This is a genomic window from Caulobacter sp. 602-1 (assembly GCF_003931565.1).
Lineage (GTDB): Bacteria > Pseudomonadota > Alphaproteobacteria > Caulobacterales > Caulobacteraceae > Caulobacter.
Genome location: NZ_RRYI01000010.1, coordinates 56,822 through 111,394 on the forward strand (window position 1 = coordinate 56,822; position 54,573 = coordinate 111,394).

Annotated in this window: 54 protein-coding genes, 2 tRNA genes and 3 pseudogenes (2 of these 59 only partly in view); 30 read left to right on the forward strand and 29 right to left on the reverse strand. The window is 65.0% G+C overall.

Annotation, left to right across the window (positions count from 1 at the left end; all coding sequences use genetic code 11):
* From EIK80_RS22620 to EIK80_RS22630, 3 genes are all read left to right on the forward strand, one after another.
* Window positions 1–6, forward strand: partial view of a hypothetical protein gene (locus EIK80_RS22620; protein ID WP_233586916.1) — the 3' end only. The gene continues 411 nt to the left of window position 1, outside the view; 6 of the gene's 417 nt are visible here — the last part of the coding sequence; its start codon lies beyond the left edge, outside the window; its stop codon occupies window positions 4–6.
* A gap of 110 nt (window positions 7–116) precedes the next feature.
* On the forward strand, window positions 117–347 hold the full coding sequence (locus tag EIK80_RS22625; RefSeq protein ID WP_233586917.1) for a sigma-70 region 4 domain-containing protein: 231 nt from the start codon (window positions 117–119) through the stop codon (window positions 345–347).
* Window positions 337–831 carry a hypothetical protein gene (locus EIK80_RS22630; RefSeq protein WP_125159275.1) on the forward strand — a complete coding sequence of 165 codons (495 nt, stop codon included), beginning with the start codon at window positions 337–339 and terminating at the stop codon, window positions 829–831. The genes EIK80_RS22625 and EIK80_RS22630 overlap by 11 nt, the downstream gene beginning before the upstream one ends.
* 290 nt (window positions 832–1,121) lie before the next feature.
* Here the strand turns inward: EIK80_RS22630 and EIK80_RS22635 are convergent, their stop codons facing one another.
* The gene (locus tag EIK80_RS22635; protein WP_125159276.1) at window positions 1,122–1,370 is read right to left on the reverse strand and encodes a hypothetical protein; all 249 of its coding nucleotides are present in this window, start codon (window positions 1,368–1,370) and stop codon (window positions 1,122–1,124) included.
* A gap of 156 nt (window positions 1,371–1,526) precedes the next feature.
* On the opposite strand from EIK80_RS22635, the gene EIK80_RS22640 reads away from it, so the two are divergent.
* On the forward strand, window positions 1,527–1,955 hold the full coding sequence (locus EIK80_RS22640) for a helix-turn-helix domain-containing protein (protein ID WP_125159277.1): 429 nt from the start codon (window positions 1,527–1,529) through the stop codon (window positions 1,953–1,955).
* Between the two features lie 8 nt (window positions 1,956–1,963).
* On the opposite strand, the gene EIK80_RS22645 is transcribed toward EIK80_RS22640, so the two are convergent.
* Complete coding sequence (locus tag EIK80_RS22645; RefSeq protein ID WP_233586918.1) at window positions 1,964–2,281, reverse strand: conjugal transfer protein TraD; 318 nt, start codon at window positions 2,279–2,281, stop codon at window positions 1,964–1,966.
* Window positions 2,268–2,534, reverse strand: a complete 267-nt coding sequence (locus tag EIK80_RS22650) for a conjugal transfer protein TraD (protein ID WP_125159278.1) — start codon at window positions 2,532–2,534, stop codon at window positions 2,268–2,270. Before EIK80_RS22650 ends, EIK80_RS22645 begins: the two co-directional genes overlap by 14 nt.
* 171 nt (window positions 2,535–2,705) lie before the next feature.
* Here EIK80_RS22650 and traA point away from each other — a divergent pair, with 171 nt between their 5' ends.
* The 3 genes from traA (at window position 2,706) to EIK80_RS22665 (ending at window position 6,585) form a co-directional block, all read left to right on the forward strand.
* The gene (gene traA, locus EIK80_RS22655) at window positions 2,706–5,591 is read left to right on the forward strand and encodes a Ti-type conjugative transfer relaxase TraA (RefSeq protein ID WP_125159279.1); all 2,886 of its coding nucleotides are present in this window, start codon (window positions 2,706–2,708) and stop codon (window positions 5,589–5,591) included.
* Window positions 5,592–5,600: 9 nt separating this feature from the next.
* Window positions 5,601–6,266, forward strand: a complete 666-nt coding sequence (locus EIK80_RS22660) for a DUF6118 family protein (RefSeq protein ID WP_125159280.1) — start codon at window positions 5,601–5,603, stop codon at window positions 6,264–6,266.
* A 245-nt stretch (window positions 6,267–6,511) separates the two neighbouring features.
* Window positions 6,512–6,585 (forward strand) — tRNA-Cys (locus EIK80_RS22665).
* 142 nt (window positions 6,586–6,727) lie between these two features.
* On the opposite strand, the pseudogene EIK80_RS22670 reads toward EIK80_RS22665, so the two are convergent.
* Window positions 6,728–7,299: pseudogene (locus tag EIK80_RS22670) on the reverse strand (transposase); the annotation flags it as partial.
* Window positions 7,300–7,587: 288 nt separating this feature from the next.
* Here EIK80_RS22670 and EIK80_RS22675 point away from each other — a divergent pair.
* Window positions 7,588–8,589 (forward strand): NAD(P)-dependent oxidoreductase, encoded by a 1,002-nt coding sequence (locus EIK80_RS22675; RefSeq protein ID WP_125159281.1) that lies wholly within the window; start codon window positions 7,588–7,590, stop codon window positions 8,587–8,589.
* A gap of 121 nt (window positions 8,590–8,710) precedes the next feature.
* Here the strand turns inward: EIK80_RS22675 and EIK80_RS22680 are convergent, their stop codons facing one another.
* A complete protein-coding gene (locus EIK80_RS22680) occupies window positions 8,711–10,411 on the reverse strand; it encodes a hypothetical protein (protein ID WP_125159282.1) in 1,701 nt (566 codons plus the stop codon).
* Between the two features lie 215 nt (window positions 10,412–10,626).
* Here EIK80_RS22680 and EIK80_RS22685 point away from each other — a divergent pair, with 215 nt between their 5' ends.
* Window positions 10,627–11,835 (forward strand): glycosyltransferase family 4 protein, encoded by a 1,209-nt coding sequence (locus tag EIK80_RS22685; protein ID WP_158624748.1) that lies wholly within the window; start codon window positions 10,627–10,629, stop codon window positions 11,833–11,835.
* 25 nt (window positions 11,836–11,860) lie between these two features.
* Window positions 11,861–13,267, forward strand: a complete 1,407-nt coding sequence (locus EIK80_RS22690; protein WP_125159284.1) for a hypothetical protein — start codon at window positions 11,861–11,863, stop codon at window positions 13,265–13,267.
* Here EIK80_RS22690 and EIK80_RS22695 read toward each other — a convergent pair.
* Window positions 13,233–13,769 carry a serine O-acetyltransferase gene (locus tag EIK80_RS22695; RefSeq protein ID WP_125159285.1) on the reverse strand — a complete coding sequence of 179 codons (537 nt, stop codon included), beginning with the start codon at window positions 13,767–13,769 and terminating at the stop codon, window positions 13,233–13,235. The genes EIK80_RS22690 and EIK80_RS22695 overlap by 35 nt on opposite strands.
* A 19-nt stretch (window positions 13,770–13,788) precedes the next feature.
* On the reverse strand, window positions 13,789–14,553 hold the full coding sequence (locus tag EIK80_RS22700) for a glycosyltransferase family 4 protein (RefSeq protein ID WP_370450255.1): 765 nt from the start codon (window positions 14,551–14,553) through the stop codon (window positions 13,789–13,791).
* Window positions 14,554–14,591: 38 nt separating this feature from the next.
* On the opposite strand from EIK80_RS22700, the pseudogene EIK80_RS27080 reads away from it, so the two are divergent.
* Window positions 14,592–14,699 (forward strand): annotated as a pseudogene (locus EIK80_RS27080) (hypothetical protein); the annotation flags it as partial.
* A 111-nt stretch (window positions 14,700–14,810) separates the two neighbouring features.
* Here the strand turns inward: EIK80_RS27080 and EIK80_RS22705 are convergent.
* The 8 genes from EIK80_RS22705 to EIK80_RS22740 all read right to left on the reverse strand — a co-directional run bounded on the left by EIK80_RS22705 (window position 14,811) and on the right by EIK80_RS22740 (window position 24,552).
* Window positions 14,811–15,992, reverse strand: coding sequence for an acyltransferase (locus EIK80_RS22705; protein WP_125159287.1), 1,182 nt, complete (start codon window positions 15,990–15,992; stop codon window positions 14,811–14,813).
* 78 nt (window positions 15,993–16,070) lie between these two features.
* Entirely contained in the window at window positions 16,071–17,189 is a 1,119-nt protein-coding gene (locus tag EIK80_RS22710) for a glycosyltransferase (RefSeq protein ID WP_125159288.1), read from the reverse strand.
* Window positions 17,190–18,665: a hypothetical protein gene (locus tag EIK80_RS22715; protein WP_125159289.1), complete on the reverse strand. Its 1,476-nt coding sequence runs from the start codon at window positions 18,663–18,665 to the stop codon at window positions 17,190–17,192.
* 87 nt (window positions 18,666–18,752) lie between these two features.
* Entirely contained in the window at window positions 18,753–20,204 is a 1,452-nt protein-coding gene (locus tag EIK80_RS22720; protein ID WP_125159290.1) for a hypothetical protein, read from the reverse strand.
* Window positions 20,205–20,522: 318 nt separating this feature from the next.
* The gene (locus EIK80_RS22725) at window positions 20,523–21,500 is read right to left on the reverse strand and encodes an NAD-dependent epimerase/dehydratase family protein (protein ID WP_125159291.1); all 978 of its coding nucleotides are present in this window, start codon (window positions 21,498–21,500) and stop codon (window positions 20,523–20,525) included.
* 3 nt (window positions 21,501–21,503) lie between these two features.
* Window positions 21,504–22,811: a UDP-glucose/GDP-mannose dehydrogenase family protein gene (locus tag EIK80_RS22730; RefSeq protein WP_125159292.1), complete on the reverse strand. Its 1,308-nt coding sequence runs from the start codon at window positions 22,809–22,811 to the stop codon at window positions 21,504–21,506.
* Between the two features lie 58 nt (window positions 22,812–22,869).
* The gene (galE, locus tag EIK80_RS22735; RefSeq protein WP_125159293.1) at window positions 22,870–23,850 is read right to left on the reverse strand and encodes a UDP-glucose 4-epimerase GalE; all 981 of its coding nucleotides are present in this window, start codon (window positions 23,848–23,850) and stop codon (window positions 22,870–22,872) included.
* A 48-nt stretch (window positions 23,851–23,898) separates the two neighbouring features.
* Window positions 23,899–24,552, reverse strand: coding sequence for a sugar transferase (locus EIK80_RS22740; RefSeq protein ID WP_125159294.1), 654 nt, complete (start codon window positions 24,550–24,552; stop codon window positions 23,899–23,901).
* A 625-nt stretch (window positions 24,553–25,177) separates the two neighbouring features.
* Between EIK80_RS22740 and EIK80_RS22745 the strand changes: the two genes are divergently transcribed.
* Window positions 25,178–25,705 (forward strand): antirestriction protein ArdA, encoded by a 528-nt coding sequence (locus EIK80_RS22745; RefSeq protein ID WP_125159295.1) that lies wholly within the window; start codon window positions 25,178–25,180, stop codon window positions 25,703–25,705.
* Window positions 25,706–25,813: 108 nt separating this feature from the next.
* Here EIK80_RS22745 and EIK80_RS22750 read toward each other — a convergent pair whose 3' ends face one another.
* Window positions 25,814–27,079: a site-specific integrase gene (locus EIK80_RS22750; protein ID WP_125159296.1), complete on the reverse strand. Its 1,266-nt coding sequence runs from the start codon at window positions 27,077–27,079 to the stop codon at window positions 25,814–25,816.
* Window positions 27,080–27,468: 389 nt separating this feature from the next.
* On the opposite strand from EIK80_RS22750, the gene EIK80_RS22755 reads away from it, so the two are divergent.
* Both EIK80_RS22755 and EIK80_RS22760 read left to right on the forward strand, forming a co-directional pair.
* A complete protein-coding gene (locus tag EIK80_RS22755; RefSeq protein ID WP_233586919.1) occupies window positions 27,469–27,675 on the forward strand; it encodes a DUF2778 domain-containing protein in 207 nt (68 codons plus the stop codon).
* A gap of 260 nt (window positions 27,676–27,935) precedes the next feature.
* Window positions 27,936–28,187 carry a hypothetical protein gene (locus tag EIK80_RS22760; protein WP_125159297.1) on the forward strand — a complete coding sequence of 84 codons (252 nt, stop codon included), beginning with the start codon at window positions 27,936–27,938 and terminating at the stop codon, window positions 28,185–28,187.
* A 361-nt stretch (window positions 28,188–28,548) separates the two neighbouring features.
* On the opposite strand, the gene EIK80_RS26175 is transcribed toward EIK80_RS22760, so the two are convergent.
* The 4 genes from EIK80_RS26175 to EIK80_RS22780 all read right to left on the reverse strand — a co-directional run bounded on the left by EIK80_RS26175 (window position 28,549) and on the right by EIK80_RS22780 (window position 31,879).
* The gene (locus EIK80_RS26175; RefSeq protein ID WP_158624749.1) at window positions 28,549–28,716 is read right to left on the reverse strand and encodes a hypothetical protein; all 168 of its coding nucleotides are present in this window, start codon (window positions 28,714–28,716) and stop codon (window positions 28,549–28,551) included.
* A gap of 112 nt (window positions 28,717–28,828) precedes the next feature.
* Window positions 28,829–29,992, reverse strand: coding sequence for a hypothetical protein (locus tag EIK80_RS22770; protein WP_125159299.1), 1,164 nt, complete (start codon window positions 29,990–29,992; stop codon window positions 28,829–28,831).
* Between the two features lie 333 nt (window positions 29,993–30,325).
* Window positions 30,326–31,594, reverse strand: coding sequence for a site-specific integrase (locus EIK80_RS22775; protein ID WP_125159300.1), 1,269 nt, complete (start codon window positions 31,592–31,594; stop codon window positions 30,326–30,328).
* Window positions 31,595–31,788: 194 nt separating this feature from the next.
* A tRNA-Ser gene (locus EIK80_RS22780) sits at window positions 31,789–31,879 on the reverse strand.
* 132 nt (window positions 31,880–32,011) lie between these two features.
* Here EIK80_RS22780 and EIK80_RS22785 point away from each other — a divergent pair.
* From EIK80_RS22785 to EIK80_RS22800, 4 genes are read left to right on the forward strand one after another with little or no spacing between them, the layout of a single operon-like run.
* Window positions 32,012–33,526, forward strand: a complete 1,515-nt coding sequence (locus EIK80_RS22785; protein WP_305038173.1) for an exopolysaccharide biosynthesis polyprenyl glycosylphosphotransferase — start codon at window positions 32,012–32,014, stop codon at window positions 33,524–33,526.
* A 10-nt stretch (window positions 33,527–33,536) separates the two neighbouring features.
* Window positions 33,537–34,976: a lipopolysaccharide biosynthesis protein gene (locus EIK80_RS22790; RefSeq protein WP_125159302.1), complete on the forward strand. Its 1,440-nt coding sequence runs from the start codon at window positions 33,537–33,539 to the stop codon at window positions 34,974–34,976.
* Window positions 34,973–35,902, forward strand: coding sequence for a glycosyltransferase family A protein (locus EIK80_RS22795; protein ID WP_125159303.1), 930 nt, complete (start codon window positions 34,973–34,975; stop codon window positions 35,900–35,902). Before EIK80_RS22790 ends, EIK80_RS22795 begins: the two co-directional genes overlap by 4 nt.
* A complete protein-coding gene (locus EIK80_RS22800) occupies window positions 35,902–36,675 on the forward strand; it encodes a polysaccharide deacetylase family protein (protein WP_125159304.1) in 774 nt (257 codons plus the stop codon). The genes EIK80_RS22795 and EIK80_RS22800 overlap by 1 nt, the downstream gene beginning before the upstream one ends.
* 51 nt (window positions 36,676–36,726) lie before the next feature.
* On the opposite strand, the gene EIK80_RS22805 is transcribed toward EIK80_RS22800, so the two are convergent.
* From EIK80_RS22805 to EIK80_RS22815, 3 genes and pseudogenes are all read right to left on the reverse strand, one after another.
* Window positions 36,727–37,905: an O-antigen ligase gene (locus EIK80_RS22805; RefSeq protein WP_233586922.1), complete on the reverse strand. Its 1,179-nt coding sequence runs from the start codon at window positions 37,903–37,905 to the stop codon at window positions 36,727–36,729.
* 86 nt (window positions 37,906–37,991) lie between these two features.
* Window positions 37,992–38,693 carry a sugar kinase gene (locus tag EIK80_RS22810; RefSeq protein WP_125159306.1) on the reverse strand — a complete coding sequence of 234 codons (702 nt, stop codon included), beginning with the start codon at window positions 38,691–38,693 and terminating at the stop codon, window positions 37,992–37,994.
* Window positions 38,694–38,735: 42 nt separating this feature from the next.
* A pseudogene (locus EIK80_RS22815) lies at window positions 38,736–40,273 on the reverse strand (Wzz/FepE/Etk N-terminal domain-containing protein).
* Window positions 40,274–40,358: 85 nt separating this feature from the next.
* On the opposite strand from EIK80_RS22815, the gene EIK80_RS22820 reads away from it, so the two are divergent.
* Complete coding sequence (locus tag EIK80_RS22820) at window positions 40,359–41,105, forward strand: polysaccharide biosynthesis/export family protein (protein ID WP_125159308.1); 747 nt, start codon at window positions 40,359–40,361, stop codon at window positions 41,103–41,105.
* A gap of 51 nt (window positions 41,106–41,156) precedes the next feature.
* Here the strand turns inward: EIK80_RS22820 and EIK80_RS22825 are convergent, their stop codons facing one another.
* Window positions 41,157–41,435 (reverse strand): sel1 repeat family protein, encoded by a 279-nt coding sequence (locus EIK80_RS22825; protein WP_125159309.1) that lies wholly within the window; start codon window positions 41,433–41,435, stop codon window positions 41,157–41,159.
* Window positions 41,436–41,607: 172 nt separating this feature from the next.
* Window positions 41,608–42,333: a glutathione S-transferase N-terminal domain-containing protein gene (locus tag EIK80_RS22830; RefSeq protein ID WP_125159310.1), complete on the reverse strand. Its 726-nt coding sequence runs from the start codon at window positions 42,331–42,333 to the stop codon at window positions 41,608–41,610.
* Window positions 42,334–42,530: 197 nt separating this feature from the next.
* Between EIK80_RS22830 and EIK80_RS22835 the strand changes: the two genes are divergently transcribed.
* On the forward strand, window positions 42,531–43,034 hold the full coding sequence (locus EIK80_RS22835) for an RcnB family protein (protein ID WP_125159311.1): 504 nt from the start codon (window positions 42,531–42,533) through the stop codon (window positions 43,032–43,034).
* Window positions 43,035–43,226: 192 nt separating this feature from the next.
* Complete coding sequence (locus tag EIK80_RS22840) at window positions 43,227–43,580, forward strand: proteophosphoglycan 5 (protein WP_125159312.1); 354 nt, start codon at window positions 43,227–43,229, stop codon at window positions 43,578–43,580.
* Between the two features lie 75 nt (window positions 43,581–43,655).
* Here EIK80_RS22840 and gatB read toward each other — a convergent pair whose 3' ends face one another.
* The gene (gatB, locus tag EIK80_RS22845; RefSeq protein ID WP_125159313.1) at window positions 43,656–45,155 is read right to left on the reverse strand and encodes an Asp-tRNA(Asn)/Glu-tRNA(Gln) amidotransferase subunit GatB; all 1,500 of its coding nucleotides are present in this window, start codon (window positions 45,153–45,155) and stop codon (window positions 43,656–43,658) included.
* A gap of 239 nt (window positions 45,156–45,394) precedes the next feature.
* Between gatB and EIK80_RS22850 the strand changes: the two genes are divergently transcribed.
* A complete protein-coding gene (locus EIK80_RS22850) occupies window positions 45,395–46,003 on the forward strand; it encodes a hypothetical protein (protein WP_125159314.1) in 609 nt (202 codons plus the stop codon).
* Between the two features lie 62 nt (window positions 46,004–46,065).
* On the opposite strand, the gene gatA is transcribed toward EIK80_RS22850, so the two are convergent.
* On the reverse strand, window positions 46,066–47,538 hold the full coding sequence (gene gatA, locus EIK80_RS22855) for an Asp-tRNA(Asn)/Glu-tRNA(Gln) amidotransferase subunit GatA (protein ID WP_125159315.1): 1,473 nt from the start codon (window positions 47,536–47,538) through the stop codon (window positions 46,066–46,068).
* The gene (gatC, locus tag EIK80_RS22860) at window positions 47,538–47,825 is read right to left on the reverse strand and encodes an Asp-tRNA(Asn)/Glu-tRNA(Gln) amidotransferase subunit GatC (protein WP_125159316.1); all 288 of its coding nucleotides are present in this window, start codon (window positions 47,823–47,825) and stop codon (window positions 47,538–47,540) included. Before gatC ends, gatA begins: the two co-directional genes overlap by 1 nt.
* A gap of 95 nt (window positions 47,826–47,920) precedes the next feature.
* On the opposite strand from gatC, the gene ruvX reads away from it, so the two are divergent.
* The 3 genes from ruvX to EIK80_RS22875 all read left to right on the forward strand — a co-directional run bounded on the left by ruvX (window position 47,921) and on the right by EIK80_RS22875 (window position 49,494).
* Complete coding sequence (gene ruvX / locus EIK80_RS22865) at window positions 47,921–48,391, forward strand: Holliday junction resolvase RuvX (RefSeq protein ID WP_125159317.1); 471 nt, start codon at window positions 47,921–47,923, stop codon at window positions 48,389–48,391.
* Between the two features lie 94 nt (window positions 48,392–48,485).
* Window positions 48,486–48,800: a hypothetical protein gene (locus EIK80_RS22870; RefSeq protein WP_125159318.1), complete on the forward strand. Its 315-nt coding sequence runs from the start codon at window positions 48,486–48,488 to the stop codon at window positions 48,798–48,800.
* Between the two features lie 211 nt (window positions 48,801–49,011).
* Complete coding sequence (locus EIK80_RS22875) at window positions 49,012–49,494, forward strand: hypothetical protein (RefSeq protein WP_125159319.1); 483 nt, start codon at window positions 49,012–49,014, stop codon at window positions 49,492–49,494.
* Window positions 49,495–49,566: 72 nt separating this feature from the next.
* Here EIK80_RS22875 and EIK80_RS22880 read toward each other — a convergent pair whose 3' ends face one another.
* Window positions 49,567–50,082, reverse strand: coding sequence for a hypothetical protein (locus EIK80_RS22880; RefSeq protein ID WP_125159320.1), 516 nt, complete (start codon window positions 50,080–50,082; stop codon window positions 49,567–49,569).
* Between the two features lie 189 nt (window positions 50,083–50,271).
* On the opposite strand from EIK80_RS22880, the gene EIK80_RS22885 reads away from it, so the two are divergent.
* The 5 genes from EIK80_RS22885 to dprA all read left to right on the forward strand — a co-directional run.
* Window positions 50,272–51,267 (forward strand): aspartate carbamoyltransferase catalytic subunit, encoded by a 996-nt coding sequence (locus tag EIK80_RS22885; protein ID WP_125159321.1) that lies wholly within the window; start codon window positions 50,272–50,274, stop codon window positions 51,265–51,267.
* Entirely contained in the window at window positions 51,264–52,565 is a 1,302-nt protein-coding gene (gene pyrC / locus EIK80_RS22890) for a dihydroorotase (RefSeq protein WP_125159322.1), read from the forward strand. Before EIK80_RS22885 ends, pyrC begins: the two co-directional genes overlap by 4 nt.
* 108 nt (window positions 52,566–52,673) lie before the next feature.
* Complete coding sequence (locus EIK80_RS22895) at window positions 52,674–53,396, forward strand: hypothetical protein (RefSeq protein WP_125159323.1); 723 nt, start codon at window positions 52,674–52,676, stop codon at window positions 53,394–53,396.
* Between the two features lie 103 nt (window positions 53,397–53,499).
* The gene (plsY, locus tag EIK80_RS22900) at window positions 53,500–54,153 is read left to right on the forward strand and encodes a glycerol-3-phosphate 1-O-acyltransferase PlsY (RefSeq protein ID WP_125159324.1); all 654 of its coding nucleotides are present in this window, start codon (window positions 53,500–53,502) and stop codon (window positions 54,151–54,153) included.
* Window positions 54,150–54,573, forward strand: the beginning of a protein-coding gene (gene dprA, locus EIK80_RS22905) for a DNA-processing protein DprA (protein WP_125159325.1). It continues 674 nt past the right edge of the window; 424 of the gene's 1,098 nt are visible here — the first part of the coding sequence; it begins with the start codon at window positions 54,150–54,152; the stop codon falls past the right edge of the window. The genes plsY and dprA overlap by 4 nt, the downstream gene beginning before the upstream one ends.

The window sequence follows — 54,573 nt, forward strand, 5'->3', positions numbered from 1 at the left end:
AGGTGATGGCCCGCCCTCGCCTGCCATGGCCGCTTGTAGTCACCCAGTGGTGGCGCTGCCGACATCCTAGCCTCTGGCGCGGCCGGACCTTCGATCCGCACAAAAGCCAGCAGGTCATGTCCTACGCGGTCTTGCGCCTTCGCCGAGAAGCGCGAGACGTCTTCCTACTCAATCATATCGAGGCGCTCGACTACGCGCTGATCGCGCGCCACCTCGACCTCTCCATCGCCGATGTTCAGGCGCGCCTGGCCGACGCGCTCTGCGAGATTTCCCGCACGGTCGACTTGATCGAGCGTGTCCGTCCTCCATCCAAACTGTCCAAAGCGGAGAATCCCGATGTCCGATGACAAGGACCCCTTCGCCGTATCGCGGCGCGTCGTGATCGGCGCCGTCAGCGCCGCGCCTGTCGCTGCCGGCGCCGGAGGTGGCGCACTCGCGGACCCAGCCGTCGCCCGCTGCGCTGAGTGGATGGCGCTCGACGCGGAGATCGATCGCCTTGGCCTGCGCTGGTCGGACCTGGAGGCAATCCTCGTGCGTCAGAAGCGATGGGAGCGCATGACGCCAGAGGAGCGTGGAGAATTGTTACCCTCCGAAGAGATGGCCGCGATCGATGCGCAGCTAAAGCCGCTGTTCGAGCAACGCGAGGCGTGGCTGGAGGCTCTGCCCAAGGTTCGCGCGCGCGACATGCACGGCGTCGCCGCCAAGCTGGAAGTGGCGCTACAAGTCATGGTCCATCAGCAGGGCGACGGGTACGACCTCTTCAAGGCGACGATGGAGGAGCTGCGCACCGCGCGCTGCCCAAACTGCGGGGCGCCCGTTTGCCAACGCTAGCCGCGCCCCTCCCGGCAACCGTCTTGCCCACCCCAAGCTGCGGGCGCCAGGACCGCAACGGTCGGTGCTCGCCCTGGAGCGCTTGGAGAGCCTCTGCCGGGCGGGATGGCGCGGGTCAAGGGCGGCTTCGCCGTCGCTCCGCGAGACGTCCGAAGGGCGTCCCCTTGACGCGCGCCAGCCCGTCCGGCCCTTGTTCCACCAAGCGATCCAGGACGTCTTGTCTCCGAGCGCAGGTCAGCGGGGGCTTCAGGCCCGGGGGCCCGGCGGACAGGCCCGACCGGGCGTTCGGGTCAGCGCACGCGCTTGAAACGAACGCGATCCTTACCGGTGACGAGAAAGGCGTCATAGCCAGCGTCGCCCCAGGCCTTACGCTGCACTTGGCTGGTGTGTGGATCGGTGGTGTTGGCCCACCACTGTTGGCGGGCCGCGCTCTTGGGGAGCATCGCGCCGAGGATGCGCTCGATCTCGGCGAAGGTCAGTTCGAGTTCGTCTTGACGCTGGCGACGCAGATGACCCGACAGGGGATCGTACTTGGGCATCCCTCAACATGGCGGATTGATCCGAAGGCGTCGAATCCAGGGGCGCTAGCGTAACTGGAGAACGACCTTGAACAGCCACCGCGCAGGATCTTCTTGCGCCGCTAAGAACCTTTCCGGTTGGCGCCTCGCCGGCCAACCGCTGCGATGGAGACTTTCGTGACCGATACGCCTGAAACCCGCACGCCCAATGTCGTCGATCTCCACGTCGGCGGTCGTGTACGGATGCGCCGCAAGATGCTGGGTATCAGCCAGGAGGCGCTGGCGGGTGCGCTGGGGCTCACCTTCCAGCAGGTTCAGAAGTACGAGCGCGGCGCCAATCGCGTCAGCGCCAGCAAGCTCTATGAGATCGCCAAAACGCTTCAGGTCCCGGTGTCATACTTCTTCGATGGACTCGCCGACCCAATGACCAGCGAAGTCGATGAGGTCGGCGCCGCTGCCGAGCGCGTCGTCACCGAGTTCCTGAACACGCCCGAAGGCCTGGAACTGGCCGAGATGTTCCCGAAGATCGGCCGGGGCCGGGTCCGTCGCCAGGTCCTCGATCTCGTGCGCGCCATGGCCGAAGACGAAACCCGCGAAAAGGGCTGAGGCGAGGCTCAGCGGCCCTCTAAGGCTGAGTGGGCCTCAGCCTCGAACGCCCGCTTTCCGCCGCGCCGCCACAGGGCCAGCGTGTGGTCGCGGTCCTCGCCCTGGAGCATCATCGCCAGGGTGAGGAACGCGCCATAAAGCGCGGCGCGATCGTCGCCGGTCAGCTCGACGAGCCCGGCCTTCTGCACCAGGCCGCCCAACTCGATCAGGCGATGGGTCCGCTCGCGCCGCTGCATCACCCAAGCCCGCGTGTCGGTCCTGGCCCGCCGCGCCTCAAGCCGGTGTCGCGCCGCCGTGGTTCGCCGGGTCGCGTCATTGGTCGCCACCAGCAGCGCGCGGAGATTCTGCCTTCCCGCTGCGAAAGAATCCCACGCCCCGTTTGCGCCAGCCTTCCTTGCGGGCCGCGTCGCCAGCTTCGACCAGACCGAGCAGGCCGCCCGCCAAGGTCTCGACATCCAGCGCGTCGGCCCCGGTGGCGATCACCAATTCGCCGAGCTGTTTGATCTTCCGTTCCTTGAGCGTCCTGGCCTTTCCCTCAAGCGTCTTTAGCTCAGCATCAAAGTCCCGAGGTTTGCGCATCGCAGTCTCCATGATGGCGGGATGCGCTCAGGATAAAACAGCCGGTCTCGGAATGCTGTAAGGTCGCCGGAACACACTGGGACGGGTCGGTCCCTCCCGAGATTTTAATCTTGGAGGGCGCGCTTATACGTCGTGCCGACGTGCGCTCAGGATAGTAAGTGGTCTGTCGCCATGGCGATCTTCCACTTCTCCGTCAAAGTCATCAGCCGCGCCACCGGGGCCAGCGCCGTGGCCTCGGCCGCCTATCGCTCCGCCTCGCGGCTGCATGATGAGCGGCTCGATCGCGACCACGACTTCACCAACAAGAGCGGCGTCGTCCATTCCGAGGTCATGCTGCCGGACGGCGCGCCCGAGCACTTGGCCGACCGCGCGACGCTGTGGAATGCGGTCGAGGCCGGAGAGAAGCGCAAGGACGCCCAGCTCTCGCGCGAGGTCGAGTTCGCCATCCCGCGCGAGATGGACCAGGCCCAAGGGATCGAACTTGCCCGCGACTTCGTCCAGCGCGAAATGGTCGATCGCGGCATGGTCGCCGATCTCAATGTGCATTGGGACATTGGCCCCGATGGTCTGGCCAAGCCCCACGCCCACGTCATGCTGACTATGCGCGAGGTTGGGCGCGAGGTCGGCGAAGACGGCTTCGGCGCCAAGGTGCGGGATTGGAACCGCACAGAACTGGTCGAGCACTGGCGCGAGGCCTGGGCCGATCACGTCAACGAACGGCTGGCCCAGCTCGACATCGACGCACGGATCGACTGCCGCAGCCTGGACGCCCAGGGCATCGACCTTGAGCCGCAGCACAAGATCGGCCCGGCCGCCGGGCGCAGGGCCGACGAAGGCCTGGAGGCCGATCGGCTCGACGAGCACCACGAGATCGCGCGCGCCAATGGCGAGCGGATCATCGCCGATCCGCGCATCGCCCTGGACGCCATCACCAAGAGCCAAGCGACTTTCACCCGCCGCGACCTGGCGATGTTCATTCACCGCCACTCGGATGGAAAGGAGCAGTTCGACCGGGCCATGGGCGCGGTGCAGGCCTCGCCCGAACTCGTCGCCCTGGGCCAGGACGGACGCGGGCAGGACCGCTTCACCAGCCGCGAGATGATCGCGGTCGAGGATCGTCTGCATCGCGCCAGCGAGTTGATGGCCGAGCGTCGGGCGCACCGCGTCAGCGAGCTGGATCAGCGCCGCGCCCTGGCGCGGGCCGAGCAGCGCGGTCTCGTCCTGTCCGGCGAGCAGAAGGCGGCATTCGAGCACGTCACCGCGACCCGCGATCTGGGCGTGGTGGTCGGCTATGCCGGCACGGGCAAGTCGGCGCTGCTAGGCGTGGCGCGGGAGGCGTGGGAGGACGCCGGCTATCGCGTCCAGGGCCTGGCCTTGTCGGGCATCGCCGCCGAGAACCTGGAGGGTGGATCGGGCATCGCGTCTCGCACCATCGCCAGCCTGGAGCATCAGTGGGCCCAAGGGCGCGAACTGCTGGACGCGCGCGACGTGCTGGTGATCGACGAGGCCGGCATGATCGGTTCGCGGCAGATGGAGCGACTGTTGTCGGCCGCCGAGAGGGCCGGGGCCAAGGTTGTGCTGGTCGGCGATCCCGAGCAGCTTCAGGCCATCGAGGCCGGGGCGGCGTTCCGGTCTATCGCCGAGCGCCATTCGCACGTCGAGATCACTCAGGTTCGCCGGCAGCATGAGGAGTGGCAGCGCGACGCCACGCGGCAGTTGGCCACCGGTCGGACGGGCGAGGCGCTGGCGTCCTACGAGGCGCGCGGCATGGTCCATGCCGCCGAGACCCGCGACCAGGCGCGCGAGGATCTGGTCGAGCGTTGGGATCGGGATCGGATCGCCGAGCCGGGCAAGAGCCGGATCATCCTCACACACACCAATGACGAAGTGCGCGATCTCAATCTGACGGCGCGCGATCGGCTGCGCAGGGCCGGCGCCCTGGGCGAGGACGTGAAGGTCCAGGCCGAGCGCGGCGAGCGCGCGTTCGCGGCCGGCGACCGGCTGATGTTCCTGAAGAACGATCGCGGGCTGGGCGTGAAGAACGGCATGCTCGGCGAGGTCGAGCAGGTCTCGCCGAGTCAGATGACCGTGCGGCTCGACGCCGGGCGTCCAGACGCGGGGCGCTCGGTCACCTTCGACCTGAAGGACTACGCCCAGGTCGATCATGGCTATGCGGCCACCATTCACAAGAGCCAGGGCGTCACCGTCGATCGCGCGCATGTGCTGGCGACGCCGGGGATGGATCGTCACGGCGCCTATGTCGCCCTCTCGCGCCACCGAGACAGCGTGCAGCTCCACTTTGGCCGGGACGAGTTCGAGGATCTGGGCAAGCTGACCCGCGTGCTGTCGCGCGAGCGGGCCAAGGACATGGCCAGCGACTTCGCTGAGCGACGCGACATTCATGTGCCGACGTCGATGCGGCCCAAGGAGCCGCCGGAGCGCAAGCGCGGGATGTTCGCCGGGTTCAGGCCGAGCAGTCCGGCGCGTCAGCCGGCGGGGCCAGCCCGGGAGGTCGGTCAGTTCGACCAGAACCGGGCGATCGAACGCCATGCGCGCGCCGCAGGCGACGTCATGCGCATGAACGACCGCGGCTTGCCGGCGCTCGCGCATCAGCGGCAAGCGCTGGAGCAGGCGCGCGAGGCAATGGGAAAGATCGGCCCGCACGCGGCCAAGGCTCTGGAGCGGGCCTATGTCCGCGACCCGGCCTTGGCCGGCGAGACCGCTTCGGGCCGTACGCAAAGGGCGATCCGGGTCCTGCAGCTTGAAGCCGAGGTCCGCGCCGACCCGCGCTTGCGCGCCGATCGGTTCGTCGAGCGTTGGCAGGGCCTGGAGCGTCAACGCTCGGCGCTGCATCGCGCGGGCGACATGACCGGGGCCGGCCAGGTCAAGGAGCGTATGGGCGCCATGGCCAAGAGCCTGGAGCGCGATCCGCAGATGGAGTCGCTCCTGCGCGACCGCAGGCCTGAGCTTGGGCTGCCTTCCGAGATAGGGCGCACCGTGGGTCAGGGCTTGTCGCAATACCTGGGCCTCGGCCAAGGCCGTGGGCTTGGCTTGTAGGAGACGGCGATGGATCAGGATGTCGAACCGGAAGAACGGGCCGATCCGGCGGTCGCAGCGTTCGAGGCGCTTCGGCGTGAGGTGGCGTTGCTCAACGTCGCCATCGCAGGTCTGGCGGCCGAGCGGGCGGCGGCGCCCGACTACAATGAAACCCTCGGCGAAATTGCCAAAGGCGTGTCGTTGGCAGTCGGGCGGCTCGGGAAGATATTGGTCAGCCCGGCCTTGGCGATGAGCCCTGCCGAAGTGGCGCAAAGGATCGCGGCGGCGGGCGAAGCGGCTCGATGGCAGGACCGGGCGGCTTTGCACCAGGCGCAGGAGCGCTTTGCCCGCGCGACGAACGATCTTGAGCGTTGGATCGATGGCGCGCGCCTGGCGACCAATCAGAACCGGCGCCTGGGTCAGATAGCTTGCGCCGGGATTGTCACGGGCCTGCTTCTTGGCGCTTGGCTGCCTGGCGCGGTGGCTCGGGTCGCGCCGGAACGGTGGGCCTGGCCCGAAAAAATGGCGGCGCATGTTCTCCGCATGGCGCCTTGGCCAGCCGGCGAGCGCATGCTGGCGGTCGCGGACCCGATGCGCTGGCAAGCGATGGTCGCCGCCAAGACCAACGATCGCGCCGAAGAGCGTTGCGCGCCTAGGCTCGGTTCGCGCGGAGCCGAGAACCGGAGACATCGCTGAGCCGGGGCCACCCCGCGACACCGAGGACCAAAAGCCTGCAATTAGGCGGGTTGACAACGATGACGATAAGTAGCAATTATGGGGTGCGCATGATCAGTCCACTCTGGTGGGGCGCTGAGCAACCGATCGAGCTCGGCATCCCTTGCCCACGAAACGATCGCGCGAAATTCTGAGTTGCGGCCCCGCCGACGCTCCTGTATCGAACGCCCTCCCCCGCCGACGTGATTTGCGTCGTCGACCCGGATGGCCCGGTGGCGGAGTGGTTACGCAGCGGACTGCAAATCCGTGCACCCCGGTTCGATTCCGGGCCGGGCCTCCAAATATCTCACGAATACTTTTGATTACAGTATTCACCAAGATGCGCCTGCGGCTCGCCAACCAGCGTTAGTCCCCTTTCAAGGCTGTTACTCGGCCTATCCTGAAGCGCCTTCATCGAGGCCTGGAGCCAGGCAAGCGGGATCGATCGACGGGCGACGCGAACGGCGCTTGCGCACCGCCAGGCCCTCCTCGCGATAGAGCCGGTAGATCCGGTTCTTGCCCGAAGGCTCGCCCTCCCGCCGCAACAGCACGAACAGCCGCCGAAAGCCGAACCGCCGACGCTCGGCGGCCAGGCCGCGCAGACGCTCACGCAGTTCGGTGTCGGGCGCGCGCCGGGACCGGTAGCGGACCATTTTGCGATCGGCCTGAACCACGACGCAGGCCCGCCGCTGGCTCATCCCCAGGGCGCTCCGGAGATGGGCCACGCCCTCGCGCCGGGCGGCGGGCCCTACCATTTTTTTGACAGCAGCTCCTGCAGCGCCGCCTTGTCCAGCATGGCGTCGGCCAGCAGCCGCTTGAGCTTGGCGTTCTCGTCCTCCAGCGTCCGCAGCCGCTGGGCCTCCGACACGCTCATCCCGCCGAACTTGGCCCTCCACGCGTAGATCGTGCCTTCCGAAACCCCATGCTTGCGGGCCAGCTCGCCCGCCTTGACCCCAGCGTCGTTCTCCCGAAGGATCCCGATGATCTGCTCTTCGGTAAATCTCGCTCGCTTCATGTCCGTCCTCTCAAGGTTCGGACTCTAGCGCCGCGTGGAGGAAATTCTCAGGGGCAGGTCACTAGGTACCTTCGTCTTCTCGCCCCGCTCCGGAAGCACCTTCAGAAGCCCATGGACTGGCCACCCTGGCGATAACGATGGCCTTCGGTGACGAATCGAGATGTCGCTGGAGGGCATTTTAGGCAAATTTCACAAACTGACGCGCGCGACGAATAAAGTTCTCGAATATACTGGCGCGATCGAATACACGACCCCAGAGATCAATATCTCCTACACAGTGAAGAGACGATGACTATAGCGATCAACGACGTAACCAACTCGGTTCAATCGTTCGCGGGCGAACGCATCCTGATCACTGGCGCGTCCGGCTTCATCGGCACGCACTTGGCGCGACGCCTACAGGGTGCGGACGCGGAATTGATCTGCCTGGACTTGAAGCCGCCGCGCGAGACCCTGGCGAATGCGGAGTATATCCTGGGTGACGTGCGAAATTTGTCCGCAGTCGACCTTCCCAGTGTGCACCGCATCTTCAATCTGGCTGCGATCCACACGACCCCAGGTCACCCGGATCACGAATATTACGATACCAACGTCAACGGGGCCCTGGAAGTCACCCGGCTCGCCAATCGCCAAGGCGTCGAGCACGTGACGTTCACGAGCTCCATTTCGATCTATGGCCCCTCGGAAGAGCGGAAAACCGAAACCAGCACGCCGGCCCCGGTTTCGGCCTACGGCAAATCGAAGCTCATGGCCGAGAAGATCCACCGCGATTGGCAGGAAGCCGCTTCCGGCCGGAAGCTGACCGTCATTCGCCCGGCGGTCGTGTTCGGCCCCGGCGAAGGCGGCAACTTCGCGCGCATGGCGTCTCTGCTGAAGCGCGGCTTCTTTGTCTTCCCCGGCCGCCGCGATACGATCAAGTCCTGTATCTATGTCGAAGACCTGATCGAAATGATGCTAGTGGCCGGCGCCAATTCGGACATGGTGACGACGCTGAACGGCAGCTATCCGGAATGCCCCACGCTGGAAGACATCGTCCTGACTTTACAGGGCCGATACTTCCCGAAGGCCAAGTTGATCGATGCCCCCCTCGGCGTCGTGATGAGCGCCGCCAAGACGCTGTCGGCCCTTAACGGATTCGGCGTCGGCATCCATCCCGACCGGGTGACCAAGCTGGTCCGCTCCACCCATGTCTATCCGGAGTGGGCGGCGAGCCGGAATCTGTTCGCCAAGCAGGCCTTCGTCTCAGGCATCGAGCGCTGGGCCGACGCCACGCATAGGTCGTTTGTCTAGAGCGTTTTGATCCAATCGAAACGATCGGGGTCAACTGAATCTCAGGTAAAGCATTCGGAGCAGTTCACCGTCATTTGAATCGGTGAATGCTCTGGAGCGCCGTGAGGGATGGGAAAGCGCCTCAAGCCTCCGCCTCAACCCGATAAAGGGTTGCGTAAAATCTGACTTCGTCAAAGTCCTTGCTCGCGCCAGTCGGCCCCGCTGCGAAATCGATCGCCTGGCCAGCCTGCGCCTCGAACGTGTGATCGAAGCCGATGGTCTCGCCGATCAGCGTCCTTTCAGAGAGAATCTTACCATCTTGCGCCACCGAGACATGGGTGCCGTCGCCTTTTGGCCCACGCGACCATTGACCGATCACCCGGCACCTAGCGTTCTCTGCGAAAGTATATCGCCGCGTGACCACTACTGGCGTCCGCCCAACAAAAGAAGGGTGCAGGGAGTCGTTGGAGATTTTGGAGAATGCGGCCAGCCGATCCGTCCACACGGTCGGATCCTCGGTCGCCAGCGTCAGCTCCCGTTCCGCCTTGCCGGAAACAGAGAGATATCGCCACCCAGCGTGACCTTGGATCGTCGAGAAGCCTTCATAAGCATCCGAGATCACCGCCGCGCCAGGCAGTTGCTCTGTAATCTCCCCCCCGAAGATGGCAATGGGGTCCTGGCCGATCACGTAGGATTCGCGCGGAGGCAGCGCGTCTCCCGTCGCCCCGACGACCCGGTCGGCCTGCCGTACTAGGATTGTCGTCTGCCCCCATTGCGACCACACGATCACGAAAGGCCCCACCTTGGGCGAGACGAACTTCAGGGCATAGGTCTTGGGCTGCAGGGAAGCGCTGCCAACTGGCTGGGCGTCGTCGAGAAGTGGTAGCCAGTATCTCCAGGCCCTGCCCGCGCTCGTTACAGCCCCCTCCGTGTCAAGCAGTCCGCTGGAGAATGTGGCGTTCGACTGAGCCAGATAATAGGAGGCGTGATCAAGAGGCGCCGCACGGCAAACCGCCATGAGCCGCGCCACCTCCGAAGCCGTTTTAACATTGCCAAACTCGGTGGCCCAGACGCCAAGACGGCCATGACCCCGCTCATCCAGCCAGGACCTCAGCAGGGACAGGTTGGTCAGCAGCTTTTCAGGCGCGCCGTAAGGGTGGACCGCCACACCGTCGATCACCTCCCCCAATCCGGCGTCGAAGCACCACTCCAGGAACCCCATTGGTACGCCGACGCTGGCCCCCCCCAGGATCTTTATATGGTCATAGGCCGGGTCAGCGCGCATCGCGTCGTGTACCGATCGGGTCAGCGCCGCCAAAGGCGACGCCACGAGACGGGGGCTATAACCGCCCCCGAAGCTGCCATTCGCTTCGTTCCAAACTTCCACTGCGGCGATTAGGTCTGGATAGCGCCCGCTTTGCCTATGCGCATAGCGGTCAAGAAGCGCCATGGCGTAACGCGAAAAGCCCGCCCGCGCCGCCTCCGTCGCCGGAAAGGCGAAATCGTTGTCAGCATACGACTTGTTCGAGAACGTGAACTCGAGGATCAGCTTGGCTCCGGAACGATGGATCGTGTCCATCACCGTGTCAGCGTAACTCCAGTTATAGACACCGCGTGTCGGCTCGAACCGCGCCCAGAACACTTCATCCCGAACAAAGGTAGGTAAAAGACTGGCCGATCTCAATGCCTCGATCGACGCCACGGAGGCGCCGCTATGTCCCAGATGGGCCTGAACACCGAAGCGCCGAATGCCCGCTACGTCGGTCCGAGCAACTTTCGCTTCCACGTATCTCGGGGCCAGCACAAAAATACTGGCTAATATGGCGTCGCGACGACTTAACATGACGCTCCAACAACTAGAATGGCCGCCCAGATCGATCTTTAGATTAGATCTCGCGCGATAACATCTTGAACATGAAGGCATTCCACAATATGTGGAATTTCGCGAACTTCTTGCACTAGCAAGAATAATTCCAACGCATCGCTGCTCAAATTCCCACGTGATTGGGGCCTGATTTTGACTGACAGTGTGGCGGAATGTTACGGGGGTCGTCCAAATTGAAGATTTTGATTGCCAACATTATCTACCCGACGCCTCAACATCCGAAAATCGTTGGAGGCGCCGAACGGTCGGTTAAAAACCTTGCTGAAGCCGCTGTCGCCGCCGGCCATGAGGTCACCGTCGTTCGCGGCCTGCCGCCGGGCCTGTCGCCGCAAGTGGAACAAGTCGGGGGCGTGAAGGTGGTTTGCTGCCCAATCGAGAACCGTTACTGGCCGTTCGATGGGCAGCCGCACAGCGTCCTGGACAAGGCGCGGTGGCATCTCGCCGATGACGTCGGCCAATATACGAGCATCGTGCGCGAAGAGGTGGAGGCCTTCCGCCCGGACGTCATTCACACCAACAATCTGGCTGGACTCTCGACGGCAGTCTGGTCAATGGCCAGCACGCTGGGCATCGGAATTGTTCACACCTTGCGCGACTATTATCTACTTTGCCCGAAGAGCACCCTATTCAAGAAGCGGGACGTTTGCGGCTCTCCGTGTCTGGACTGCCGCTTGTTTACGCAGCGCCGACGCGCGCGAACTGGCCTAGTCGACGTCGTGGTCGGCAATAGTCAGAAAACCCTCGACCTGCACTTGGAACAGGGCTTGTTTCCGAACGCGGTCTGGAAAGGCGCGATCCACAACGTCTCTGAACGGGTGCTCACTACCCCGCCAGCCGCCCCCGAAACGCTCGTGCGGTTTGGTTACATTGGCCGCGTGACCATCGATAAAGGGGTCGAGGAATTGGCTGAGGCCTACGGCCAAATGCGTGGTGCGGCGCGCCTCGTGATCGCTGGCGAGGCGGACCCCGCGATACAGGCGCGCTTGCAGGCGCTCGCTGGCTCTAAGCCGATCGACTTCCTTGGCTTCGTCTCACCCGATGCTTTTTACAATCAAGTCGACGTCGTGGTCGCGCCATCGCTCTGGCACGAGCCCCTGCCGCGCTCGATCCTGGAAGCCTTCGCCTATGGGCGTCCGGCGCTCGGCTCGACGCGCGGCGGGATACCAGAAGCGCTCGGAACCGGCGGCTGGCTGTTCGATCCCAGCGACACCACCTCGCTACTTCACATGCTGGAGCATCTGAGCAGCTCGTTGGATGAAGTTCGCAAAAAAGCTCTGATAGCCGCTGATCTGGCCAACCGGTTCCGCCCCACCGAAGTCATTGAGAAATATCTCAATGTCTATGAGCGCGCGCGAGACAATCGCGCCGAGAACCGCGCCTAACACGCACCTCCGCCTTCAGGTCCCCATGTCCAAGCTGTTTACTCTCGCGGCATACTTCTATCAGAGCATCGCCGGCTTGGTGCTGGTCCTGTGCGTCAGCCGTATCGTGTCGGCAAGTGAATACAGCCAGTATTCGCTGGCTGTAGCGACTAGCCAGGCGATGGCCATCGCCGCCTTCGAATGGGTGAGACTGGCGGCGACGCGTTTCTACCCTGCCGAAACCGACGCGGCGACCCGACGCAAACTGGCTTCGGTGTGGGCGGCGTTCGTCGGCGGCGTGGCCCTTCTCCTGACGATCACGCTCTTCGTCGGCGTGATCCAGCGCCGTCCGATCGAAGCCGCGTTGATCTTCGTTGTCGCGCTGCTGCAAGGTGGAACGGACCTGCAGCTGACCCTGGCCCGCTTCCGCGGCCAGCTCTTGCTGTTCTCTCAGTTGCAGTGCGCGCGCGCGACCTTGCTGATCATCGGAACGCTGGCCGGGGCCACACTCAGCGGCCAGGCCCAGGGAGGCCTTCTTGGCCTCGCGGCGGCTTACGTCACGACCGCGCTACTATTTGGATTTGTGGATACCAAGTCTCTCAAGGTGAACCTAGCAGAGGCCAATCGCGAGGATCTCGCCGCCTTCTTGCGTTACGGCGCGACCGCCTCCGGCGCATCCACCATTCATCTGATCGTGCCGCTGGTCCTGCGGTGGGGCGCAGCACGTGTCATAGGTCTGACGGATTTCGCGGGCTTCGCCCTAGCGATGGATCTCATGCAGAAGCCTTTCGCCACCCTCATTACAGCCCTGCAGGGCATCGTCTATCCGCCAGTCGTGGCCGAACACCGCACGACGCCGGACGGTTCGCGGCCGTCTCTGACCAAGCTCTATCAGATCCATATCGTCGCGACCCTGCTCACGTTAGGCGGCTGCCTCGCGTTCATTCCCGAATTCGGCCAGTTGTTCGCGCCGGCCAGTTTCCGCGCCATCTTTCTGCAGGCCGCGCCCTGGGCGACGATCCTTTTCGCATTCCATGCCTTGCTGCAGAACACGGTCGGGGTGGCCGCTCATCTACTGCGGCGCGCAAACCGCCTGGTCATCAATGCAACGGTGGAATTGTTCACCGTTAGCGCCGGTGCCGCGGGTGCCACGATGCTCTTTGGACCCGCGCCTAGCACGATCTTCATGGGCGCCGCGATCGGAGCCGCGGTCAGCCTGATGTTCGCCGCGCCCGTTGCGACCTGGATCCCCTGCCGCCTTCCCTGGCGCAGCGCCCTTATCGCCGGCGCGGCGGTCGTCTGCATGACGGCCAGCGCGACCTTCGAAGCCTCTTCGCTGATCGCAACCGTCGCGACAAAGGCCGTGGTCGCCGGCATCGCCTGCGGTTCAGCCATGCTTCTCGCGAACGTGCTCGGAGTCAGGAGTCGGTTGGCGCGGATTTGGCGTCTATAATCATCCGTGCCGGCGCGCCCACTGCCTTGGCGTACGGCGGTACGTCCTTTAGCACCACAGCGTTCGCAGCGACCACGGCGCCGCGACCGATCCTAATGTCGCCAACCAGGACAGCGCCCGCATAAACTGTGACGTCATCTTCTAGCGTTGGGTAGGCCGCGGAAACGTGGTTGCTGCGCCCCAGCGTCACGCCTTGATAGAGGGTCACGCCAGCGCCGATGACGGCCCCCTCGCCGACGACGACGCCAACAGGATGGGGCAGACGTAGACCTGGACCTATCACGGCGCTGGGCGACAGATAGCAACCGTAGCCCTTCACGATGCTTCGCCAGAATAACATGGAAAGAAGCCAGCTCCTGCCGTGATAACGAGCGGACAGCCGGTAGAGGCAGACCACCGCGAATCCGGGATTGGCCATCCATCCCCGCAAAGCCCCGCCCCAACCTGAGCGTTGCGCATTGACTTTGAGATCCTGACGCCAAACGGCGAGCTTAGGCGTCATCTTGTTTATCCCGCTAAGTCTAAGCCAGGGCCTTAAATAGGTCGCGATACTGGTCGGCGGCGGCCTTCCAGGAGAACTCCCGCGCGCGCTCCAGGCCCGCATGGCGAAGCCCCTCTGCCAAGCTGGGCTCAGCTACGATGCGCAGCATGGCTTCGGCGATGTCACCGACCGCCTCCGGCCGAACCAATAGCGCCGCCTCGCCCGCGACTTCAGGCAGAGACGTGGTGTTGGAACAAATAACAGGACAGCCGCTCGCCATGGCCTCGAGCACCGGCAAGCCGAATCCCTCGTAGAGGCTCGGAAACACCAAGGCTTCGGCGCGATTCAGCAATGCGATTAGCAGCGCCTCCGACACGCCGCCCAGAGACAGACTGCGCGGTGCCTCATCGTCGCCCTGGTCCGCGCCGAAGACCTTCTCAGTGCTGCGGCGGCCGTAGGACACCAAGCCGACGTCTTCGGGCATGCGATCCACGACCTGTTTCCAGGCGTCGGTCACCGCTCGTGCGTTCTTGCGGCGGTCGGCTCCAGCGAAGAAGAGGAAATAGCGTTTCCAAGGAATGCCAGCGGCAGCGACCTGCTCGGCAGCGCCCTCAACTCCCGCGCGGAAGGCTGGAGAGACGCCGTTGTAGATCACTAAGACCTTCTCCTCGGCGTCAGGCACGTAGCTCAGAATTCTCCGACGAGAGAACTCCGATATCGTCACGATCGAGCGGGCCGTGCGCACAAGACGCGGTACGAGAGCCCCATAGACCTTGGCGAAACTCGGCGTGAAGTACTCGGGCACGTCCAGGAACGCAACATCGTGGACCGTTACAACCTGATTGGGGTACAGGACCGGTCCAGAGGTCGACGGGCTCCACAGTAACCGCCCCCTTGCCTTTAGGGGCAGAACGGTCTGCTCCCAGGCATGACCGCGCACGCCATTCGTAGCGGACGAGACCCGCAATAGGTCCAGCCTGTCAGCCAGCTCCTGCGCCACGCGGGCTTGGCCATTTGCGGCACCGCCCAATACGCGGGCGTTCATCACTACCGTTTTGAGGTTCATTGAGCGGCTTCCTCGACCACAGTCAGTCGCCCGCTCTCGCCGCGGCGTAGCCAACGTGCGCCAGCCCTGACGCAAGGCTCTTCGACATAGCGATTTAGCAAGACGGCCAGGATCAGGGCGGCGCACACACAAACGACTGCGAGGAGCGTTCCGATCACGAGGCTGCCAACAGGGCCGAAGCGTTCGAGATGAACGATGCGCAGCAAATTATTGCAAACCACTAGCACAAAATAATGACCCATGTAGAGCGCGAACGACAGACGGCCTAGCCAGCGCAACGGCGGTATTGTCAGGAAGCGGGCAGTTCGCGTGTTCGTCCAGACGGCCAGGCTCCAGATGGCCAGCGCGGAGAAAAGCGGCACGGCGTACTGCCAGGCGGCTACCTTTCCGAACAGGGATATGGTCAGGGCGCAGGCCGTCAGAGCGCTCAGTTGCAGAAGATTGGCCTTCCAGCCTGACCAGGACGCGCGTCCTTGCATGGCGCGCCAGCCGAGATAGGTCAGAACCCCGATAAAGAATCCCAGCAGGCAGCGGAACACGCCGAAGTCCACGTCGACATGTAGACCACGTCCGGGCGCGAAATACATCAGGACCGAAACGGACAGAACGATCGCCATGGCGGATAGCAAGGTCAGCGCCTTGGCTCTCCCAGCTGCGACGGCCGCAACGATAGCAAATACGATATAGATGGCGAACTCTACGCTGATGCTCCAACTGGGCACGTTCCAAGTCAAAACATCGTAGGTATGAAGGCTATGAATCAGCAGAATGTTGGTCGTGAAAGTCTCGAGATTATTGATAGAGAATGGCACGACATCTCCGCGCACGCCAGCGTAGCGGTAGGCCGCCCACTTGGCGACCTCCAAAGCCACAAACGCGAGCAACATGACAATGTGCAAAGGATAGATGCGCGCCAATCTTTTGAACAAGAAGCGACCGACATCTGACGGGTTAGCGCTGATCTTCTCCGCGTACGTGTAGGCGATCACGAATCCGGATAGTACGAAGAACAAATCAACGAATAGCCAGGCATTGCTTATGATGCCCAGACTGTCGAAGATGTTGACCCACTGGACATGGAATAGGCAGACCGAAATCGCGGCGACGCCGCGCAGAGCATCCAAAGCCTCGAAGCGACCCGCTTTACTGACTCTCGGCACGGCAAGGTCAGACGACATACGCGCCTCCCGACAAAAAGATCGACAACGACCCGGCGCGCACAACCGGCACCGCTCAGAGGACGCCCAGGCCTCCCATCATGCCCAGCCTAGGACCGAGCGATAGACAGCCTCCGTACGGGAAACCATCGCATCAGCGGTAAAGTGGGCGAAGCGCTCCGCGCTGGCTTCCGCCATGCGCGCCGCGATTTTAGGATTCCCCTTTAGCGTGCAAAGCGCGGCGGCCAGTGGTTGAGGGTCGTCGTTATTGGGCACCACGATCCCGTTGACACCGTTCTCCACCGCCTCATCGACGCTGACGTCGGAAATGATAATCGGCAGCCTTGCCGAAAGACCTTCGATCAGCACATAGGGCATGGCTTCGTAGCGACTGGGCATGACCAGCACGTCGAACGCCGTCATCAAGGGTGCGCCCGACAAGCCCGACCGCACGTGGACGCGATCGGAAAGGCCGCGCGCGGCGATCAGGTCGATAAGAGCGGCCTTGCCCTCGCCATGGCCGAGCATCACGACCTGCGCGTCGGGCATGTCTTGGGCTACACGTGCGAAGGATTCGACGAGACGCTCCGGCGCCTTCTGGTGGGAAAGGCGGCCGACAAATCCGATCGTCCAGCGCTTCGGGTCGATATTCAGCTTCGCTCGCGCCTTTTCGCGCGACTCTGCAGCGACAGGCGGAATGCCGTTGATGACCAGGTGCAACTTATCGCGCGGAATGCCTATGCCGAGCGCGTGCTGGTACTCGGCCTCCGAAACAGCGATCACGGCGTCGGTCGCGACGCGCGAGAGAAGCACCTCAATGCCACGATAGAAAACCCGCGACGCCTTGCCTCGCGTCATGTCCATGGTCGCGAAGGCGTGAGGCGTATAGACGCGACGCGCCTTCCCGACCCGCGAGCCGCGCAGAAGAGCACCGGCCTTCGAACTGTGCCCATGCACGATGTCGTAGTGGTTGTCGGTCAACTGCTGGAGCGCGAGCCACGACCCGACGTCGGAGATCCCAATCGATCGAGAAATGGGCACCGGCTTAACGGTGCCTTCCGGCAACGCGGCCATTGCCGACATAAACGAAGGTTCGGTTCGCATCGGGGAATACACCACCGTTACATTGTGATCTCGCGCAATAAGACCATTGGCCAAATCTACCAGGTGACGAGCAGCGCCACCTTCACTCGACTCGATACCCAGTAGGATTTTCATTCACAGGCCTCGATTTTCAGCAAAAGCGACCGCGACACCTCGGCGCGATCTGGACATCTGCTTCGAAGATGTTGCGACTCGAGCGGCGGCTCGGATGTCGCAAGAAACGTATAGAAACACTCCAACGGAGACCCACAAAAGCGGCGAGATAAAGAGCGGGGCCGTCAAGCTATGCGTGACCAAAAAAGTAAGTAGCGCGGCTGTAACGGGAATTCTCAGCCGAGAAGTCGAGACATTTTTACCCGAGAGACCGAGCCTTCTGGATGCCGAGTGATCCACAAAAACACGCATGGCGGCGATGATTACCAAAGATCCAACAAGAACAATCCCGGCGATTCCAAGGTTCGACATGATGAGGAGGGCGCCCGAATTAGTCAGGTGCCCCCCCAGCCCCACTCCGAGGCCGTTTGTGTCCAGAAAAGCCGACACACCGAGTGCGTCAGCATAGCTACGGGCCTGGTACGAGCTAGACTCGTGCTTTGTCAGAAGACTTTGTAACATCTGCTCCACAAAGGCGGCGTTCTGCATAGCAACGACGCCAAGTATCAGAAAAATACAAGTCGCTGCACCAAGACTAAACAGCGCCCGCTCCGATGCACCCTCCTTGACCGACCCCAGTCCTTCCAGGCACCACCGCAAGAATAATAGTCCAGCAGACAACCCGACCAACCCAATACCGATATAAGCTGTGGTCGATGTCGAAATAAACATTATTACGGCCGCCAAAATGGCGAGCAGCCCATAATAATAAGACTTATAGTAGCTAAGCCAGACGAACATTACGGCGAGCGGGCCCAAGTGGTAAGCAAGGCTTGAGGGCTCAGGGTAGGAACCGCTCAGACGCGCGATCCCGTTGACGCTCTGCATCCACGCAGTCATCGAATATGTCGAGTGGAACATGTCGGACCAATACCATATACCCGTGATCTGGTGGACGCGTTCCCAGAGGATGATCGTTATGGCCGAAACCGCGTAGAAGACGAAAAAGTCGAGAGCTATCTTTTCGACATCTTCCCCGCGCTCTCGCGCCATCGCGAGATTACAAAAGACCGCGCAAACAAGTAACGGTGCGGCGACGGAGTAAACCATCTGGTTGATGTGCTGCGGAAATAGAGACAGCATCAGCTCACGACCAATCGTAAAGGCCGCTTCGCCAACCAGAACGCGAATTTTACCTTCGTAGAAGATCTGCGACAGCATCACCACGACGAAGTTCACGAGCGGCACGAGGCAGATCAGTTGGAATTCACGCTGCCGAAGCAGCGTTTTGGCATGCCCCCACGCACCACGAGATATCAATGTCGTCCCGACGAATAGAAGCGAAGCTACCCAGGGCACCGTAATAGCGCCGCCATGCCCGAAAGCTGCTGAGTTCATCAGCGGCGCCAGAATAGCCAGGATCAGGAAGGCATGACGCCCACCACGCCAAAGCATCATGAGCCAGAACGGTAACAACGCGGCCGTCACAATATTCACGACCCGCTTCCCCGCCCTTGCCGCCGCGCCGAAGCCGGACCGCTACCAAACTTCACAAGCACTGCCAAATCCGCTCGTTCAACCAGATCAGACGCGCGCCAAAGCGATCGTCGGCTTGCCGGTTAGGTAGCTCGGCTTGGCTAAGCCGAAATGATCCAGAACGCTTGGCACGAAATCGAGAGCGGAGATGACCGGTATATCGGCTCCTACCGCCGATTTTCCACTCACCCGATGCACGATCAGCGAACCATTAGCGCTGTGCTGAGCGGTACAATTGACCCCCTCATCGTGCGACACTCGCCCAAGCCCGAGATCATCGAACGAAACCTCGCGGTTGCCGACCGCAGCGACATCCGCTCCCTCGTAGTCGTCTATCTGGAAGCTGATGTGCACATTCTCGTCGTCGCTGAGCGAGAATGTAATCGGATGCTTGAAGTGGCCACTCTCATCATAACCATGGCGCATATAACTGAGCCCCCCCTCTTGAGTGAGGATCTCCTTGGAGTGCATACGCTCTAACGTTTCGACGGCGCGATAGTCGTTGATCTTGAGGCTTCCCAGACGGTCACGCACGAGGGAAGCATCCTTCTTGCTCGAGAATCGTAAAGAGTAGTCAGGCACCATCGTCGGAAGAGATTCGAAGGGACCAAGCTCGCAGGCATCGCCCACGACACCTTCGATGAACCGTCGGATGTTGGTGATGGTCAGAAAATCCTTGTGATTTTCAGCAGGAATTTCTTCTTGACCCAACGCGCTCGCAAGCACGATCACGCAATCTCCCGCCTCGCCGCTGACTAGGCGGCGCAGAAGGCGCTCGACCGAATAAAGAGCCTCGAACACTTCGTCCGAATATTGATCGAGCCACTCACCTTGCAGGCGACCGGCATTGATCGAGCCATCAGGCATAGCGGCAGACCAGAAACGGTGCATCGCCGCAGCCACATTGTTCGTATAGAAACAGGAGAAATCCGGCTTCTTTTGCTTCAATAGCGATACGAAAATGTCGGCGTGAAGTTCTGTTTGCGTATTGCGTCGGCGCGAAAGTCGCCGGCTATTGAATTTCTCGGAAATCAGCTGCGCACCGATGCGACCAAGTGTGCCAGGCTGAATCCGCCCCCCCAAAGCCAGCTTGAGCACTTCCCTGCCACCGCCGCTTGCGACCGCCTCATCGGCGTTGCGGCCCGAAGCCCGGGTCATCGCAAGGTTGAAGTTCTGGAAACCTTGAAGCTCGGGAGGATTCACGCTGTCGTGCGGCGAGAAAACGTCAGGCACGAAAAAGGCGTAGCGGCTAAGATCGGTCTCGCAGCTTGAAAACAGCGATCCATAGACGCCAACGCTCACCCCCCCATCCGCCAATAGCCTCCAGATCGGTGGGAAAGCACTATCCGCGCGCTCGGTCCGCTGGCCAAGGCGCAAGAGTCGGTGGGTTTCGTCGTTAACGCCGCGGTGAAATGAAGGCCAGGCGATCCACGGATCAAGCTGAATCTTGTCCGCCGCAAGCGTCTCAAAACTCTCCCCGTCGCTCAGAAATTGAGCCATGAAGGGAGATTTCTTAGCATAAGCCCGCAATATGCTATGCGGTACTTCGTTAACTTCGATCAGTACTACCGGCTTCATTTTCAACACCATTGTTCTCGCCCCGCCAATCTGTCTCGACTGAAGAGCCGAAATGGCCCGCAGCCCCAAGACCCTGGTGATGACGCCCGATTTCGCACCGCAACATAATCTACTACACGTCAAAGCAGAGGCAAAGCGTCTAGTGGTCTATACAAATCGTCCAAGTACGTGGGAGGGATGACGCTAGATTAAAATCTCATGCAGACTTGAATGATTGGCGCTCACTTCGACCGACTGTGATCACCTTGATGCGCCGAAATCCTTGCGCCATGCGACGAACCTAGCCAGGCCCTCGGCCAGCTTGACCCTGGGCTTGTAGCCGCAGAGCGCTTTGAGCTTGTCGATATTGGCGAAGGTCGCCGGCACGTCGCCCGGCTGCATCGGCAGGAAGACCTTCTGGGCCTCGATGCCCAATGCGGCTTCCAGCGTCGAGATCATGTCCATCAGCCCGACTGGATCGTTGTCGCCGATGTTGTAGACCTCGTGCCCGCCTTGGGCCGGCGGATGGTCGAGCACGCCGATTATGCCGTCGACGATGTCGTCGACATAGGTGAAGTCGCGGGCCATCTGGCCCTGGCCATAGACCTCGATCGCCTGGCCCTTCAGCATCTTCTCGGTGAAGCCGTAATAGGCCATGTCCGGCCGGCCCCAGGGACCATAGACGGTGAAGAACCGCAGGCCCGACTGCGGGAAGCCGTAGAGCCGGGCGTAGCTCTGGCTGAGCAGCTCGCACGAACGCTTGGTGGCGGCATAGAGCGACACCGGGGTCTCGGCCGGGTCGGTCTCGCGGAAGCCATCGCCGTTCAGCGGCCGGTCGCCATAGACGCTGGACGAGGAGGCGTAGACCAGGTGCTCGACCCCGGCATGGCGGCAGGCCTCCAGCACCGACAGGTGGCCGGCCAGGTTGCTGCGCTCGTAGGCGAACGGGTTCTCGATCGAGTAGCGCACCCCGGCCTGGGCGGCCAGGTGGACGATCTGCTTGGCGCCCGAGGTCTTCACCAGAGCGGCGAAGGCCTCATGCTCGGCGATGTCCATGCGGACCATCGAGAAGCCGTCCCGGCCGTCCAGCCGCGCGGCCCGGGCCTCTTTCAGCGCGGGGTCGTAATAGGCGTTGAACACGTCGACGCCGATCACCGTCTCGCCGCGATCCAGCAGGCGCTCGGCGACATGCATCCCAATAAAGCCCGCCGCGCCCGTGACGATGATTGGCGTCGTCATGGCTCAGCCTCGTCCGATCGAGGCATAGGTGAAGCCGTGGCGGACCATCTCGGCGGGCTTGTAGACATTGCGCAGGTCGACCACGACCGGGGCGGTCATCAGAAGCTTCAGGCGGTCCAGATCCAGGGCCCGGAACTGGTCCCACTCGGTGATGATCACCAGGGCGTCGGCGCCCTCGGCGACCTCGTAGGCGCCGGGCTTGAAGTCGACGTCATTGAGCATGTGGGCGGCTTCCTTGGCCCCTTCGGGGTCGAAGGCCTGGACCTTGGCGCCCAGGGCCTGCAGGGCCGGGACGATGTCCAGGCTGGGAGCGTCGCGCATGTCGTCGGTGTTGGGCTTGAAGGTCAGGCCCAGCACGCCGATCGTCTTGCCGCTCAGGTCCTCGGCCCCGATGGCCTTGGCCACCTTGTCGGCCATGGCCTTCTTGCGGGCGTCATTGACCTCGACCGTGGTCTCGATCAGCCGCACCGGGGCGCCGTACTGCTGGGCCGTGCGCACCAGGGCGATGGTGTCCTTCGGGAAGCAGCTGCCGCCGTAGCCGGGACCCGCGTTGAGGAACTTGCCGCCGATCCGCTTGTCCAGGCCGATGCCCTTGGCCACCTGCTGGACGTCCGCGCCGACCTTTTCGCAGAGGTCGGCCATCTCGTTGATGAAGGTGATCTTCATGGCCAGGAACGCGTTGGCCGCGTACTTGATCAGCTCGCTGGTCCGCCGGCCGGTGAAGACGATCGGCGTCTCGTTGAGGCTCAGCGGGCGATAGAGCTCGCGCATCACCGCCTGGGCCCGCTCGTCATCGGTGCCCACGACCACCCGGTCGGGACGCTTGAAATCCTCGATCGCCGCGCCCTCGCGCAGGAACTCCGGGTTCGACACCACCGCGAACTGGGCGTCGGGCCGCGTCTTCTTGATGATCGCCTCGACCTCGTCGCCGGTGCCGACCGGCACGGTCGACTTGGTGACCACCACCGTGAAGTCCTCGATCAGGCCGGCGATCTCCTCGGCCGCGGCGTAGACGTAGGAGAGATCCGCGTGACCATCGCCGCGACGCGTGGGCGTGCCGACCGCGATAAACACCGCGTCGGCGTCCTTGATCGCCTGGGCGCCGTCCAGGGTGAAGAACAAGCGCCCCTCACGGACGTTGCGGGCCACCAGGTCGTCCAGCCCCGGCTCGAAGATCGGGATCTCGCCCTTCTCCAGCCGCTCGATCTTGCTCGGATCCTTGTCGATGCACGTCACCACGTGGCCGAAATCGGCGAAACACGCCCCAGACACCAGGCCCACATAACCCGTGCCAATCATCGCTACGCGCATTGCATATTCCCAGTGCCATGAAGCGCCAAGCGGCGCCCGAATGTGGAAAGTTTGAAGATCATCGCTCGTTCACCTGAGCAAGGTGCCAGCGCCAGGCGCTGGACAGGATGCCGTCGAGATCGCGAGACGGGTTCCAGCCCAGTTGCGCGCGGGCCTTGGCGTTGTCGCCCACTAGGATCGGGGCGTCGCCTGGCCGGCGCGGCGCCATCTGCACCGCCAGCGGCTTGCCGACCGCGCGCCCGACGCCGTCGACCAGCTCGCGCACCGTCGTCCCCGTGCCGGTGCCCAGGTTGTAGGATTCCGAAGTGCCGCCGGCCAGGAGGCGCTTGAGCGCCGAGACGTGGGCGTCGGCGAGGTCCAGCACGTGGACATAGTCGCGCACAGCCGTGCCATCGCGGGTGTCGTAGTCGTCGCCGAAGATCGTGAAATGCGAGCGCTGGCCCAGGGCGACCTGGACGGCCAGTGGAATGGCGTGGGTCTCCGGCTCGTGCCACTCGCCGATGCGGCCCTCGGGGTCGGCGCCGGCGGCGTTGAAATAGCGCATCACCGCGCTCTTGAAGCCGACATAGCGGTCGTAGTCGGCCAGGGCCTGCTCGACCATCAGCTTGCTGCGGCCATAGGGGTTGAGCGGCGCCTGCGGGTGATCCTCGGCCATCGGCAAGGTCACCGGATCGCCGAATGTGGCGCAGGTCGAGGAGAACACCAGGGCCTCTACCCCGGCCCGCCGCGCGGCCTCGACCAGGGTGATGGTCCCGCCGACATTGTTGTCAAAGAAGGCGCCGGGGTTCTTGACCGACTCCCCGACCTCGATGCGGGCGGCGAAGTGCAGGACGGCGACAGGGGCGTAAGCGGCGAACACCGCGTCCAGCCGTGCGAAGTCACGGATGTCGCCGACTTCCAGCGGTCCCCACTGGACATGCTCGCGATGCCCGTTCGACAGATCGTCGAACACCACCGGCCGGAAGCCGGCCGCAGCCAGCGCCAGGCAGCAGTGCGAGCCGACATATCCGGCGCCGCCGGCCACAAGTACGGTTTGCATTCTATTCCCCGGCCGCGAAGAGATCGAACTCTGTCGCCGCTTCAGCACCTAGTAGGCGTTTTCCGCCATCAGAAGGTGCGGCACGGTCATAAGCAGGATCCGAACATCCTCACCGACCGACCAGCGCTCGATATATTCGTTATCCGCATCAACCCGAGCAGCCATAGCCTCGATGGCGTTGGTGCCGCCGCGCAGCCCCTTGATCTGAGCCAGACCCGTCAGACCCGGGCGAGCCCGGAACCTCAGGTGATAGTTGTCGATTAGTGCGCCATATTGCGCGTCGTGCGCCAAGGCGTGCGGACGCGGGCCGACGATAGACATGTCGCCACGCAACACATTAATGAGCTGAGGAAGCTCGTCGATACTCGTCTTGCGGATGATCTTGCCGAGCGTCGTGATCCGATCGTCATCACGCTTGGCCTGGACGACCTTCGAGCCGTTCTCCTGACACCGCATCGAGCGGAACTTGAAGATCGTGAAGGCCTGACCGTTCAGCCCGCCGCGCGATTGCCGGAACAACACCGGGCCGGGCGATTCCAGCTTGATCAGAATGGCGACAAGGGCGAGGAGCGGCGCGAAGAACAGCAAAGCGCCGCCCGCCACCAAAATGTCCATCGCTCTCTTGAGCGGATCCTTGGCGACCGGCGACGTTGTCACGGCGCAGGTTCGCTGATCCGCTGACGGATTAGTTGCAATCAGCACGTGGTCCCCACCAGTGTTATGTGTCCGGGTCTTTGCCCGATGGTTTAACAAGCCTTTACTAAATCAGCGTTCCGCAAACAACCGCTCTCGGCGGTTGTTAACCAACCTTTCTTCGCAGCGAAGCGATTCCTGCGCATTCAAGTGACATTCTCAGCCCTAATGACGGGCGCCCGGGTGAATATTGGCGACGTCAGCCCCCTAAAACAGCGAGCACCGGCGCCTTCGACTGTGACGGAATGCACAGGGTAAACGCCGGCGCAGTTCACTGAGCCGTCATGAGCGTCGCAAGAATATGCGACGGATCTTTGCGCCACCGCTCTTGGAGGTTCCCAATACTCGGTGAACTGGAGCGGGCCGAAGGACTATGCGCATTGGCGGGCGGCCGATTCAAGGATGGCGGAAGCTGGTCGGCTCTGCCGGCGTCCACGGAAGACTTAGGGCCAGCCCCCAGCGCGCTGCGAAGCGGCTTTCGCCCAGCTTCGGCCGGTGCCGCTCTCGCGCCGCCGATCCTGCAGCCGGTTCCCCGCAAAGCCGCTCCTTCGCTTGCACCCCCGGTCTCGCCGACGGGCGTCGGGTTTCAGACGCGCCTTGAGCGTCCGCAACCCAACGACCGAAGGAGATCACCATGTCCAGCGCAGCGGACCGGCTATCGCCCAGGATCTACGTCGCTTGCCTCGCGGCCTACAATGCCGGCCACCTCCACGGAGCGTGGATCGACGTCGAGGACAAGGAAGCAGTCAAAGACGCCATCAGCGCCATGCTCAGCGCCTCCCCTATGGCCGGCGCGGAAGAATTCGCCATCCACGATTATGACGGCTTTGGCGGCGTGAACATCGGCGAGTACGAACCCATCGGTCGGATCGTCGAGATCGCTTGTTTCCTGCGCGAGCGAGGCCGGCTCGGCGCGTTGGTGCTCGATCATGTGGGCGGAAACATCGACGAGGCGATCTCGGCGCTCGATGATGGACACCAAGGCGCCTACGAGAGCTTGGCTGACTATTTCGAGGAATTCACGGAGGAGACGGTCGAAATCCCTGCCCCCCTGCGGCTCTACATCGACTACGAAGCCATGGCGAGAGACGCCGAACTCGGCGGCGAGGTCTTCACGCTCCGGACGGCTCACGACGAGATTCACGTGTTTCTGGCCCGGTGAGGCCGGCGGCTTCTAGAAGAGGCCCCTGCCTGGGGTTTCCGCCTTGATCGCGCGTCCCTCCCCCACTCAGCGATCACTCAGGCCCTGGCGCTGCGGAGCGCCAGGGCTTTAACATTTCTCGGCTGGTAGCGGGCGGGCGCACGCTTTGGCCCACTCCTCCATCAAGGCGCGCCGCTTTTCAAAAAGGTCGCCGCGCCGATAGGCGGCTTCGACCTTGTTGGCGATGGTGTGCGCCAGAGCCATCTCCACCACCTCACCTTGGAAGTCGGTTTCCTCCGCTGCCCAGTCCCGGAAGGTGCTGCGGAAGCCGTGGCTCGTGAGATCGTCTCGGCCCATGCGCCGCATCACGGCGAGCAACGCCATGTTGCTAAGCCCCCGCCCCGCGACCTGCCCCCAGAACACTGGCCCTATCGGGCCGACTTCGCCAGGATTCAGGGTCTTGCGGTGTCGCCGCGCTTCGATCTCGAACCAGCTTTTCCGCTGCTGCTCCAGGATTTCCATGGCCGCGTCGCTAAGCGGCACACGATGCTCGCGACCGGCCTTCATGCGCGATGCCGGCACAGTCCAGACCTTGTTGTCTAAATCGATCTCGCCCCAGTCGGCGCCGATGACTTCGCCGGTCCGCGCGGCCGTCAGGATCACGAAGCGTAGGGCGAGCACCCCAACACCAGATTGCGAACGCATCGCGGCCATGAAAGCCGGCATCTCCTTGTAGTCGAGCGCGGCGTGATGCTTGACCTTCGCCACCTTGGCCTTGGCCGGCAGGATCATCTCCAGGTGGCCTTTCCACCGCGCCGGGTTCTCGCCGGACCGGAACCCCTGCACCGTCCCCCAGCTCAAAACCGCCTCGATGCGCCCACGCAGTCGGCTGGCGGTTTCCGACTTGGTCAGCCAGATCGGCTGAACGGCCGCCAGGACGTCGGCGGTCTCGATGTCGGCCAGGCGCTTCTTGCCAAGGTGCGGCGCGGCATAGGTGTTGAGTGTGCTCGACCACTGCGCGATGTGCTTTTCGTTGCGCCAAGCGGCCTTGTTGGCGTCGATGTAGGCGACCATTGCCTCGGCGAAGGTGGGCCCGCTGCTCGCCTCAGTCGCCGTCACTTTCTGTTGAACGCCTCGCGCTCCGAGCGGATCGACACCCCGATAACGCTGCATGCGGATGTCGCGAGCCTGCTCACGCGCCTGCGCCAAGCTTACGAGCTGGAGTGGCCCAAGGCCCATCTGCCGTTCACGGCCCGCGTGCCGATAGCGGAAAATCCACGACTTCCCGCCGGTCGGACCGATCTGCAGATAGAGGCCGCCCCCATCAGGATAGCGACCGGGCGCTTGAAGCTGCCGAACGGTCAAGACGGAGAGTCGGTCGTAAACGCGCGCCATGAGCTAACCCACACTTTGACCCCCGCGGGACCAACCCCCACTTTGACCCCCACTGCGAGGGTCAACGAGAGCGCATAGGACTGGACGCGTCCAGACACGGAAACGCGAGTTTTCCGTGATGAATCAATGGATTTAGCGCGTCTATGGACGAGGCTGGATTGCGCTGGAAAGCGGGGATGGCGGAGACGGAGCCAAGATAAAGCATCCGCCAAAGTTCGCCGAAAAGCTCTTATTTTTGTTCTTGCTCAAAATGGATGCTCGGCCGTCTACGCAGGCTGCGCTTGGAACAGTGCGGGGCAAGAACAACCTGGCGCTGGAGGGCGTCGTGGGCGTCGGGCCAATCCCGGCCGGGCGCTGGGAGATTGGAGCCCCCTACAACAAGCGCACGAGTGGGTCCCTACGCCCTGAAGCTCGACGCGGTAGACGCCAAGCCCGGCGATGACGTTGACCAGCGGACGGGCCGGGGCGCGTTTAGAGTGCACGGCGACAGCGTTCGCGCCCCGGGCTCCGCCTCGAACGGCTGCATCATCCTACCTCGCGCGGTCCGCGAGCTGATCTGGAAGTCGGGGGACCGCGACCTCACCGTCGTCGCTTGAAGCTCTAAGCCCCCGACGCTCTCCGGCGCCGGGGGCCTGACCAGGCTTCAGGACTCCTTCGAGTCAGCCCCACAGCTAAGCTAGGTCGCCGGCTAAAAGCGCAAAGGTCGTGTCCGGTTCCCGACATGCGGAAATGAAAAGCCCCGGCTCTGCGGAGAGCCAGGGCTTGGTGATCGCTAAGTCAGGGGGGACGGACAGCGATCAGTTGAAGAACACCCCGCCGGAGGGTTCGTTCCGGCTTTCCCACATGGAGCCTCATCATGAAGCGCGCCATCTTCTTGGCGGGCGTCGCGCTCGCGTGCCTGTCGCTATCTGCCTGTTCGAGCCTGGACGCCGCCCTCCAACCCGGCGGTGTCGGCGAGAAGGTTCTGACCAACCTCGAAGGCTGTCATCGCGAGTACAGCGGCGCCCTAGGCGCGGGCGTGACCGGTTCCTTCCGCATCATCTGCGATCCGGTCCCCTCGGAGGTCGCGCCGCCCGCCGAGCCCGCCGCACCGCCAGGCGGCACCTGACGAGACACATCTGACGACTGAACCGTTCGCCTGCGGGCTTTGAGCGCACAAAAAAGGGCCCCGCCAGTATGAACCGGCGGGGCCACTTCGCTATTTTACCCGCATGATGACAGCGTCCCAACTCATCGCCGAATTGCGAAAGCTGCCGCCCGATATGCCGATCGTCACCACGGCCGAAGTTGGACACTTCGCTCGCGAGCCAACCGTTTCGCGGCGCGAGTGGGTGATCTTCGGGGGACGAAACTACGCGCCCATGTGGCATGCGACGCCGGAGGATTCCGCCGCGGTCGAGGTCATTTGGCTGTGATGACAGCGGGTTGTCGCAAACTTGTCGGGTCTCGCGCTTGGGGAACTTGTTCGGTTAGCGCTGACTTTGCGCGGGCCCGCTGCTGAGCGAGCCGCCCATTCCGGCGCCGGGCTTATGGGCGAAGACGATCGTGAGCGCCACGATGATCACCGCAACGGCGATGATGACCGCCGGGAAGGCCGTCTTCTTTTTGACGTGCGGGTCTGGCGGGTTCGGGGCCATCAGGGAAGCGGCGCGAAAGCCTCGACGTCCGATGACAACCAGGGACCAGCAGCGGCCAGAAAGCGGGCCTAAGCTGTCAGCCCTTTTCCCAAGCAGGTCACGCCCTGTAATATCATCCAGGCTGATGAAGGCGGTTAACCCAGCAGATGGCGTTCGTGCGGCCAATCTCCTCATTCCCGGATAACATTTGAATATAACCTAACCAATAGGCTGTCAGCTCCGGATCTCCCGCTTTAACTAGAACAGAAATCCTCAAAAAACTCTTTGGCTGGATAATAATAGGGTCTGAAAAGCGCACCACTCCTTTGGCCTTTGCCGGATCCAACACGACTTTGGCTGAGACGGGAAGAGCAAATGAAAAATCGCCGGCTCCACCTCCCCCGGCTATTTCGGGCGGCGGTTCGCTGGCGAGCATGTTAATGCGAAGCCCGGTCAAGAGCTTAGGCTCGCTTTCCCCATTAAAGAGGACGAGTTCAAGCTTAGGATCTGGCCCAAAAAACTGCGGTATGTTCCTGGGCTCTGGTGACGTAATTTTAAGTATTTCTCGGAGAGATGTAAAATTTTCCGATGTTTCCCGAATGCCAAAAAGTTCGAATTGGCGAAGAATATAGTAAGCCTCGTCATCAACGTTGCCACCCTGAAATTCAGGGGATCTTACAAAGGAATGGCTTTGCGCTTTATTGATCGCTTCGCGAGCTCTACTTTTTGAGCCGCCTAGACTGGACAGGAGTGACTCGGCGACGGCTGGAAGGGCTGTTTTTTCAGGTGGAATAATACAGTCCGAAATATTGATCGAACTGACGAAATCCGACCTCCTGATTACCCCCGTCGCCCGAACGCCTGCTACGAGCCGCTCTGGTTCGACGAGATCGCTGGCTGAATTTATCAGATGAATATCGACTACGTTTAACGGGCGTTCTCGCGATACCGGTAGTCTCACTATGCCGCTATCTCCTGGGTCAAACGGATAAGCTTCTTCCCCAGTGTATAAATACTCAATAGTCGGCTCTGCCTCCTTGCCTCTCTGACCTTGCAAAGCACTCGGCGGTATATTCTGTGACGGAGCCTTGATCGAAGCAGAAGGAGATGCAGCGGGAGCTGGCGGCGGTGCGCCTTGAACGACCTTTTCTACGAACGCATTGACGACAATCCCCGCCAAGCCAACGACAGCAGCCAATACAATAGCAAGCGGGTGTTGTTTGAGTAGTGGAAATTGAGCGATCAACAAACGCCAGGCGCGAAGGCCGCCACTGGCAATAGTGTTGCGCAATCCCATGACCACTTGCCCCGTAAACGCCCTTTGTGAAGATAACACTCATGGCGTCCTATTCGGAAGAGCGGCGCATCTGTGTGAGACGATCCGCAGGCCTATCGTCGCCGCCGTCTACTGGAGTCGACCGGCAGCGAGCTCGGCACCGTCGGCGCACGTCGTCCCTTGCAGATACGCGTCGCGCCTGCTCAGCGGCGTAGGCGCGGCGGCCTTAGCGCACTGCCGGATACAATTTCGCAGATTAGCGTAGGTGCGCCAGAGACGATTCGAACGAATGACGTTGGGCACAGAAAAAATCTAGACAGGGTCACTTTTGCGCGGCTTCTCGCGCGCTCCGCTTCACCGTGGGATGCAGGCGGCTGCCCAAGCATCCATCAACTCTCTACGCTTCTCAAGCAAATCGCCGCGCCGATAAGCCGCCTCAACACGATTGGCGATGGTGTGCGCCAAGGCCATTTCTACAACCTCACCTGAATAATCTGTCGTCTCAGCGGCCCAATCACGGAACGTGCTCCGGAAGCCGTGGGTTGTCAGGTCACGCCGGTTCAAAGTCTTGAGCACCTTTAGTAAGCTCATATTGCTCAACCCCTGCCCCTCCCTCATGCCTGGAAAAACTGGCCCAGAAAGAGCCTCCATTCCTCGGTCGAGGGCACGCTTCTTAGCGTCGTCGAGTATGGCAACCGCCCGCGATGAAAGCGGAACACGGTGCTCCTTTTTCCCCTTCATCCGCCCTGCCGGGATGGTCCACAATCCAGGCTTCAGGTCTATCTCGCTCCATTCCGCGCCGATGACCTCCCCTGTGCGCGCTGCGGTCAGGATAGTGAATTCCAGCGCGCGCGCCGCGACACCGTTCACGCCTGCAAGCCGCTTCATGAACGCTGGCATCTCTGCAAAAGGCAGGGCTGAGTGATGCGTGACCGGAGCAACCTTCGACTTCGCCGGCAGGATCATCTCGAGATGCCCCTTCCAGCGCGCGGGATTCTCGCCCGACCGATGCCCCTGAACTGTCGCCCAGTCGAGGACGGCCTCTATGCGCCCGCGAACCCGACTGGCAGTTTCGGATTTTTCAACCCAGATCGGCTGTAGAGCCGCTAGCACCTGCTTTGTCTCGATTTCATTGAGAGCTAGAGCCCCCATGTACGGAAAGGCGTAGGTGGTTAGCGTGCTGGTCCACTGCTTGGCGTGCTTTTCATTTCGCCAGGCGGCTCGGTTCCCTTCGATGTACGCGTCTACCGCCGCCGCAAAAGTGAGAGCAGTCACCGCCCGCTCACGAACGAGCTGCACAGCCTCGGGGATCGACGGCGCCGGCGAATGGGACTCGGGAAGGTTTCCGGCCTGCATTCCACGCCTTGCCTCGAGCGGATCGACACCTTGAAACCGTAGGTGGCGCGCACGCTCTGCCGCGTCCCGGGCCTCGGCGAGCGAAACCATATGCAGCGGCCCTAAGCCCATGCGCCTTTCGCGGCCCGACACCCAATAGCGAAACACCCAAGATCGCCCGCCCGCGCCGGTGACCTGGAGGTGGAGGCCGCCGCCATCCGGATAAAGCCCTGGCTCAACGAGTCGCTTGAGCGTCATGACATTCAATCGCTGAACAAAGCGAGGCATGACCGCACCTCAGTCGTTTATACGGTTCTTTATACGGTTCTTTATACGGTCTGCAAAGTCACAGGAGCGGATGCGGATGGACGCACTCGGACTCGAACAACACGAAAAGGCACCTTAAACGCTTGAATATAAGCGATTTTAGGCGCAATCCTGGACTGGCCTGGACGCGATCGGATGACGATGAAGGGGAGGTTTGGCGGAGACGGAGGGATTCGAACCCTCGATACCCTTTTGAGGTATGCCGCTTTAGCAAAGCGGTGCCTTCAGCCTCTCGGCCACGTCTCCTCCTGAGAGGGAGCGGTTCGATAGCCTGTTCGCTTCGGGATGACAACGGCGCTTGTGCGGAAAATTCGCCTGTTAACGCGGCGCTCAGACGGCCTCGCTAGGTTGAACATGGTTTTTCCAGCGACGAGCGTCATGCGTCCAATCCCCTCCCCCGCCTCGAACGTCGAATCCGCTGTCGCCTTCGTCGGCGGGGCGGAGATCGGGTCGCGTGTTTCGGGCGGCTCGGGCGGCGATGCGGGTCGGGGGCGGCGCGGGCCGTTCCGACCGGGCCAGCTGATCCCCTCGCGGGCGCGGCTGGAGGCGCGGCCGCTGGCGCGCGCCTTCCGCATCATCGACACTCTGGTCGCCGCCAGCGTCACGCTGGGGCTGACCGTCGCGGGCCATCCGCTGGTCGCCGGCCTGTGGGCCCTGGCCGTGCTGGTCGCGCTGCGGATGCTCGGCGCCTACGCCTTCCCGCGCAAGCAGGATCTGTCGCGGCACATGGCCCAAGTCGGCCTGGCGCTGGGCGCGGGCCTGCTGGCCGCCGCCGTCGCGCTGCTGCCGTCCGGTCGGGCCGAGGCGTCGGTTGTCTGGATACTGCTGGCCGCCACCGTCGGCCTCGCGGTCCTGCATGTCGCCTGGTGGACGATCATCGCCCGCGGTCGCCAGCTGGGCCGCCTGACGCCCAACATCATCGTGGTCGGCGCCACGGCCAACGCCCAGCGCCTGATCGAGGCGGCCCTGCGCACGGGCGAAGCCAATGTCCTGGGCGTGTTCGACGACCGCCTGGACCGCGCGCCCGAGAACATCATGGGCGTGCCGGTGCTGGGCGACACCACCGCCCTGCTCGACCATCGCATCATGCCCTATGTCGACCGCGTGGTGATCGCCGTGCAGTCGACGGCCCAGGGCCGGGTGCGCCAGCTGGTCGAGAAGCTGGGCGTGCTGCCCAATCCGGTGAACCTCTTCATCGACGTCGGCGGTCCGGCCGAGGACGACGCCGCCCTGGCCCGCATCGTCGCGGGCGGCGAGAATGAACTGTCGGGCGCCGCGCCCAGCGCGCGCCGGGCGTGGATCAAGCGCGCCCAGGACCTGGTCGTGGCGAGCGCGGGCCTGCTGGTCGCCGGTCCGGTCATGCTGATCGTCGCCCTGGCCGTGAAGCTGGACAGCCCCGGCCCGATCTTCTTCCGCCAGCGCCGCCACGGCTTCAACAACGAGGCGATCCTGGTCTGGAAGTTCCGCTCGATGCGCCACGAGATGGCCGACGCCCAGGCCGCGCGGCAGATCAGCGCCAATGACGACCGCGTCACCAGGGTCGGCAAGTTCATCCGCAAGACCAGCCTCGACGAGCTGCCGCAGCTGTTCAACGTGCTGACCGGCGAGATGTCGATCGTCGGCCCCCGCCCCCACGCCATCGGCATGAAGACCGGCGGCGTCGAGTCCGCCAAGCTGGTCGCCGAATACGCCCACCGCCACCGCATGAAGCCCGGCCTGACCGGCTGGGCGGCGATCAAAGGCTCCCGCGGTCCGGTCGACACGCCCGAGAGCGTCCGGCAGCGTGTCGCCCTGGACGTCGAATATATCGAGCGCCAGTCGTTCTGGCTGGACCTCTACGTCATCGTCATGACCATCCCCTGCCTGCTGGGGGACCGGTCGGCGGTGCGCTAGGCGGCCGGCGATGTTCTGGCGCGGGGTTCTTGGCTACCTTCCGGTCAATGTGGTGCAGGGCGTGGTGGGCCTGCTCACCATCGTCCTGTTCACGCGCGTGCTGGATCCGACCCAGTACGGCGTCTACGCCCTGGCCTTCTCGGTCGGCAGCCTGACCCAGACCGTTCTCCTGACCTGGACCGAGGCCGCCATGGCTCGCTTCCTGGCGGCGCGCGGCGAAGACGGGCGGCTGGCCGACCACTTCGCCACCCTCTATCGCCTGTGGATCGGCGCGGCGGTTCTCGTGCCCCTGGCCTGCGTCGCCGTGGCGATGTCGCCGCTGCATGGGCCGCTGAAGGTGGCGGTGATCGCCGCCCTGGCCTCCACTCTGGTCAACAGCCTGACGAAGCTGGCCCTTGAGCGCCGGCGGGCGGCGGGCGAGGTCTCCGGCGCGGCCCTGCTGACCATCATCCAGAACGCCGGCGGCTTTGTCCTGGGCCTCGCCCTGGCCTTCGCCGGCCTGGGCGGCGCGGCGCCGATCCTGGGCGTCGGCGCGATCTCGGCCCTTTGCGTGGTCCTGGTCCTGCCGGCCGAACTGAAGCGCCTGGCCGGCGGAAAGTTCGATCGCGCCCTGGCGCGCGCCTACGCGGCCTATGGCTTGCCGGTGTCGCTGTCGCTGATCCTGGCCCTGGTGCTGGCCAGCACCGACCGGCTGTTGCTGGGCGCGTTCCTCGACGAGGCCACGGTCGGCGTCTACCACGCCGGCTATTCGCTGGGCAGCCGCACCCTGGACGTCGTCTTCATCTGGCTGGGCATGGCTGGCGCCCCCGCCCTGATCTCGGCGCTCGAACGCGGCGGCCAGTCGGCCCTCACCGAAGCCGCCCACGAACAGGCCAGCTTCATGACCCTGTTGACCCTGCCCGCCGCCGTCGGCCTGGCGCTGGTCGCCCGCCCCCTGGCCGAGCTGATGATCGGCGAGGATTTGCGGGTCGGCGCCAGCCATGTGACGCCCTGGATCGCCGCCAGCGGCTGGCTGTCGGGCGTGACGACCTACTATCTGCTGCAGGCTTTCACCCTGGCGCGCCGCACGCCGCTGCTGATCGTCAGCATGAGCGCGCCGGCCATCGTCAATGTCATTTTCAACCTGGCGCTGATCCCGCGCCTGGGCCTGGACGGCGCGCTATGGGCCACGACGCTCAGCTACGGCGTCGGCGCCGTCGCCGCCTGGGCCCTGGGCCGCCGCGCGTGCCGGCTGCCGATCCCGTGGGAAGTGCTGGCCAAGGCCGGCGCCGCGTGCGTCGCCATGGCCCTGGTCGTGCGCCTGTTGCCCTCGCCGGGCGGCGCGCTGGAGCTGGCCCTGAAGGCCGGCGTCGGCGCGACCGTCTATGGCGCGATCGTGCTGAGCCTCGATGTCGGCGGCTTGCGCGGCAAGCTTTCTGGTCTTCTTCGTCGGAGGGCCCCCGCCCTATGACCGTCCCCATCACTGAACTTCGTATCGAGAACGCCGCCTGGGCCAGCGCCCGGCCGCGGCTGTCGGTGCTGATCCCGACCTTCCGCGACGACCCTGGCGCCTTGCTCAAGGCCCTGGACGATCCCAGCGCCTCGGCCGAGATCGTGGTGCTGGACGATGGCGGGAGCGACGACATGCTCGCCGAACGCATCGCTCGCCGGATCCAGGCCCTGCGCGTCCCCGCCCGCTTCGTGCGCCTGTCCAGCAACGAGGGCCGCGCCAAGGGCCGCAACCGGCTGGCCAGCCATGCCCGCGGAGGCCACTTCCTGTTCCTCGACAGCGACATGCTGCCCGACACCCCGGACTTCCTCAGTCGCTGGGCGGCGGTGGCCGAGACCAACGCTCCCGTGGCGTTCGGCGGCTTCACCCTCGACCAGACTCCCCAGCGCCCCGAGACCGCCCTGCACCGGGCCATGGCGCTGAAGAGCGACTGCACGCCCGCCCCCGAGCGCGCCAGGGAGCCCGAGAAGCACGTCTTCACCTCCAACCTGCTGGTCCGCCGCGACGTGTTCGAGACCATCGGCTTCGACGAGGGCTTCGCCGGCTGGGGCTGGGAGGATGTCGAGTGGGCGATGCGGGTGGTGCGCCAGCATCCGATCCTGCACATCGACAATAGCGCCACGCACCTGGGCCTGGACGCCGCGCCGACCATGGCCGCCAAGTACGAGCAGTCGGCCGCCAACTTCGCCCGCGTGGTCGCCAGCCACCGCGACATCGTCAGCGCCTATCCCAGCTACAAGGTCGCCAAGGCGCTGAAGCCCTTCCCGCTGCGCGGCGTCTGGCGACCGATGCTGAAGCGCATCGCCCTGGCCGAGGCCGTCCCCGTCTCCCTTCGCGCGTTCGCCATGCGGCTGTACCGCGCGTCGCTCTACATAGAGGCCGTCTGATGCAGGTCGAATTCGAGAAGGTCGACGCCTACGAGCCCGACCGGACCCTGAAGGGCAAGCTGCGCCGCCGGCTGATCCGTCTGGCCTACCGCCGTCCGGCCAAGGTGGCGCTGGAGCGGCCGATGGTGTCGTTCAGCTTCGACGACGCCCCCGCCACGGCCTGCGAGGCTGGCGCCAAGGCGCTGGAGACGCGCGGCCTGCGCGGCACCTACTATTTCGCCGCCGGCCTGGCCGGGCGCGATGGCCCGATGGGCCGCTTCGCCACGGGCGCCGATGCGCGCCGACTGCGCGACGCCGGGCACGAGATCGCCTGCCACACCTTCTCGCACCTGGACTGCGGCCAGTCGTCCGGAGCGACGACGATCGCCGATGTCGAGCGGAACGCCGAGAGCCTGGCGGCCTGGGGCGCGGGCGAGCCGGTCAGCTTCGCCTATCCCTATGGCGACGTCGGCGCGCCGGCCAAGACCGCCCTCGCGGGACGTTTCAAGACCCTGCGCGCCCTGCACCACGGCCTGATCGCCGACGGGGCTGATCTCAACCAGGCGCCGGCCGTCGGTATCGAGGGCGAGGATGGCGAGAGCGTCGCCAACGCCTGGCTGGACAAGGCCAGGGCTCGCAGGGCCTGGCTGATCCTCTACACGCACGACGTCGCGCCGGAACCCTCGCAATGGGGCTGCACGACGGGCGCATTGGAGCGGTTGATCGATCGCGCGGTGGCGGACGGTTTCGATGTCGTGACGGTCGCGGAGGGCGCCACGCGGATCGGGCTCTGATCTTGAAGAGCCCTCTCATCCGATAACCGCTTTGCACTTGTCCGGAAGGCTCTACGCCTCGTCCTGCGCCTTGTCGGAGAAGGCCAGCTTGGCGGCCAGGGCCACGAACACGGCCCAGCGGAAGTCGTTGTAAACGACCGCGATGCTCTCGGTCAGGCTGACCAGGGTGAAGACCACCAGGAACGGAAAAGCCAGCATCGCTCCGCGATTGCGGAACACCGCGATGATCGCCAGCGTCATGGTCTGCAGATAGAAGAAACCCCAGGCGACGAGCCCGACCACGCCCATGCCGATCAGCTGCTCGATCCACGAATTATGGGCGTGCTGGGGGGTGAACTTGGCGTCGTGGACGATCCAGGCCAGCGGCCCCCAGCCCGACTTGTCGCTCCACACGGCCGCGTAGCCGTAGCCCAGCCACGGCCTCTGCTCGATCTGGCGGAAGGCGGCGGTCCAGATCTGGGTCCGGCCGGTCAGGGTGGCGTCCTTGCCCAGGATGCCGAAGAACACGTCCGAGGCGAACACGATGAACGCCGCCAGCAGCAGGAAACCGGTCACCCCTGCCCAGGTCGCGGCGGCGGCGAGGGCCGGACCGCGCTGGCAGATCCAGACGAAGGCCAAGGCCATCAGGCCCAGCATCAGCGAGGCCAGCGAGGTCTTGGACTGCGACATGATCACCAGCCCCACCGCCAGCGCCGCGAAGGTCAGCCAGACGCCCTTGCGCTGGGGATCCAGCAGGGCCGCGCCGCAGAGGATGCAGCAGCCCAGGGCCATCATGCCGCCCAGCGAGTTCTTCTCCAGCCACAGGCCGCGCCAGGCGCCCGGGAAGAGTTCGGTCATGATGCCGATCGAGGGGAAGGCGATACAGGCGATGTAGGAGGCGATGATCAGCACACAGAAGGTGGTCGCGAACACCCGGGCCAGCTCCGCCCAGCGAAAGCGAGCCGCCAGGGCCAGGCCCGAGACCGTCGTGCAGCCTACGGCGAAGCCGCGGCGGATGGAGACGTCGGGCTGGATCGACCAGAAGATCGAGGCCGCCACCACGCCCATCAGGATGATCAGGAACGGCTGGCGGATCGTGACCCGCACCATGGTCCACGGCCGGGCCAGGACCAGCAGGAAGGCCAGTCCGTAGGCGGGCAGGAAGGCCACGCGCAGCAGGCCCGAACTGGACTCGTCGGTCTTCTCGCCGAACAGCGGCAGCTGCCAGCCGCCGGTGTAGATCAGCAACATGACCACGGCGATGGCGATGGTCAGCGCCGACGGCGCCAGCGCCCGGGTGTCCGGCCGGCCCCACGCCGCGTCCGGAGCAAGGCTTGTCACGGCAGGATCGCCTTCAGGAAGGCGGGCGGTTCGACCGAGACCTTGTTGAAGAACATGCCCGCGCATCTGCCGCCCGCGGCGGTCAGGGCGTCGCGCAGCATGGCCGGCTGGCGCACGTCCGGCTGGTCGGCCGAGACCACCATCACCGTCTGGTCCATGTGCTGGGCGATGGTCGGGCCGGACTGCGAGCGGTCCAGGGACGGGCTGTCGACGACTATGATCTCGGCGTGCTTGCGCAGCGCCCGCCAATAGTCCGCCGACGGAATGACGTGGGCCTGCTGGCGGCCGCGCAGGGCCTCGCGGTTGAAACGGGTGATCCACAGGCGCGGACCGCCGACGCTGTGACCGGTCAGGAACTTGGAGTCCGGCCAGACCCCGCCCTCGGCGCGGGGCGCCGGCGGCTGGACGGTGAAGAAGGTCGAGCCGTCGGGCGAGGCCGCCACAGGCGGGCCCAGCGGGCCGAAGCGGTTCGGATCGGCGGAGATCTCGCGGAACTGGCTGGGGCTGTTGAGGTCGAGGTCGATCAGCCAGGTCTTGCGGCCGGCGCGACGCGACGTGAAACGGGCGAATTCACGGGCTACCGTCGAGGTCCCCTCCCCCCGTCGCGCGGCGATGAACTGGATGACGTGCGGACGGCCGACAGGCGGCGCGCCAAGCGCCCCCCACAGCTCCGTCATCTCGACGTTCAAATCCACCATCTACCGAATCGCCGCGCACTCAGAAGACCGCAAGGTGCGACATTAACCCTGTCGGCGAAAGGCGACGAAAGCACTCACCGCTTGAGACCGGCCGTGGCCAGGACCGGCATGCCCAGGGTGCGCGACGCCGAGGCCGGCGTCTGCAGCCCGGGACGCAGGAACATGCGGACCAGGCCTGCGCACAGGGCGGTGAAGCCCGCGAACAGGATGGCCAGCACAAGGACCGGCTTTTTCAGGCTCTTGCCGGTCGACGGCGCGACGGCGCGCTGGACGATGCGGATATTGTCGCTGCTCTCGGCTGACATCTGCCGCTGGGCCTCATCCTGCTGTTCCTTGACCGTGAAATCGCGGACGTTCGAGGACAGGACGTCGCGGTCGCGCGACAGTTCGTTGAACTGCGGCTCCAGCTGGGCCAGGCGTAGCAGGCGCGAGTTCACGTCGGTCACCTGCTGGGCGTAGGCGGCCTGCGACTGCTGCAGGGCCGCGACCTCGGCCCTCAGATCATTGCGGGTGGTGGCCAGGGTCTGCCAGATCGGGTTGGGACCGCTGCGCCGCGCGCCCTCGCCATTGGTGCGACCGGCGGCGAGACCGGCCTCCAGCTGGGCGATCTGGGCGTTGATGTCCTGCACGGGTTGGGCGCCGGCCGTGTAGCGGGCCAGCAGGCCCTCGCGGTCCAGCTTCAGCTGGGCCAGCTTGATCGCGGCCGACATGTCGGTGTCGCGATACAGCACCGTCTCGGGCGAGGTGCGCGCCAGTTCGGCCTCGACGGCGGCCAGACGGCCCATGCGGTCCTGCAGCTGAGCGTCGACCGAGTACTTCTGCTGCTCGACCTGGGCCTGAAGCTGGGTCAGCGTGGTCTTCTGGGCGGTGAAGTCGCCGATGTCGTTGGTGGTCAGGAACGATTGATAGGCCGTGTCGGCGTCGGAAAGCTTCCGCGCGAAGATGTCGCGCTGGCGCTGCAGCACATTGTTGTCGCCGCCGATCAGCAGGCTGCGGCGATAGATCAGATACTCCTCGAGCAAGGTGTTCAGCACCTTCTCGGCCATTTCCGGATCGTTGTTCTGATAGGCCAGACGGATGATCGAATTGTCGGGCGCGGTCTCGATCTTCAGGCTCTTGCCGATCGAGTCGCGGCCTTCGGCGATCAGCTTGCGCTTCCCCTCGGGCGTGGCGGCGGCGTACTTGGCCGCGTACTTCGGAAAGATCCGGGTGAAGCCGATCTTGCGGATCACCCGCTCGCGCAGCTCGCCGCTGCCCAGGATCTCGGCTTCGGACTGGATGACCTCGTCGGTGTTGGGCACCGCGCCGCGGCCGGCGTCGCCGGCGCGGGGTTCATAGACATATTCCTGGCCCAGGCGGACGAACAGGCTGGATTGCGCGGTGTAGTTCTTCTTCAGCGTGAGGGCGAAGCCGAACCCCAGCGCCACGATCACCACGAAGACCACCAGCATCAGGAAGCGCTCGCGCCACAGCAGGGTGACGAAGTCGGCCGGGGCGTATTTGGCGCGCGCGCCGACGACCCCGGCCGCCATGCGAGGCGGCTGGTCGTGCGGTACGCTGATCCAAGGGCTCGTCGACATCCGAATCCGGGCGGTTCAATCTGCGTCGCACCCTGGGGCGGCCAGCCTTAAGGGTTCGTTACCCATTCCTGTTAAGACTTGTCGCATGCAGAGCCGCACGCATCTCAAGACGGTCATGGCCGTGGTCCTAATGGCCGGCGGGATTTCCGCCTGCGGGCACATCGACGCCGAGCCGATCACGCCGGGGCCCAGACCTACCGCGAACTTCTCTAATATCGGTTACGCCGATTGGAGCGAGAGCGAGCCGTCGTACCGGTTCTATCCGGGCGACGAGGTCGAGGTGGCGGTGCCGTCGGCGCCCGAGCTCAACAAGTCGTTGATCGTGCAGCCGGACGGGCGCATCGCCTTGCCGCTGGTCGCCCCCGTGATGGCCGCCGATCGCACAATCGACGAGTTGGAGGGCTCGATCAGCCAGGCCTATGCCAGCACGCTGCTGCGGCCGCAGGTCCAGGTTTCGGTGAAGACGGCGACGCCGCTCAAGGTTTTCGTCGGCGGCGAGGTCAAGAACGCTGGCGTGTTCGACATGGCGGGCGACAGCGACGCCCTGCGGGCCATCATCCAGGCCGGCGGTTTCACCAACGGCGCCAAGCGCAATCAGGTGGTGATCATTCGTCGCGGCCCCGACGGGCGGGCGATGATGCGGACGGCGGACCTGCTGGCGGGCCTGACGCGCTCGGGCGGCGCGGATCTGGTGCCCCTGCGGCGTTTCGACGTCGTCTACGTGCCGCGCAGCGGCGTTTCGGAAGCGGGCCTGTTCATGCAGCAGTACTTCCGCGACCTGCTGCCCATCAGCTTCAGCTACGCGATCAACGGCAACGTCAACGGCAACTGAGCCGGTCCCCAACAGGACCGGCGGGCAGAGTCCGAACCCGGATGACCGGGTTCAGCCGTGGACGAGCCATTCGCGGGCCTGACGCTGGGCTTCGGCGACTTCGTCGCTGGCCATCTCTTGCGACAGCTCCTTGCGGTAGACCTTGGCTTCGACCGAACCGCGCATGGCGGCCAGATTGAACAGCATGTGGGCCGACACGTAGTCCAGCGGCGCGCCGCCCTGACCGGTCGAGTACAGCAGGCCCATGCGGAACAGTTCGTCGCCGGTGGATTCGGCGGTCGGCAGCGGCAGCATGGCCACGGCGGCTGGCGGTTCTTGCATCATCATCATGGCGTGTCTCCTCTCTCAGGCTCGCCCCGCCGTTCTGACGGATCAGAGCCTGAGAGAAGAAAAGTCCAGCGCCACTGAACATATAGTTAAACACGCGAACATCATGAACGACGCGCAAAGTATACTAGTTGTTTAAAGTGATTACTGACCGTAAACACGAGTCTACGGCGCGTTAACGCGCGCGCTGCCCGAAAAGCACCTTTCGGGCCTCTTCCGCCGCTTTTCCCGACGCCTGCAGCCCTCCGGCCCGCAATTCCGCGCCCAACTTGAACCCCTTCTGGACCGCTTCGCGCGCGCCGACGCGCTCGAACCAGCTCCTCAAATTGGGGAACTCATCCAGAATGATGCCCTGGTTTTTCCACGGAACAACCCACGGCCAGCTCATGAAGTCGGCGATGGACAATTGGCCGCAGATGAAATCACGCCCTTCCAGCCGCTTGTTGAGCACGCCGTACAGGCGGTGGGTCTCGTTGGTGTAGCGGATGACGCCGTAGGCGATCTGGCGCTGGTCGGCGATGAGCGACGGCGCGTACTGGCGGAAATGGTGGGTCTGGCCAGCCATGGGACCCAGGCCGCCCATCTGCCACATCACCCACTGGTCGATGTCGACGCGATCTCGCTCGGTCTCGCCGTAGAACTTTCCGCTCTTGCGGGCCAGGTACTGCAGGATGGCGCCGGACTCGAAGACCGAGATCGGCTGGCCGTCGGGACCGTCGGGGTCGACGATGGCCGGCATGCGGTTGTTGGGGCTGATGGCCAGGAATTCGGGCTTGAACTGCTCGCCGGTCCCGATGTTCACCGGAATCATCTCGTAGGGCAGCCCCATCTCCTCCAGGGCGATGGAGACCTTCCAGCCGTTGGGCGTGGGCCAATAGTGCAGTTCGATCGGACGACTCATTGGCCTTCCCTCCCTTGATCTTTGCCGCCACCGAAGATGGTCGCCGACGCCCTTCCCGCCAAGACCTGGCTATCGAAAAGCCTGACCTCGCCGTTCAGGCTGGGTTCAGCCGAACGGCGTCAGTCTGCGTTTCAAGGTCGAGGGAAGTTTCTAGGCGACGTCTCGGAGGCGCCGCCCGACCACCAGGAGAAGACGAGATGAAACGTCTGCTGCTCACCATCGCCGCCGCGGCCGCCGTGGCGGGCCCGCTGGCCCTAAGCGCCACAGAGGCCGCCGCTCAGGATCGCGGACGCTGGGAACACCACGACCGTGGTCGGGACTGGGATCGCGGCCGGGACCATGACCGTCGCGACTATGGACGCGACTATGGCAGAGGCGACTACGGCCGCGGCGATTACGGGCGCCATGACCGCTGGGATCGCGGCCGCCACAACGGCTACTATTACAACAACCGCTGGTCTTACGGCCCGCCCCCGCCCGCCTATTACGGTCGTCCGGGCTTCCGCCCCGGCTATACGTCCTGGCGTCGCGGCGCCTACCTCCCGAGCTACTATCGTGGCCGCGGGTACGTGGTGAACGATTACTATCGCTATAGCCTGCGCCCGCCGCCCCGGGGCTACTATTGGTATCGCACGGGCAATGACTACGTGCTGGCCGCCATCGCGACTGGTCTGATCTTCGACGTCATCGCCAACCACTAGATCTGAACTGCATCCGCAGCGTCGAAGCGGCGTCCTAGGCTTTGCCTGGGGCGCCGTTTTGCGGTCACACGCGCCTCAACCTCGCCGCGTATGCGGCCCAAACGCCCGATTGCGAAGTCATTTCGACCGCATTACCCGGCCAGCGTAGGCTCCGCGTCACACAACGACGCTGCAGCAACACGGTCCCACCCCATGAAGACCCTGCGCATCACCGCCGCCGCCCTGACCCTCGCCGCGGCCGCCTATGCCGGCTCCGCCCTGGCTCAATCGACCCTGCCCCAGACCTCGCCGGCCAATCCCCAGCCCGGCGTCACCACCCCGGCGCCGACCACCGACCCGTCGATGGCCGCCCCCACGACCGAGCAATCGGCGCCGCCCGCCTCCGAGACCGCGACCCCGGCCGACTCCGCCGGCGCGCCGACCTCGACCACGGCGCCGGCCATGACCGACGAAAAGACCGCGCCGGCCGCCGACGAGACGGCCGCCAAGAAGGTCAAGAAACACAAGAAGACGGCCGAAGAGCCGACCCCGGCCCAGCCGCGGTAATTTAAAGTTCGCATCAATGAAGAAGGGCCCGCGGCTTCCACCGCGGGCCCTCGTCGTTTCCGGCCGTAGGAGCGCCTATTCGGCGACGCCGAGCTTCTGGCGCAGCAACGCGTTGACCGTGCCCGGGTTGGCCTTGCCGCCGGTCGCCTTCATGACCTGGCCGACGAACCAGCCCAGGGCCTGCGGCTTGTCCTTCACGGCCTCGGCCTTGTCGGGATTGCCGGCGATCAGGTCGTCGATGGCCTTCTCGATGGCGCCGGTGTCGTTGATCTGCACCAGGCCGCGCTTCTCGACGATCTCGGCGGGACGGCCCTCGCCGGCCCACATGTGCTCGAAGACCTCCTTGGCGATCTTCGACGAGATCGTACCGTTCTCGATCAGCTCGACCAACTGGGCGATGTCCGACGACGGCAGGGGCGAATTGGCGATCTCGTGGCCGCCGGCCGACAGCTTGGCCAGCAGTTCATTGGTCACCCAGTTGGCCACGAGCTTGGCGTCGCGCCCCTTGGCGGCGGCCTCGAAGTAGTCGGCGCGGTCGCTCTCGATGATCAGCACGCCGGCGTCATAGGCCGAGAGACCATACTGGCTCTGCAGGCGCGCCTTCTTGGCGTCCGGCAGCTCGGGCAGGGTCTCCTCGATCTGCTTCACCCAGGCCGCGTCCAGAACCAGCGGCAGCAGGTCCGGATCGGGGAAGTAGCGATAGTCGTGCGCCTCTTCCTTCGACCGCATCGAGCGGGTCTCGAGCTTGGTCGGGTCGAACAGGCGAGTCTCCTGGTCGATCACGCCGCCGTCCTCCAGGATCTCGATCTGGCGACGGGCCTCGTACTCGATGGCCTGCTGGATGTAGCGGTAGCTGTTGACGTTCTTGATCTCGCAGCGCGTGCCCAGATGCTTGAAGCTGCCGGTCTCGCGGAACTTCTCGTAGTCGCCGGGGCGGCAGACCGAGACGTTGACGTCGGCGCGCAGGTTGCCCTTCTCCATGTCGCCGTCGCAGGTGCCCAGATAGACCAGGATCGTCCGCAACTTCTTGACGTAGGCGGCGGCCTCTTCCGAGGTGCGCATGTCGGGCTTGGAGACGATCTCCATCAGCGCCGTGCCCGCGCGATTCAGGTCGACATAGGTCGCGTTCGGATCCTGGTCGTGCAGCGACTTGCCCGCGTCCTGTTCCAGGTGCAGGCGCTCGATACGGACGTCGAAGGTCGTGCCGTCGTCGCGCTCGACCGTCACCACGCCCTCGCCGACGATCGGCTGATCGAACTGGCTGATCTGATAGCCCTGCGGCAGATCCGGATAGAAGTAGTTCTTCCGGTCGAAGCGGCTCTTCAGATTGATCTGCGCCTTCAGGCCCAGCCCCGTCTTCACCGCCTGCTCGACGCAGAACCGGTTCAGGACCGGCAGCATGCCCGGCATGGCCGCGTCCACGAGGCTGACCTGCTCGTTCGGCCCCGCGCCGAAGCCGACGGCGGCGCCGGAGAACAGCTTGGACTTGCTGGCCACCTGGGCGTGGACCTCGAGGCCGAGGACGATTTCCCAGGGGCCGGTGCGGCCTTGGATCGTTTTGGAATCTTGCGTCATGGCCGTTTCTCTACATCAAGCGAGCCGGGCCGGAAAAGCTTTCGGACGCATGTCGCCAGCATCTTATGCAATCCAAGCCCCGCAAGGTCTTGAAGTTGTTTGAATGAAGCGGAACCGTTCGTTTTCGACGTCACTGAATAAGGCCGGATTGAGTCAAATCCGGCGCCATTGCGGGGCAAGGGAACCGTCGAGTTATCGCACCGTTCATTTTCTCGAACAGCTCACTCACGGAGGTAGAAATGCCCACCGCCCGCATCACTCGCCCAGCTCTTAACTTCGATGCTCCGGAACCGGTCGTCACGTCGGATCCGAATGCTTCGGCGTTGTTTCCCAGCCAGCCGGTCTATGCTCGCTCGCCGAAGAAGAAGGCGTCCGGCAACCTGCCCCTTCTGATCGGCGTCCCCGTGCTGGCCGTCGCGGCCGGCGCCCTGATCTGGGGCATGAGCGCCAATCGCGGCGAAGCGCCGACCGATCCGCAGTCGCTGAAGACCGCCACGGCCGAGAGCCAGCCCCCGGTCGGCACGACGCCGGTTCCCGCCAGCGCCGCGGCCACGCCGTCGCCGATCCCGCAGCCGACCGAACTGGCCGCCAACGAGATCCCCGCCCCGGCTCCGGTCGCCCGCTCGACGCCACGCGCCACGGCTCCGGCCCGAACGGCCGCCCGCCGCGCCGCGCCGGTCGAAACCAGCGCGCCGGACGTCTCGACGGCCGCGACCAACGTCAGCGCCACGGTTCCGGCCGCGCCGCCGACCGTCAGCGCCCCGATCGCCGAACCGGCTCCGCTGGTGATCCCCGCGCCCGCGGCGGCGCAACCGACGCCGCAGCCCGAGGCGACCATCCCTCAGTAGGCCGGTCACCACACGGCTGAACGAAGAAGGGCGGCTCCGCCGGAGCCGCCCTTTTCCTTAGATCACCACCATTTCTCGGCTTTCGCCGAGAACCCGGCGGCCTTCTCGACCGCTCCCGCGACCGAGAACACCGTGGCCTCGTCGAGCGGCTTGCCGATGATCTGCAGCCCCAGCGGCAGGCCGTTGGCGTCGAGGCCGGCCGGCAGGGACAGGCCCGGCAGACCCGCCAGGTTGGTCGTCACCGTGAAGACGTCGTTCAGGTACATGGCGATCGGGTCGTTGCTGTTCTCGCCCAGACCGAACGCCGCCGAGGGCGCGGTCGGGGTAAGGATCGCGTCGACCTTGGTCCAGGCGTTGTCGAAGTCCTCGGCGATGCGGCGGCGCACCTTCAGGGCCTTCAGGTAGTAGGCGTCGTAATAGCCGGCGCTCAGCACATAGGTGCCGATCAGGATGCGGCGCTTAACCTCGTCGCCGAAGCCCGACGCGCGGGTGTTCTCGTAGATCTCGGTCAGGTTGGCGCCGTCCTCGCGCAGGCCGTAACGCATGCCGTCGTAGCGGGCCAGGTTCGACGACGCCTCGGCCGGGGCCACGATGTAGTAGGCCGGCAGGGCGTACTTGGTGTGCGGCAGGCTGATGTCGACGATCTCGCAGCCAGCCTCCTTCAGCCAGGCGATGCCGTCCTGCCAGAGCTTCTCGATCTCGGCGGGCATGTTGTCGACCCGGTATTCCTTGGGAATGCCGATGCGCAGGCCCTTCACCGACTTGCCCACGAACTGGGTGAAGTCGGGCGTGGCGACGTCGAGGCTGGTCGAGTCCTTGGGATCATGGCCGGCCATCGAGGTCAGCAGCAGGGCCGCGTCCTCGACGGTCTTGGCGATCGGGCCGGCCTGATCCAGCGAACTGGCGAAGGCCACCACACCCCAGCGCGAGCAGCGGCCGTAGGTCGGCTTGATGCCCACGGTGCCGGTGAAGGCGGCCGGCTGACGGATCGAACCGCCGGTGTCGGTGGCCGTGGCGCCCAGGCACAGATCAGCGGCGACGGCCGCGGCCGAACCACCCGACGAACCGCCCGGGGTCAGGGCCTTGTTCGAACCCTGGGCGCGCCAGGGATTGGTCACCGGACCGAAATAGCTGGTCTCGTTCGACGAGCCCATGGCGAACTGGTCGAGGTTCAGCTTGCCCAGCATCACCGCCCCGTCGCGCCACAGCTGGCTGGTGACGGTCGACTCGTAGGTCGGGATGAAATTCTCGAGGATCTTCGAGCAGGCCGTGGTCCGCACGCCTTCGGTGCAGAACAGGTCCTTGACCCCCAGCGGCGCGCCTTCCAGCGGACCGGCCTCGCCCAGCGCGCGGCGCGCGTCGGACTTGGCGGCCATGTCCAGGGCCTTTTCCGGGGTCTCCAGAATATAGGCGTTCAGGCCGCGCGCGGCTTCGACGGCCTCGATGTGGGCCTTGGTCAGTTCGACCGAGGTGAACTCGCCCTTTTGCAGGCCGTCCAGGGCGCCCTTCAGGGTCAGCTTCGTGAGGGCGCTCATTATTCGACCACTTTCGGCACGACGAAGAAGTTGTTCACGGACTTGGGCGCGTTGCTGGTCACGCGGGCCGGATCGCCGCCCATGGTGACGACGTCCTCGCGCATCGGCAGACCGGCCGCCACGACGCTGGTCAACGGCTCGGCGCCGTCGGTGTCGACCTCGGCCAGCTGCTCGATCCACGCCATGATGCCGTTGAGCTCCTGGGCCAGGGCCTCGATGCGCTCTTCGGGTTCGGCGATGCGGGCGAGCCGGGCGACCTTCCGCACGGTCGCGGCGTCAATGGCCATGGAGATCTCCTGAAATTCGAACGCGTGGGTTAGCGGTCCCCGCCCCAGGTTTCAAGACGAGGTTTCAAGCGCGTCGGCGCCTGTTATGAAGCGCCATGCCCGTTCTCGACATCGAAGACTTCGCCGCCGCCCTCCCCCAGTACGCCGCCGTCGTCGGCCTGGACCCCGGCGAGAAGACCATTGGCGTAGCCGTTTCGGACGTCACCCGCACGGTCGCCAGCCCCATGGCGCTGATCGAGAAGACCAAATTCAGCAAGGACGCCGAGCAGCTGTTCAAGCTGATGGACAGCCGCGGCGCGGTCGGCGTCGTCATCGGTCTGCCGATGAACATGGACGGCACCGAAGGCGTGCGTTGCCAGTCCAACCGCGCCCTGGGTCGCAACCTGCTGCGCCTCAAGCCCGACCTGCCGATCACCTTCTGGGACGAGCGCCTGTCGACAGCGGCCGTGACCCGGGTGCTGATCGACGAGCACGACGTCTCGCGCAAGCGCCGCGACGAGGTCGTCGACAAGATGGCGGCCGGCTGGATCCTGCAGGGCGCGCTGGAACGGCTGCGGAGCCTCTAGCCGCGCCCTTTTTTCGCCTGGCGCCAGAATATCCGGGCTTTTTGGACTCCGGCCCGTATGGATAAGCTTGGCTCATTCGCGGACGGGGACGGTCATGAAGGCCAGGAGGTTCGGCAGGTCGAGACACGCCGCCACGGCAAGCGCCGTCCTGCTCGTCACCCTGACGGCCGGCGGGAGCCTCGCGGGCGCGGGCGACGACTGCCCGCCCAATCCCGAACCGGGCAAATGCTACGAGAAGGTCTACCGGCCCGCTCAGTACGAGAGCTATGTCGACCAGGAAGCGGACCAGCAGCGCCCGGCCCCGCAGGCTTATCGCCCCGTCACCAAGCAGCGGAAGATTCGCGAGGCCAGCTTCGTGTGGCAGGTCATTTCCTGCGACGGCCGCCTTCCCGCCAGACGCGATCACTAACCGCATTCAGCCGCGACTTGCGCTGGCGAGGTCCATAACATCCCTAGACGCGAGTTTTCCTCGTTTCGGGGAGCGGGGAACTCCCTTCCTTGGGGAAAAACCGCGACAACATTGTTCTGCTTTTGAATATGGTTAAGGTCGCGCCCCGGATCGAACCCCTGGTTCGCTCCGGGGCGATGTATACCTGGGTTGAGGGCAACGAGGGGCTCGGATGACTAAAAAGGTCTTGATGGGGCTGATGGCGTTCGCCGTCGCCGGTTTGTCGGTCAGCTCGGCGATGGCCGACGGACGCAACTATGCGCCGCGACCGGTTCCGCGCTATGCGCCCGCTCCGCCGCCGCAAAGCTATCCGCCCCCGCCGCCCCCGCCGTCGGGTCCGACCAGCATCGACTGCCTCTGCACGCGCGCCGTGGTCTTCTACGGCCCGACCTCGGGCTATGGCGACATCACCGTCGCCGCGCCGGGCGTCCGCGTCATCGGCGAGCCGGTCGTCGTGCCGTCGGGCCGCATCGATATCCAGGGGCCGCCGGTCTATGTGGACGCGCCGCCGGTTCGCGTGGCCGCGCCCCAGATCTATCTGCACCGTCCGGAAGTCTTCGTCCGCCCGTCGGCCGTCACGGTCGAGGCGCCGGAAATCCACTTCACGGGCTGCGCCGACGGCGTGCGCTGCGAGCCGGCCCCGACGCGCCACTAAGGCTCGGGACCAGCCGAAAGAATTCGAGGCGGGAGGCCACAAGCCTCCCGCCTCTTTTCGTTTGGAGCGATCTTAGTGTTGCGGGACCGCGCAGAACTCGCGGGCTTCACGCGCCAGGGTCAGGTCGCCGCCTTCCAGCGCGGTCTTCACCGCGTCGTCGCAACGCTTCTCGCTGAGCAGGCTCGTGACATGGCTCCGCAGCGTCGCGGCGTTGAGCGCGGCTTCACGCAGGATCTGGGCTTCCTTGCGCTCGCCCGGCAGGCACGGCGAGTACCACTTGGCGTCGGCGCAGCGAGCGATCAGGCGCGTCTGGCGCGCGGCCTCGGCGCGGTTGTCGATCGGCGCGGCGACCGGCGCCTGCGGCGGCTGTCGAGGCGGTTGCGGCGCGGGATCGGTCGGCATGGCCAGCGACGGCGCGACCATGACTCCAGGCGGCGCGGGATCCAGCGGGCGCACGATGGTGGCCTGCGGGATCTGATAGTGGCAGACCCAGCCCTTCTCGGTCGTCTCGCACGACTGCAGCGTCGCCTTCGTCTCCTGGGACGACGGCTCGGCGGTCTGCAGCAAGGCGATCAAGAGGAACAGCATGGCCACCCCCGCGGAGCCTGTGCGAAACGCATGCGGCCAGAGTACCCACCTTAGCCGTCCGGCAACAAGCGCAAGCGTCCCGGAAGCGCGCTCGAGATGTCAAACTTCGTGAATATTCCTGAGGACAGCTTCGGCGGCGGCGTCCGCCGCGCTTCCCTTCCCCTCCAAAGCCGCCTATGAGGCGAGCTCATGAAGGCACCAGCCCATGATCCCGCCCGCGCGGCCATCGATGCGATCCGCGCCCGCGTCTTTGCCTTTCCCAAACGCCATTTCCTGTCCGCCGGGGACCTGAACGCCCCCCAGGCGACGGATCTGCTGGACCTGGCCGACGCCTTCGTCGCCTTCAACCGCCAGACGTCCAAGAGCCTGGATCTGCTGCGCGGCCGGACGCTGATGAACCTGTTCTTCGAGAACAGCACCCGCACCCAGAGCTCGTTCGAACTGGCGGGCAAGCGGCTGGGCGCCGACGTCGTCAACATGAACCCCAAGACCTCGTCGGTGGCCAAGGGCGAGACCCTGATCGACACCGCGGTCACCCTGAACGCCATGCGGCCCGACCTCCTGGTCATCCGCCACGCCTCGTCGGGCGCGGCCAGCCTGCTAAGCCAGAAGGTCAGCGGCCACGTGGTCAACGCCGGCGACGGCCAGCACGAGCATCCGACCCAGGCCCTGCTGGACGCCCTGTCGATCCGCCGCGCGTTCGGCCGCGTCTCGGGCCTGACCGTGGCGATCTGCGGCGACGTGCTGCACAGCCGCGTGGCGCGCTCGAACGTCTCCCTGCTGCACACCCTGGGCGCCAGCGTGCGCCTGGTCGGCCCGCCCACCCTGATGCCGGCTCAGGCCGAGCGCTGGGGGGTCACCGTCCACCACGACATGAAGTCCGGCCTGGCCGGCGCCGACGTCGTCATGATGCTGCGCCTGCAGCTGGAGCGGATGCAGGGCGCCTTCGTGCCCTCGACCCGCGAGTACTTCCGGTTCTACGGCCTTGATCGCGAAAAGCTCTCCCGCGCCGCCCCCGGAGCCAAGGTCATGCACCCCGGCCCCATGAACCGAGGCGTCGAGATCGACTCGGACGTCGCCGACGATCCGGCCGTCAGCCTGATCCAGGACCAGGTCGAGATGGGCGTCGCCGCCCGGATGGCGGTGCTGACCAGCCTTTCGGCCCGTCTGGAGGCGAAGCAATGACGTCCGCCCAGCCCATCGCCCTCGTCAACGCTCGTCTGGTCGACCCGGAAAGCGGCTATGACGGCCCCGGCGGCGTCATCGTCTCAGAAGGCGTCATCGCCGACGTCGCCAAGGGCCGCGAGTTCGGGAAACTCTCAAAGGCCGTGCGGGTCATCGACTGCGGCGGGGCGCTTCTGGCCCCCGGCCTGATCGACCTGCGCGTCCGCACCGGCGAGCCCGGGGCCGAGACCAAGGAAACCCTGGCTTCGGCGGCGAAGGCCGCGGCGGCCGGCGGCGTCACCTCGATGGTCGTCCAGCCCGACACGGCCCCGGCCATCGACGATCCCAGCGTCGTCGACTTCATCCTGCGCCGGGCCCGCGATATCGACAGCGCCCGCATCCTGGTGGCCGGCGCGGCGACCAAGGGCCTGCACGGCGAGCAGATGGCCGAGATCGGCCTGATGCGCGAGGCCGGCTGCGTCTACATCACCGACGCGGGCAAGCCGATCGTCGACAGCAAGGTCATGCAGCGCGTCCTGACCTACGCCAAGGGCTTCGACACCCTGCTGGCCCACCGTCCGATGGACCCCTGGCTGGCCAAGGGCGGCGCGGCGATCGGCGGCGAATTCGCCGGCCGCATGGGCCTGCCGTCCATCTCGCCGATGGCCGAGCGGATCATGCTGGAGCGCGACGTCGCCCTGCTGGAAGCCACCGGCGGCCGGCTGTTGGTCGACCAGATCACCTCGGCCCAGGCGTTGGAGACGCTTCAGCGCGCCAAGAAAAAGGGCCTGCGGATCAGCGCCTCGGTGTCGATCAACCATCTGTCCTTCAACGAACTGGACATCGGCGACTACCGCACTTTCGCCAAGCTGAACCCGCCCCTGCGCGGCGAGGACGATCGCCAGGCGCTGATCGAGGCCCTTGCCTCGGGCCTGATCGATATCGTCGTCTCGTCGCACAGCCCCGCCCCGGCTGAGGACAAGCGCCTGCCGTTCGACGAGGCCGCGCCGGGCGCGGTGGGTCTTGAGACCCTGCTGCCGGCCCTGCTGTCGCTGTATCACGACGAGCGCATCGCCCTCGTCGACCTGATCCGCGCCGTCACCCTGGCCCCGGCCGAGCTGCTGGGCCTGCGCGGCGGGAGGATCGCCCCGGGGGCTCCGGCCGACCTCGTGCTGTGCGACATCGACGCTCCGATCATCGTCGACGCCGCACGCCTGCTGTCGAAGTCCAAGAACTCGCCGTTCGACGGACGCAGGCTGCAGGGCCAGGTGCTGATGACGGTCGTGGACGGACGCGTGGCGCACCGGGCGGAGGGCTGACGCCTTAGGCGGCGGTCGCGGAGCCGGTTTCAAATATCGCCGGTCTCCCATTGTTAAAAGACCGGGTCTCCAGCATTCTCCCCGCACGCGTATCCGGGGGGAAACCAGATGACCGCGATGGAGATGAGCCGTCGGCCCGCAGCCAGTGTCGGCCGCCGGTTCTACCTGATCATGTCGCTGCTGATGGCCGCCGTGTTCGTTGGCGGCTTCTCCACGACGGTGCCAGGCGACTTCGCTCCGCCGGGCCTGCCGCTGCTGCTCCATGTCCACGGCGCGATCTCGACCTGCTGGGTTCTGTTGTTCGTGGCCCAACCCGCTTTCATCGCGCGCGGATCGCTGAAGCTGCACCGGCAGGTGGGCATGGCGGGAGCCGGGCTGGCGGGACTGATGGCGATCATGGCCTTGGTCGCGACGGTTTTCGCGATCCGCTACGGCAGGATCCCTCCGTTCTTCCCGCCCCCCATCTTCCTGTTCCTGAACTTGCTGGGCATCCTGGCCTTCGCCGGACTGATCGCGGGCGGCGTCGCCCTGCGGCGCAAGGCCGAATGGCACAAGCGCCTGATGCTGTGCGCGACCATCACCATACTCGGCCCTGGCCTGGGCCGTTTGCTGCCGATGCCGTCATTCGGCGAGGCCGCGCCATTGGTGATGTTTGGCGTCATCCTGCTGTTCGGCCTGGCCGGCCCTGTCGCCGACCTCGTGACCCGCAAGCGCGTTCACCCCGCCTACGCCTGGGGTCTGGCCGCGATCGTCCTCAGCAACGTGCTGGTCGCGCCGCTGGCTTTCTCGCCGCTTGGCCAAACGCTGCTGGCTCTGGTGCAAGGCGGCTGACCGCCGGTTTTGCCCCAGCTCCGAGTCTGCACTACACCTGTGCCCCACAACTCTCGCTTGCGCAGCGGTTGAATTCGCGCGCAACTCGCCCTAGGGTCGAAACGTGCAAGATCTCGCCGCCGCCACCTATCTGACGCTCGCCATCACCATCGTCGGCGGCTACCTGCTGGGGTCGATCCCCTTCGGGCTGATCGCCACGCGGCTGGGCGGGGCCGGGGACATCCGCCAGATCGGTTCGGGTAATATCGGCGCGACCAACGTGCTGCGTTCGGGCCGCAAGGACCTGGCGGCCATCACCCTGCTGGGCGACGCCGGCAAGGGCGTCGTCGCCGTGCTGCTGGCGCGCTACCTGACCCACGGCAATGCGGCGGTGATCGCCCTGGCCGGCGGCGCGGCCTTCCTGGGCCACCTGTTCCCCGTCTGGCTGAAGTTCAAGGGCGGCAAGGGGGTGGCCACCTTCTACGGCGTGCTGCTGTCGGCCGCCTGGCCGGTGGGGATCGCCGCCGGCGCGACCTGGCTGGCCGTGGCCTTCCTGCTGCGCATCAGCTCGCTGGCCGCCCTGGTCGCCGCCGTGCTGGCCGCGCCGTTCGCCCTGGCCTTCGACCAGCCCTACCCGATCATGGTCCTGTGCCTGTTCATGGCCGTGCTGATCTTCATCCGCCACCGCGAGAACATCGCCCGCCTGCTGAAGGGCCAGGAGCCCAAGATCGGCCAGAAGAAGGACGAGGCCCCGCCGCCCGTTATCGACGCGCCGTGACACCAGGCCGGCTCTCGGACATCCAGCGCTTCGCCTGGCTGCGCCTGGCGCGCACCGAGACCGTCGGCCCCGTCGCCTTCGAACATCTGATCGCCCGCTACGGCACGCCCGAGCGGGCGCTGTCGGCCCTGCCCGACCTCTCCCGCCGCGGCGGTCGCGCCGTCCCGCTGGCCCTGCCGCCGCGCGAGGCCATCGAACGAGAGCTGGAGGCCGGCGAGAAGCTCGGCGCGCGCCTGATCTGCGGCTGCGAGCCGGACTTCCCGCCGCGCCTGGCCGCGCTGGATCCGCCACCGCCGGTGATCTGGACGCTGGGGCGCGCCGAACTTCTCTCCGAGCCCTGCCTGGCCATTGTCGGGGCCCGCATCGCCTCGGCCGCCGGCCAGCGCTTCGCCCGCCAGCTGGCCACGGACCTGGGGACCG

What these genes read in the sequence shown, in the direction of transcription:
- EIK80_RS22625 (WP_233586917.1), top strand. Translation starts at nt 117, where the DNA reads ATGTCCTACGCGGTCTTGCGCCTTCGCCGAGAAGCGCGAGACGTCTTC.
- EIK80_RS22630 (WP_125159275.1), top strand. Translation starts at nt 337, where the DNA reads ATGTCCGATGACAAGGACCCCTTCGCCGTATCGCGGCGCGTCGTGATC.
- EIK80_RS22635 (WP_125159276.1), bottom strand. Translation starts at nt 1,370, where the DNA reads ATGCCCAAGTACGATCCCCTGTCGGGTCATCTGCGTCGCCAGCGTCAA.
- EIK80_RS22650 (WP_125159278.1), bottom strand. Translation starts at nt 2,534, where the DNA reads ATGCGCAAACCTCGGGACTTTGATGCTGAGCTAAAGACGCTTGAGGGA.
- traA (WP_125159279.1), top strand. Translation starts at nt 2,706, where the DNA reads ATGGCGATCTTCCACTTCTCCGTCAAAGTCATCAGCCGCGCCACCGGG.
- EIK80_RS22660 (WP_125159280.1), top strand. Translation starts at nt 5,601, where the DNA reads ATGGATCAGGATGTCGAACCGGAAGAACGGGCCGATCCGGCGGTCGCA.
- EIK80_RS22675 (WP_125159281.1), top strand. Translation starts at nt 7,588, where the DNA reads ATGACTATAGCGATCAACGACGTAACCAACTCGGTTCAATCGTTCGCG.
- EIK80_RS22680 (WP_125159282.1), bottom strand. Translation starts at nt 10,411, where the DNA reads ATGTTAAGTCGTCGCGACGCCATATTAGCCAGTATTTTTGTGCTGGCC.
- EIK80_RS22690 (WP_125159284.1), top strand. Translation starts at nt 11,861, where the DNA reads ATGTCCAAGCTGTTTACTCTCGCGGCATACTTCTATCAGAGCATCGCC.
- EIK80_RS22695 (WP_125159285.1), bottom strand. Translation starts at nt 13,769, where the DNA reads ATGACGCCTAAGCTCGCCGTTTGGCGTCAGGATCTCAAAGTCAATGCG.
- EIK80_RS22705 (WP_125159287.1), bottom strand. Translation starts at nt 15,992, where the DNA reads ATGTCGTCTGACCTTGCCGTGCCGAGAGTCAGTAAAGCGGGTCGCTTC.
- EIK80_RS22710 (WP_125159288.1), bottom strand. Translation starts at nt 17,189, where the DNA reads ATGAAAATCCTACTGGGTATCGAGTCGAGTGAAGGTGGCGCTGCTCGT.
- EIK80_RS22720 (WP_125159290.1), bottom strand. Translation starts at nt 20,204, where the DNA reads ATGGCTCAATTTCTGAGCGACGGGGAGAGTTTTGAGACGCTTGCGGCG.
- EIK80_RS22725 (WP_125159291.1), bottom strand. Translation starts at nt 21,500, where the DNA reads ATGACGACGCCAATCATCGTCACGGGCGCGGCGGGCTTTATTGGGATG.
- EIK80_RS22730 (WP_125159292.1), bottom strand. Translation starts at nt 22,811, where the DNA reads ATGCGCGTAGCGATGATTGGCACGGGTTATGTGGGCCTGGTGTCTGGG.
- galE (WP_125159293.1), bottom strand. Translation starts at nt 23,850, where the DNA reads ATGCAAACCGTACTTGTGGCCGGCGGCGCCGGATATGTCGGCTCGCAC.
- EIK80_RS22745 (WP_125159295.1), top strand. Translation starts at nt 25,178, where the DNA reads ATGTCCAGCGCAGCGGACCGGCTATCGCCCAGGATCTACGTCGCTTGC.
- EIK80_RS22750 (WP_125159296.1), bottom strand. Translation starts at nt 27,079, where the DNA reads ATGGCGCGCGTTTACGACCGACTCTCCGTCTTGACCGTTCGGCAGCTT.
- EIK80_RS22760 (WP_125159297.1), top strand. Translation starts at nt 27,936, where the DNA reads ATGAAGCGCGCCATCTTCTTGGCGGGCGTCGCGCTCGCGTGCCTGTCG.
- EIK80_RS26175 (WP_158624749.1), bottom strand. Translation starts at nt 28,716, where the DNA reads ATGGCCCCGAACCCGCCAGACCCGCACGTCAAAAAGAAGACGGCCTTC.
- EIK80_RS22770 (WP_125159299.1), bottom strand. Translation starts at nt 29,992, where the DNA reads ATGGGATTGCGCAACACTATTGCCAGTGGCGGCCTTCGCGCCTGGCGT.
- EIK80_RS22775 (WP_125159300.1), bottom strand. Translation starts at nt 31,594, where the DNA reads ATGCCTCGCTTTGTTCAGCGATTGAATGTCATGACGCTCAAGCGACTC.
- EIK80_RS22785 (WP_305038173.1), top strand. Translation starts at nt 32,012, where the DNA reads ATGCGTCCAATCCCCTCCCCCGCCTCGAACGTCGAATCCGCTGTCGCC.
- EIK80_RS22790 (WP_125159302.1), top strand. Translation starts at nt 33,537, where the DNA reads ATGTTCTGGCGCGGGGTTCTTGGCTACCTTCCGGTCAATGTGGTGCAG.
- EIK80_RS22795 (WP_125159303.1), top strand. Translation starts at nt 34,973, where the DNA reads ATGACCGTCCCCATCACTGAACTTCGTATCGAGAACGCCGCCTGGGCC.
- EIK80_RS22800 (WP_125159304.1), top strand. Translation starts at nt 35,902, where the DNA reads ATGCAGGTCGAATTCGAGAAGGTCGACGCCTACGAGCCCGACCGGACC.
- EIK80_RS22805 (WP_233586922.1), bottom strand. Translation starts at nt 37,905, where the DNA reads ATGTTGCTGATCTACACCGGCGGCTGGCAGCTGCCGCTGTTCGGCGAG.
- EIK80_RS22810 (WP_125159306.1), bottom strand. Translation starts at nt 38,693, where the DNA reads ATGGTGGATTTGAACGTCGAGATGACGGAGCTGTGGGGGGCGCTTGGC.
- EIK80_RS22820 (WP_125159308.1), top strand. Translation starts at nt 40,359, where the DNA reads ATGCAGAGCCGCACGCATCTCAAGACGGTCATGGCCGTGGTCCTAATG.
- EIK80_RS22825 (WP_125159309.1), bottom strand. Translation starts at nt 41,435, where the DNA reads ATGATGATGATGCAAGAACCGCCAGCCGCCGTGGCCATGCTGCCGCTG.
- EIK80_RS22830 (WP_125159310.1), bottom strand. Translation starts at nt 42,333, where the DNA reads ATGAGTCGTCCGATCGAACTGCACTATTGGCCCACGCCCAACGGCTGG.
- EIK80_RS22835 (WP_125159311.1), top strand. Translation starts at nt 42,531, where the DNA reads ATGAAACGTCTGCTGCTCACCATCGCCGCCGCGGCCGCCGTGGCGGGC.
- EIK80_RS22840 (WP_125159312.1), top strand. Translation starts at nt 43,227, where the DNA reads ATGAAGACCCTGCGCATCACCGCCGCCGCCCTGACCCTCGCCGCGGCC.
- gatB (WP_125159313.1), bottom strand. Translation starts at nt 45,155, where the DNA reads ATGACGCAAGATTCCAAAACGATCCAAGGCCGCACCGGCCCCTGGGAA.
- EIK80_RS22850 (WP_125159314.1), top strand. Translation starts at nt 45,395, where the DNA reads ATGCCCACCGCCCGCATCACTCGCCCAGCTCTTAACTTCGATGCTCCG.
- gatA (WP_125159315.1), bottom strand. Translation starts at nt 47,538, where the DNA reads ATGAGCGCCCTCACGAAGCTGACCCTGAAGGGCGCCCTGGACGGCCTG.
- gatC (WP_125159316.1), bottom strand. Translation starts at nt 47,825, where the DNA reads ATGGCCATTGACGCCGCGACCGTGCGGAAGGTCGCCCGGCTCGCCCGC.
- ruvX (WP_125159317.1), top strand. Translation starts at nt 47,921, where the DNA reads ATGCCCGTTCTCGACATCGAAGACTTCGCCGCCGCCCTCCCCCAGTAC.
- EIK80_RS22870 (WP_125159318.1), top strand. Translation starts at nt 48,486, where the DNA reads ATGAAGGCCAGGAGGTTCGGCAGGTCGAGACACGCCGCCACGGCAAGC.
- EIK80_RS22875 (WP_125159319.1), top strand. Translation starts at nt 49,012, where the DNA reads ATGACTAAAAAGGTCTTGATGGGGCTGATGGCGTTCGCCGTCGCCGGT.
- EIK80_RS22880 (WP_125159320.1), bottom strand. Translation starts at nt 50,082, where the DNA reads ATGCTGTTCCTCTTGATCGCCTTGCTGCAGACCGCCGAGCCGTCGTCC.
- EIK80_RS22885 (WP_125159321.1), top strand. Translation starts at nt 50,272, where the DNA reads ATGAAGGCACCAGCCCATGATCCCGCCCGCGCGGCCATCGATGCGATC.
- pyrC (WP_125159322.1), top strand. Translation starts at nt 51,264, where the DNA reads ATGACGTCCGCCCAGCCCATCGCCCTCGTCAACGCTCGTCTGGTCGAC.
- EIK80_RS22895 (WP_125159323.1), top strand. Translation starts at nt 52,674, where the DNA reads ATGACCGCGATGGAGATGAGCCGTCGGCCCGCAGCCAGTGTCGGCCGC.